This window comes from Methylomonas sp., assembly GCF_023228165.1.
In the GTDB taxonomy this organism is placed as follows: Bacteria; Pseudomonadota; Gammaproteobacteria; order Methylococcales; family Methylomonadaceae; genus Methylomonas.
In genome coordinates this window covers 57672-111886 of the sequence record NZ_JALOBS010000018.1, presented here as the reverse complement: position 1 = coordinate 111886, position 54215 = coordinate 57672, and the positions used below count along the sequence as shown (strand labels likewise).

General features: G+C 51.3%; 50 protein-coding genes and 1 riboswitch (1 of these 51 only partly in view). Of the genes, 22 read left to right on the top strand and 28 right to left on the bottom strand.

Annotation, left to right across the window (positions count from 1 at the left end):
* From M0R33_RS14675 to M0R33_RS14655, 5 genes are all read right to left on the bottom strand, one after another.
* On the bottom strand, nucleotides 1-112 hold a 112-nt coding region (locus tag M0R33_RS14675; protein WP_292570688.1), incomplete at its 3' end, for a biopolymer transporter ExbD.
* An 8-nt stretch (nucleotides 113-120) separates the two neighbouring features.
* Nucleotides 121-819 (bottom strand): MotA/TolQ/ExbB proton channel family protein, encoded by a 699-nt coding sequence (locus M0R33_RS14670; protein ID WP_292570679.1) that lies wholly within the window; start codon nucleotides 817-819, stop codon nucleotides 121-123.
* Nucleotides 820-1126: 307 nt separating this feature from the next.
* On the bottom strand, nucleotides 1127-1699 hold the full coding sequence (locus M0R33_RS14665; RefSeq protein ID WP_292570676.1) for an energy transducer TonB: 573 nt from the start codon (nucleotides 1697-1699) through the stop codon (nucleotides 1127-1129).
* Nucleotides 1700-1906: 207 nt separating this feature from the next.
* On the bottom strand, nucleotides 1907-2275 hold the full coding sequence (locus M0R33_RS14660) for a DUF4186 domain-containing protein (RefSeq protein WP_292570674.1): 369 nt from the start codon (nucleotides 2273-2275) through the stop codon (nucleotides 1907-1909).
* A 12-nt stretch (nucleotides 2276-2287) separates the two neighbouring features.
* Nucleotides 2288-3073 carry a dienelactone hydrolase family protein gene (locus tag M0R33_RS14655; protein ID WP_292570671.1) on the bottom strand — a complete coding sequence of 262 codons (786 nt, stop codon included), beginning with the start codon at nucleotides 3071-3073 and terminating at the stop codon, nucleotides 2288-2290.
* A 742-nt stretch (nucleotides 3074-3815) separates the two neighbouring features.
* Here M0R33_RS14655 and M0R33_RS14650 point away from each other — a divergent pair.
* From M0R33_RS14650 to M0R33_RS14640, 3 genes are read left to right on the top strand one after another with little or no spacing between them, the layout of a single operon-like run.
* Nucleotides 3816-4655 carry an HAD-IIB family hydrolase gene (locus M0R33_RS14650; RefSeq protein ID WP_292570668.1) on the top strand — a complete coding sequence of 280 codons (840 nt, stop codon included), beginning with the start codon at nucleotides 3816-3818 and terminating at the stop codon, nucleotides 4653-4655.
* Between the two features lie 13 nt (nucleotides 4656-4668).
* Nucleotides 4669-5901, top strand: a complete 1233-nt coding sequence (locus tag M0R33_RS14645) for a glycosyl transferase (RefSeq protein ID WP_292570665.1) — start codon at nucleotides 4669-4671, stop codon at nucleotides 5899-5901.
* A 2-nt stretch (nucleotides 5902-5903) separates the two neighbouring features.
* Nucleotides 5904-7682, top strand: a complete 1779-nt coding sequence (locus tag M0R33_RS14640; protein ID WP_292570663.1) for a sugar phosphorylase — start codon at nucleotides 5904-5906, stop codon at nucleotides 7680-7682.
* Nucleotides 7683-7707: 25 nt separating this feature from the next.
* On the opposite strand, the gene M0R33_RS14635 is transcribed toward M0R33_RS14640, so the two are convergent.
* Both M0R33_RS14635 and M0R33_RS14630 read right to left on the bottom strand, forming a co-directional pair.
* On the bottom strand, nucleotides 7708-8211 hold the full coding sequence (locus M0R33_RS14635) for an RNA polymerase sigma factor (RefSeq protein ID WP_292570660.1): 504 nt from the start codon (nucleotides 8209-8211) through the stop codon (nucleotides 7708-7710).
* Nucleotides 8208-8423 carry a hypothetical protein gene (locus tag M0R33_RS14630; protein WP_292570656.1) on the bottom strand — a complete coding sequence of 72 codons (216 nt, stop codon included), beginning with the start codon at nucleotides 8421-8423 and terminating at the stop codon, nucleotides 8208-8210. The genes M0R33_RS14635 and M0R33_RS14630 overlap by 4 nt, the downstream gene beginning before the upstream one ends.
* Before the next feature lie 127 nt (nucleotides 8424-8550).
* Here M0R33_RS14630 and M0R33_RS24435 point away from each other — a divergent pair, with 127 nt between their 5' ends.
* Nucleotides 8551-8796 carry a transposase gene (locus M0R33_RS24435; RefSeq protein ID WP_366043940.1) on the top strand — a complete coding sequence of 82 codons (246 nt, stop codon included), beginning with the start codon at nucleotides 8551-8553 and terminating at the stop codon, nucleotides 8794-8796.
* A gap of 445 nt (nucleotides 8797-9241) precedes the next feature.
* Here M0R33_RS24435 and M0R33_RS14620 read toward each other — a convergent pair whose 3' ends face one another.
* Both M0R33_RS14620 and M0R33_RS14615 read right to left on the bottom strand, forming a co-directional pair.
* Nucleotides 9242-10453 carry a PepSY-associated TM helix domain-containing protein gene (locus M0R33_RS14620; protein ID WP_292570653.1) on the bottom strand — a complete coding sequence of 404 codons (1212 nt, stop codon included), beginning with the start codon at nucleotides 10451-10453 and terminating at the stop codon, nucleotides 9242-9244.
* 83 nt (nucleotides 10454-10536) lie between these two features.
* Nucleotides 10537-12960 (bottom strand): TonB-dependent receptor, encoded by a 2424-nt coding sequence (locus tag M0R33_RS14615; protein ID WP_292570650.1) that lies wholly within the window; start codon nucleotides 12958-12960, stop codon nucleotides 10537-10539.
* Between the two features lie 224 nt (nucleotides 12961-13184).
* Between M0R33_RS14615 and M0R33_RS14610 the strand changes: the two genes are divergently transcribed.
* Together M0R33_RS14610 and M0R33_RS14605 are read left to right on the top strand one after the other, a co-directional pair.
* Entirely contained in the window at nucleotides 13185-13463 is a 279-nt protein-coding gene (locus M0R33_RS14610) for a BrnT family toxin (protein ID WP_292570648.1), read from the top strand.
* Nucleotides 13460-13753 carry a hypothetical protein gene (locus M0R33_RS14605; protein ID WP_292570645.1) on the top strand — a complete coding sequence of 98 codons (294 nt, stop codon included), beginning with the start codon at nucleotides 13460-13462 and terminating at the stop codon, nucleotides 13751-13753. The genes M0R33_RS14610 and M0R33_RS14605 overlap by 4 nt, the downstream gene beginning before the upstream one ends.
* Before the next feature lie 251 nt (nucleotides 13754-14004).
* On the opposite strand, the gene M0R33_RS14600 is transcribed toward M0R33_RS14605, so the two are convergent.
* From M0R33_RS14600 to M0R33_RS14535, 14 genes are all read right to left on the bottom strand, one after another.
* The gene (locus M0R33_RS14600; RefSeq protein ID WP_292570642.1) at nucleotides 14005-14970 is read right to left on the bottom strand and encodes a FecR domain-containing protein; all 966 of its coding nucleotides are present in this window, start codon (nucleotides 14968-14970) and stop codon (nucleotides 14005-14007) included.
* Between the two features lie 7 nt (nucleotides 14971-14977).
* The gene (locus M0R33_RS14595; RefSeq protein ID WP_292570639.1) at nucleotides 14978-15481 is read right to left on the bottom strand and encodes a sigma-70 family RNA polymerase sigma factor; all 504 of its coding nucleotides are present in this window, start codon (nucleotides 15479-15481) and stop codon (nucleotides 14978-14980) included.
* 375 nt (nucleotides 15482-15856) lie between these two features.
* Complete coding sequence (locus tag M0R33_RS14590; protein WP_292570636.1) at nucleotides 15857-16735, bottom strand: oxaloacetate decarboxylase; 879 nt, start codon at nucleotides 16733-16735, stop codon at nucleotides 15857-15859.
* Between the two features lie 30 nt (nucleotides 16736-16765).
* Nucleotides 16766-17983: an MFS transporter gene (locus tag M0R33_RS14585; protein WP_292570633.1), complete on the bottom strand. Its 1218-nt coding sequence runs from the start codon at nucleotides 17981-17983 to the stop codon at nucleotides 16766-16768.
* Between the two features lie 123 nt (nucleotides 17984-18106).
* Nucleotides 18107-18817 (bottom strand): Fic family protein, encoded by a 711-nt coding sequence (locus tag M0R33_RS14580; protein ID WP_292570630.1) that lies wholly within the window; start codon nucleotides 18815-18817, stop codon nucleotides 18107-18109.
* A complete protein-coding gene (locus M0R33_RS14575) occupies nucleotides 18793-19203 on the bottom strand; it encodes a hypothetical protein (RefSeq protein ID WP_292570627.1) in 411 nt (136 codons plus the stop codon). Before M0R33_RS14575 ends, M0R33_RS14580 begins: the two co-directional genes overlap by 25 nt.
* Before the next feature lie 38 nt (nucleotides 19204-19241).
* On the bottom strand, nucleotides 19242-21110 hold the full coding sequence (locus M0R33_RS14570; protein ID WP_292570625.1) for a restriction endonuclease subunit S: 1869 nt from the start codon (nucleotides 21108-21110) through the stop codon (nucleotides 19242-19244).
* A gap of 206 nt (nucleotides 21111-21316) precedes the next feature.
* On the bottom strand, nucleotides 21317-22786 hold the full coding sequence (locus M0R33_RS14565; RefSeq protein WP_292570622.1) for a class I SAM-dependent DNA methyltransferase: 1470 nt from the start codon (nucleotides 22784-22786) through the stop codon (nucleotides 21317-21319).
* Between the two features lie 143 nt (nucleotides 22787-22929).
* Nucleotides 22930-23271: an endonuclease domain-containing protein gene (locus tag M0R33_RS14560; protein WP_292570619.1), complete on the bottom strand. Its 342-nt coding sequence runs from the start codon at nucleotides 23269-23271 to the stop codon at nucleotides 22930-22932.
* A gap of 121 nt (nucleotides 23272-23392) precedes the next feature.
* The gene (gene hsdR / locus M0R33_RS14555) at nucleotides 23393-25738 is read right to left on the bottom strand and encodes an EcoAI/FtnUII family type I restriction enzme subunit R (protein ID WP_292570616.1); all 2346 of its coding nucleotides are present in this window, start codon (nucleotides 25736-25738) and stop codon (nucleotides 23393-23395) included.
* 111 nt (nucleotides 25739-25849) lie between these two features.
* A complete protein-coding gene (locus M0R33_RS14550; RefSeq protein WP_292570614.1) occupies nucleotides 25850-26224 on the bottom strand; it encodes a GNAT family N-acetyltransferase in 375 nt (124 codons plus the stop codon).
* Nucleotides 26225-26303: 79 nt separating this feature from the next.
* Nucleotides 26304-26615 (bottom strand): DUF1778 domain-containing protein, encoded by a 312-nt coding sequence (locus M0R33_RS14545; RefSeq protein ID WP_292570612.1) that lies wholly within the window; start codon nucleotides 26613-26615, stop codon nucleotides 26304-26306.
* Between the two features lie 416 nt (nucleotides 26616-27031).
* Nucleotides 27032-28675 carry a 2,3-bisphosphoglycerate-independent phosphoglycerate mutase gene (gene gpmI / locus M0R33_RS14540; protein WP_292570609.1) on the bottom strand — a complete coding sequence of 548 codons (1644 nt, stop codon included), beginning with the start codon at nucleotides 28673-28675 and terminating at the stop codon, nucleotides 27032-27034.
* A gap of 350 nt (nucleotides 28676-29025) precedes the next feature.
* Nucleotides 29026-32130: an efflux RND transporter permease subunit gene (locus M0R33_RS14535; RefSeq protein WP_292570605.1), complete on the bottom strand. Its 3105-nt coding sequence runs from the start codon at nucleotides 32128-32130 to the stop codon at nucleotides 29026-29028.
* Between M0R33_RS14535 and M0R33_RS14530 the strand changes: the two genes are divergently transcribed.
* The 11 genes from M0R33_RS14530 (at nucleotide 32129) to radA (ending at nucleotide 42963) form a co-directional block, all read left to right on the top strand.
* Nucleotides 32129-32284 carry a hypothetical protein gene (locus M0R33_RS14530; protein ID WP_292570602.1) on the top strand — a complete coding sequence of 52 codons (156 nt, stop codon included), beginning with the start codon at nucleotides 32129-32131 and terminating at the stop codon, nucleotides 32282-32284. The genes M0R33_RS14535 and M0R33_RS14530 overlap by 2 nt on opposite strands.
* A 4-nt stretch (nucleotides 32285-32288) precedes the next feature.
* Nucleotides 32289-33884: a tetratricopeptide repeat protein gene (locus tag M0R33_RS14525; RefSeq protein ID WP_292570599.1), complete on the top strand. Its 1596-nt coding sequence runs from the start codon at nucleotides 32289-32291 to the stop codon at nucleotides 33882-33884.
* A 169-nt stretch (nucleotides 33885-34053) separates the two neighbouring features.
* Nucleotides 34054-35316 (top strand): diguanylate cyclase, encoded by a 1263-nt coding sequence (locus tag M0R33_RS14520; protein ID WP_292570597.1) that lies wholly within the window; start codon nucleotides 34054-34056, stop codon nucleotides 35314-35316.
* A 96-nt stretch (nucleotides 35317-35412) separates the two neighbouring features.
* Nucleotides 35413-36639 (top strand): HD domain-containing phosphohydrolase, encoded by a 1227-nt coding sequence (locus M0R33_RS14515; protein ID WP_292570596.1) that lies wholly within the window; start codon nucleotides 35413-35415, stop codon nucleotides 36637-36639.
* Nucleotides 36640-36717: 78 nt separating this feature from the next.
* Entirely contained in the window at nucleotides 36718-38112 is a 1395-nt protein-coding gene (gene dnaB, locus M0R33_RS14510; protein ID WP_292570593.1) for a replicative DNA helicase, read from the top strand.
* Nucleotides 38109-39188, top strand: a complete 1080-nt coding sequence (gene alr, locus M0R33_RS14505) for an alanine racemase (protein ID WP_292570589.1) — start codon at nucleotides 38109-38111, stop codon at nucleotides 39186-39188. The genes dnaB and alr overlap by 4 nt, the downstream gene beginning before the upstream one ends.
* Before the next feature lie 93 nt (nucleotides 39189-39281).
* Nucleotides 39282-40376 carry a hypothetical protein gene (locus tag M0R33_RS14500; protein ID WP_292570586.1) on the top strand — a complete coding sequence of 365 codons (1095 nt, stop codon included), beginning with the start codon at nucleotides 39282-39284 and terminating at the stop codon, nucleotides 40374-40376.
* Between the two features lie 230 nt (nucleotides 40377-40606).
* The gene (locus M0R33_RS14495; protein ID WP_292570583.1) at nucleotides 40607-40810 is read left to right on the top strand and encodes a hypothetical protein; all 204 of its coding nucleotides are present in this window, start codon (nucleotides 40607-40609) and stop codon (nucleotides 40808-40810) included.
* 19 nt (nucleotides 40811-40829) lie between these two features.
* Nucleotides 40830-41081, top strand: coding sequence for an addiction module protein (locus M0R33_RS14490; protein WP_292570580.1), 252 nt, complete (start codon nucleotides 40830-40832; stop codon nucleotides 41079-41081).
* Nucleotides 41066-41362 (top strand): type II toxin-antitoxin system RelE/ParE family toxin, encoded by a 297-nt coding sequence (locus tag M0R33_RS14485; protein ID WP_292570577.1) that lies wholly within the window; start codon nucleotides 41066-41068, stop codon nucleotides 41360-41362. The genes M0R33_RS14490 and M0R33_RS14485 overlap by 16 nt, the downstream gene beginning before the upstream one ends.
* Before the next feature lie 233 nt (nucleotides 41363-41595).
* A complete protein-coding gene (gene radA, locus M0R33_RS14480) occupies nucleotides 41596-42963 on the top strand; it encodes a DNA repair protein RadA (RefSeq protein WP_292570574.1) in 1368 nt (455 codons plus the stop codon).
* Nucleotides 42964-42973: 10 nt separating this feature from the next.
* On the opposite strand, the gene M0R33_RS14475 is transcribed toward radA, so the two are convergent.
* The 3 genes from M0R33_RS14475 to M0R33_RS14465 all read right to left on the bottom strand — a co-directional run bounded on the left by M0R33_RS14475 (nucleotide 42974) and on the right by M0R33_RS14465 (nucleotide 46861).
* Entirely contained in the window at nucleotides 42974-44521 is a 1548-nt protein-coding gene (locus M0R33_RS14475; RefSeq protein WP_292570571.1) for a fused MFS/spermidine synthase, read from the bottom strand.
* 183 nt (nucleotides 44522-44704) lie between these two features.
* Nucleotides 44705-45481 (bottom strand): peptidase M10, encoded by a 777-nt coding sequence (locus M0R33_RS14470; protein ID WP_292570568.1) that lies wholly within the window; start codon nucleotides 45479-45481, stop codon nucleotides 44705-44707.
* A 106-nt stretch (nucleotides 45482-45587) separates the two neighbouring features.
* Nucleotides 45588-45675: riboswitch (cyclic di-GMP riboswitch) on the bottom strand.
* A 436-nt stretch (nucleotides 45676-46111) separates the two neighbouring features.
* Nucleotides 46112-46861, bottom strand: coding sequence for a peptidase M10 (locus M0R33_RS14465; protein ID WP_292570565.1), 750 nt, complete (start codon nucleotides 46859-46861; stop codon nucleotides 46112-46114).
* 639 nt (nucleotides 46862-47500) lie between these two features.
* Between M0R33_RS14465 and M0R33_RS14460 the strand changes: the two genes are divergently transcribed.
* On the top strand, nucleotides 47501-47794 hold the full coding sequence (locus tag M0R33_RS14460; RefSeq protein ID WP_292570563.1) for a hypothetical protein: 294 nt from the start codon (nucleotides 47501-47503) through the stop codon (nucleotides 47792-47794).
* A gap of 33 nt (nucleotides 47795-47827) precedes the next feature.
* On the opposite strand, the gene M0R33_RS14455 is transcribed toward M0R33_RS14460, so the two are convergent.
* Both M0R33_RS14455 and M0R33_RS14450 read right to left on the bottom strand, forming a co-directional pair.
* A complete protein-coding gene (locus M0R33_RS14455; protein ID WP_292570560.1) occupies nucleotides 47828-48205 on the bottom strand; it encodes a PilZ domain-containing protein in 378 nt (125 codons plus the stop codon).
* 6 nt (nucleotides 48206-48211) lie between these two features.
* A complete protein-coding gene (locus tag M0R33_RS14450; protein ID WP_292570557.1) occupies nucleotides 48212-48859 on the bottom strand; it encodes an FHA domain-containing protein in 648 nt (215 codons plus the stop codon).
* A gap of 195 nt (nucleotides 48860-49054) precedes the next feature.
* Here M0R33_RS14450 and pta point away from each other — a divergent pair, with 195 nt between their 5' ends.
* The 4 genes from pta to M0R33_RS14430 form a co-directional block, all read left to right on the top strand.
* The gene (pta, locus tag M0R33_RS14445; RefSeq protein ID WP_292570554.1) at nucleotides 49055-51181 is read left to right on the top strand and encodes a phosphate acetyltransferase; all 2127 of its coding nucleotides are present in this window, start codon (nucleotides 49055-49057) and stop codon (nucleotides 51179-51181) included.
* Between the two features lie 2 nt (nucleotides 51182-51183).
* Nucleotides 51184-51732: a DUF2380 domain-containing protein gene (locus M0R33_RS14440; RefSeq protein ID WP_292570551.1), complete on the top strand. Its 549-nt coding sequence runs from the start codon at nucleotides 51184-51186 to the stop codon at nucleotides 51730-51732.
* A gap of 28 nt (nucleotides 51733-51760) precedes the next feature.
* Nucleotides 51761-52954 (top strand): acetate kinase, encoded by a 1194-nt coding sequence (locus M0R33_RS14435; protein ID WP_292570548.1) that lies wholly within the window; start codon nucleotides 51761-51763, stop codon nucleotides 52952-52954.
* Between the two features lie 430 nt (nucleotides 52955-53384).
* On the top strand, nucleotides 53385-54215 hold the beginning of the coding sequence (locus tag M0R33_RS14430; RefSeq protein ID WP_292570546.1) for a TonB-dependent receptor. The gene runs 1167 nt beyond the window's last position; only the first 831 of its 1998 coding nucleotides appear in the window; its start codon is at nucleotides 53385-53387; its stop codon lies beyond the right edge, outside the window.

The window sequence follows — 54215 nt, the reverse complement described above, 5'->3', positions numbered from 1 at the left end:
ATAAGGGGGCGGTGACGATGAACACTACCAGTAACACTAACATCACGTCTACTAAGGGCGTGACGTTGATGTCGCTGATTTCGCCGCCTTCATCTTCACTGGGAAATTGCATTGCCATGATTAGGCCTCCTGAGGTTGATGGGCGGATTGGTTCAAGTCGTTTTCGATGCAGCTGCGCAAAAAATCGGTGGCGATGTGTTCCAGGCTGGCCAGCACTTGGCGATTCTGGCGCAGGAAGAAGTTGTAGGCAATCACCGCCGGAATCGCCACGGCAATCCCCAAGGCAGTGGCGATCAAGGCTTCACCGATGGGACCTGCCACCACTTCCAGACTGGCGGTGCCTTGCGCGCCAATATCTTTTAAGGCGTGCATGATGCCCCACACGGTGCCGAATAAGCCAATAAACGGCGAGGTGCTGCCGATACTGGCGAGCCAACCCAGGCCTGAGTCTAGTAAGGCTTTTTCTTTCTGGATTTGTTGACGTAGTGCGCGTTCGATCAGTTCATGCCAGGCGGCGTGCTGGGTTTGGCGATCATGCGGCAGGCTTTGCGCACGGGCGTAAGTTTGACGACCGACCATTAACACCCGTCCGGCCTGAACTGCCAAAGGGTTTTTAGGATGGTTGTCGATGGCATCCAGGGTTTCCAAGGACACGGCACCACTCAAGCGTTGCAGCAGATTGTGGTTACGGTAACGGTGCCAGGCAATTTCACCGGCTTTGAGTAAAATTACGCTCCAGGTTAGTAATGAAAAGCAACCCAGCATACAGAGGGTGCCGTCGACGATGGCGGTTTCGGAAAAGCTAAAAATGTGGTCCATAAAGTTCTCGTTATTGTTTTATTTTTTTAAAAATCTTGGCTTGGCCAAACATCCTTGCAGCACCTGGATCATCCTTAATCCAGGTCATTCAACATCCGTGTTGGCCGACCCAGGTAGGCGGGTCTGGCTACGACCCTGTTGGGGAGATTTATCAATCCAATGCCGTTAAGTTAAGGCCGGTCATTCCTTCTCCCTCCGGGAGAAGGTTAGGATGAGGGGAATTCAAAATGCCATTTTTTGCCAATCAACTCTCCTCACCCCAACCCTCTCCATCAGGAGAGGGTGCTTAACTCAACGGCATTGTTTATCAATCCAGCTCAAACACAATCGGTACCGTCACCCAACTGGCTTCTGCGCTATCGCCGCGTTTGGCAGGGACAAAGCGCCATTGCTTGACGGCGGCCAATGCGGATTCATCCAGGGTGTCATGACCGCTGGAGCGCTGAATCGTCACTTGCAAGGCTTTACCATCCGCCCCGACATACACTCGCAGCAACACCGTGCCTTGCCAATGCCGTTGCCGTGCCGTTAGCGGATATTCGGGCTTGGGGTTGTTCAAATAGGCCGCATTACTGTCCGCCGGCACATAAGTGTCGTTACGCGGCGCGGCCAGCGCATTGTGATTTAACGCCTGTGGCGAGGCAGCGGTTGGCGGAGCCGCTGCAACCGGTTCCGGTTCCGGTTCCACGGTTTTGCGCTCCTCAACCTGCTTAACCAAACGTTCCGACGGCTTCGGCTTAGGCTTCGGCTTAGGCTTAGGCTTAGGTTTGACTTTGGGCTTATCCAGCTTGGGAGGTGCTATGGGTTTTGGCGGTTGCGGCGGTGCAATCGGTTGATTCACTACGGGCGACGGCGGTGCCGACAACTCCATGGAGATCATCGGCAACGGTGCGGCCGCCGAAAACGGCAGTGGTGCCGGTCGGGAGGTGCATGTATCAACGGAAATTTACCCAACAGACTGAATATTTGACTGTCGGCTGACCGGCGGTTGCGAACATCGAGAACTGTGAATAGTCAATGTCTTGTCTGCATCGAAGCCTACCCGTCAATACCAGCCGGTACGAACGACCGGCAAGCCGTTTAATATTTACGCGTCCGACACGCGCTGAATTTCCCTGCGCAGCCAATGCATCAATACTTCGACGACATAGTTTTGTTCTTCGGCGCTCAACATTCTCCCTTGCGCTATGCCGTGCCATTTTTGCAGGCAGCCCCGGCAACAGCAGGCCGTGGAGTGTTGCGCCACAAACACCGGATGGCCTCGATAAGGGGTTTGTTTGCCGTCGTTCGGAATCAGCGCCGGCGCCAGGCGTTTGCCGACGAAATCCCGGGCATGCTCGCATATGGTCGGCAGGCCTTTGGCTTGCAAATATTGCAAATCCTTGGCCTGCAGCCGAAATTTGCCGCGAAAAGCCGACTTGGCCAGCCTGGCAAACAGTTGCTCTAACTCTCTCATGACGCTATCGGCTTAAGGCTTGAATACCTCGTGAAACAATTCCTGCATGGCGGCCCAGGACTGGCTATCCGCTTCGGCATTATAGGCAACCGGCAAATCGTTGGCTTTACCCAACCGATCGGCATCCGGATTGGTGAAGCTATGTATAGCGCCCGGATAGTTGACGAACCGGTAATCGGCACCGGCTTGCGCCATTTCCTGTTTAAAGGCACTGATACTTTCGGGGGTAATAAAGGTATCCGCCGCCCCATTCAATACCAAAATCCTGGCTTTCACCTTGCCCGACTGGGCTGGTGTTTCGCTGACCAAATTGCCGTGAAAACTGACTACTGCTGCCAGATCGACACCCTGACGGGCCATATTCAATACCGTCGATCCACCGAAACAGTAGCCGATGGCGGCGATTTTTCCGGCATCCACCTGAGGCTGGCTAACCAGCAAGGCTCTGGCGGCCTCGAAGCGCTGCCGGGCCAACCCGGCCTGCCCGGTCACGGCCTTCATGAAAGCCGCCGCGTCCTTGCCGTGTTCGCTGTGTTTGCCGCCGCCGTACATATCCACCGCCAGCGCGGTATAACCCAGTTCCGCCAGCATGCGGGCCCGTTTGCGGGCGTAATCGTTCAAACCCCACCATTCATGTACTACCAACACGCCGGGTTGTATATCGCCCTTGGCATCGTCCCAGACCAGATAACCTTTCAACACGGTGCCGCCGGCCCGGTAATCAATATTTTCTTCATGCAAGGCGGCGTGCAAATACGGGGTAAACAACAATGCACACAACCACACTAAATACTTCATTAGCTTCTCCAAATAGATTAAAACCGCTCGCTATTGATAGCTGTGTTTCAGCTTAATTTCAAGATTTGCTTCTCGCAAATAGCCCGGCATATATAAGCGCAACATCAACAGGCATTTTATCGCAGACATTATGACCGGAATATTGACAACGGCGGCAGAGAAGTAGCAAGCCCTATGACCTTAACCTATCGACAATGCCCGCAGCAACCGCTGCTAACCTGCCGTTTTGCCTGATCGGCTTACACTCTATTCGGTTACGCTATCGCTTGCGACAATTATATTTTTGCACCAATACGGTGCGCACACATTGGTTTTGCACACTGCTTTGCGGCGGTTAATGGAAAATAGAGGCGGCAATGGCGGGATGTCATGGTAAAAAATACCAGCACAACCATCAAACATTCCGTTAATTTTCCGCTTTAAAAAATGGCAAGCTTTAATCCGACTAGTCTCGCTGAAACTCCTCGGACGACAGGCCGCGCCCCTTGGGTAATCCCGAAGCGTGGACACTTAGTCTGCCGGACATTCCCGCCAGAGGGGTTACCATAATTGCTAAAGTACTATCGGTAATTAACCTATAGGGGGAATGAATATTGCTTAAAAGCAACTATATTAATAAGGAATTTTGCTTGATGATACATTTGCACCCGATGATCTTTATAACCGACAGTAACCCGACGCCCCCCGATTCGTTCCACCCAAAATCGTGCAATCGTCCGTCGAAAATCCAAAAAATAAGCCTATGAGCAGCCCGCATACCGCCGCAAAATTGTTGATATTCACCGATTTGGACGGCTGCTTGCTCAACCATCACGATTACGGTTTTGCGCCGGCTGCCGCCTTGCTGCATCAACTGGAACGCCTGCATATCCCCGTTATTCCGAATTCGAGCAAAACAGCAGCCGAGCTGCATCATCTGCGCAAGAATTTAGATAACAGCCACCCTTTTATTATCGAAAACGGCGCGGCGGTGTTTATTCCTATCGGTTACTTCCCGGAACAACCCGAAGGCTGCGACCGCATCGGCGATTTCTGGGTCAAGACCTTCTCCCTTCCGCGCCGGCATTGGCTGGAATTGCTCGAACGCAGTTCTTTTGGAACAGATAAGTTTCAAAACTTCGCTAATGCCACCCTGGCGGATATCGTGAAATTGACCGATCTGACGGCCGACGCCGCAGCCAGGGCCGCCCAGCGTCACTACGGAGAACCGCTGGCATGGCGCGGCACGGATGCGGAGCGGGCGCAATTTATTGCGGAACTGCGGCAGTTAGGGGCTAAAGTAATGGAGGGCGGCCGTTTCATTCATGTATCGGGCGATTGCGACAAGGGTAAAGCCATGAGTTGGCTAGCCGAACAGTACCAACTAACCTTCCAGACGCCGGTGATGACCATCGCCGCCGGCGACGGCCAAAACGATATCGCCATGCTGGAGTCCGCCGATATCGCCGTATTGATTCCCTCCCCCAACCATGCCTTACCCGTGCTAGAAAAACAGCGACAGGTCTACACCGCCACGCGGCAGGGCCCTACCGGATGGGCCGAAAGCGTGTCGACGATACTGACGAATTTAAACCTCCAATAAAGCGAGCACTGTTATGGCAGACTTTTATCAAAACGGCATTATCACTACCCTGCATAATTTGACGGAACGGCATCTGGCCGATCTGGAAGCCGATCTGGTACGCTTCAGCAGGCAACGGCCGTTGGGTTTGTTACTGCCTTCTCTGTATTCCGAGCTGGAAGGCGACGCCCTGCCTAAAATTATCGCCAACCTGAAAACAGTACCTTATTTATCGGAAATCGTCATCGGCCTGGACCGTGCCGATCTAGGCCAATACCAAAGCGCCCTGGCATTTTTCAATGAGTTGCCGCAACATCATCGGGTACTGTGGAACGACGGCCCAAGATTGATGGCCTTGGATGCCGAATTAAAGGCCCTGGATTTAGCGCCCAAGGAGATGGGTAAGGGCCGCAATGTCTGGTATTGCATGGGCTATATTCTGGCTTCCGGTAAGGCCGAGTCCATCGCCTTGCACGATTGCGATATCGTCACTTACACCAGCGAATTATTGGCCCGTTTGATTTACCCGGTCGCCAATCCCTTGTTCAACTATGAATTCTGCAAAGGTTATTACGCCCGCATCAATAACGGCAAACTTAAAGGCCGCGTCAATCGCTTGCTGGTCACCCCGCTGATTCGCGCCTTAAAAAAGGTCTTGGGCGACAACGACTATCTGGATTACATGGACAGTTACCGCTATGCCTTGGCCGGCGAATTTTCCTTTAGACGAGATGTGTTAAGCGATATTCGCATTCCCAGCGACTGGGGCCTGGAAATCGGCGTGTTATCGGAGATGCACCGCAATTACGCGCACAACCGGCTCTGCCAAGTAGATATTGCCCGGGTTTACGATCATAAACACCAGGATATGTCGCTGGACGACCAGCAGACCGGTTTGTCGAAAATGTCGATCGACATTTGCAAGGCGTTGTTCCGCAAACTGGCTACCCAAGGCCAAGTGTTCACCCCCGAAATGTTTCGTACCATCAAAGCCACCTACTACAGGATTGCCTTGGATTTCGTGGAAACCTATCGCAACGATGCCATTATGAACGGGCTTTACGTCGACATACACGAAGAAGAAGTCGCCGTGGAAATGTTTACCAAAAACATCATGGATGCCGGCGACTTCTTTCTCGGTCAACCGATGGAAATTCCGTTTATTCCCAGCTGGAATCGTGTGCAAAGCGCCATACCCGACATTTTGGAACGCTTATATCAAGCGGTCGAAGAGGACTATCAAGAGTTTTCGGTTGAGGATCAATAATCATGAAACCAACGACAGAACAACAGGCGTCATTAAGCCAAAAAATCCTGCATCATCTTGAGTCGATTTATGAGTCCGTCTCCCCGCAGCCGGATTTGATAACGGTTGCCGAGCATATCCTGCGAATTATGCGCTTAGACCAGCATTATGAAGACGCGAAGCCTGCTTATAGTCCTTGGTCGGCAGAGGATATTGCGGTTATTACTTATGGCGATTCGCTGCTCGCCGATGATGAAATACCGCTGAATACCCTGCATCGATTTTTAAACGACTATCTGCACGGCACCATCAACACCGTGCATATCCTGCCGTTTTTTCCGTATTGTTCCGACGATGGCTTTGCCGTTATCGATTACTATCAAGTTAATCAAACCTTGGGCGAGTGGTCGCAAATTCAATCGATTGCCGGCGACTATCGGCTGATGGCCGACTTAGTCATCAATCATTGCTCCACCAGCAGTCTTTGGTTTCAAAATTTTATCAACGGCAGGGGCTATGGCCACGACTATTTTTTCACGGCCTCGCCCCATGCCAATGTGTCCGAGGTGGTTAGGCCGCGTGTCACGCCGCTTTTAAAAGAAACCGAAACAGTCAGCGGCACGCAATACGTGTGGTGCACCTTTAGCCACCAGCAAGCCGATCTGGACTTCAGCAATGTCGCTGTACTGAAAGAATTCGTGCAAATCGTTCGCCACTATCTGGATCATGGCATTCGTGTTTTTCGCTTGGATGCCGTGGCTTTTTTATGGAAAAAAATAGGCACTAATTGCCTTAATTTGCCGGAAACTCACGAAGTGGTCAGGCTGATTCGTACACTGATAGAACATAGCTGCGCGGATGCGGTGCTGATCACCGAAACCAACCTGCCGAACCGGGAAAACCTAAGCTATTTCGGTAACGGCAATGAAGCCCACAGTATTTACAACTTTTCCTTACCGCCGCTGTTGCTGAACACCTTGGTCACCGGCAACTGCCGTTACCTGAAACAATGGCTGATGAGCATGCCGCCGGCCCAAAACGGCACCTGCTATTTCAATTTTATCGCCTCGCACGACGGCATAGGCCTGCGCCCGGCGGAAGGTTTGCTGACGGAAGCGGAAATCGCCTCGTTGATCAGCACCATGCAGCAATTCGGCGGACAGGTATCCTGGCGCAGCGGCGATAACGGCACCAAGCGGCCTTATGAAATCAATATCGCCTTGTTCGATGCCCTGCAAGGCACCGTCAAAGGTAAGGACGCATTCGGCATGGAGCGGTTTATCTGTGCGCACGCGATAATGCTGGCTCTGGAAGGCATACCGGCGTTTTATATCCACAGTCTGTTGGCCACCACGAATGATTACCAGCGCTACGAAAGTACCGGCCATAACCGCGCCATCAACCGCCATCAATGGGATTACCCTGCCCTGACCGCCGCATTGAGCGACGATCAAAGTCATCATCGGCAAGTATTCGAACGGCTCAAGGCCATTATCCGCATCAGGCAACAACAACCCGCCTTCCATCCCAACGCCACCCAGTTTACCTTGCATATCAGCGAGCAATTATTCGGTTTTTGGCGGCAAAGTATGGACAGGAGACAGAGTATTTTCTGTATTTACAACATTAGCGACCTGCCCCAGTGCTTGCTGCAGTCCAATCTGAATCTAATCGTCACCGACGGCTGGCGGGATCTGATCAGCGGGCAACAGTTCGACGATCCCCTCACCCAAAGAATCGACATCGCGCCTTATCAGACGGTTTGGATTACCAATCGATACGCGGCTGAGCAACCCGATTGAAATCGAGCTAAGTGCCGGACCGGCATTAAGTAATCAGCGGCTTTAGCGACTTCAAGGTTTGTTGCACGACACGCTCGACGCGTCTTGGCGAGATATGCTCCTGGTCGGCAATTTGCCGATAGCTTTGACCTTCGATCCGGCAACGCACAAACATGCGGCGATGTTGCGACGGCAATGCCAGCAGCAAGTGCTGGAATCGCTGCAACTTTTCGCAACCGGCCAGCACCACATCCGGTTGCGGCTGCAAACACAGGCAATCTTCGCTGAGTGCCTCGGCATCCTCCCATTGCGCCCAGCGATGTTGGCGACGCAAATGATCGAAAGCCAGATTGCCCGCCACCCGATACAAAAACGCCCTGGGGTTGAGGATCTCGTCACCCGGCTCAAGTTGAGCGATTCGCACATAAGTGTCCTGCAGCAAATCGGCGGCGGTTTCACGGCAATTGACCTTGCGATCCAAAAACTGCCGCAACTCCATTTGATGATGGATAAAGGCTGCGACAAGAGTGGTTTTTGTAGTGGTATTCATGATGACGAAGACAATTTAAACCCCTGCCGGTAATAACATTGGCCATCATTCAACGGCCCGTCAATTAAATACTTGAGCACACTTGTTGTTGAGCAAAGCGCTGAATTCATAGCCGACAAACGGCCTGTCAAACCGACGACGATCAAATATATCGTCATCGCCAAGCCGCTGTAACGGTGCGGCAAAACCCGGAACGGGCGAATTTTCATCATGACGCCCATGCTATATTTCCCAACATCCAAATCCCCATCACGGCAACCCATGCAATACCGACGACATTAAACCGAAGGCGGTCGTTATTTTTTTACCGTAAACCTTGCGGAAAGAAAACGGTGCTTATTGGTTGAACAAATTGATGCGCTCCGCGAATCCATCCGCATCGTTCGCAGCCGCCACCCGTTTCAAATCGATGCCATGGTAGTGATGCCCGATCATTTACACGCCATATTTACCCTGCCGCCTAATGACGCCGACTACCCGACCCGCTGGATGTTGATCAAAACCGGATTTTCCAGAAGCATCCCCAAAACCGAACGCATCAACGCCAGTCGTCACAGTAAAGGTGAGCGTGGCATTTACCCATAGGGCATAAGTGACAACGCCGATATTGGGAGCACACGCTGCAAGACGAAGATGATTTTCGCCATCACATCGACTACATCCATTACACCCCCGTCAAACACAGTTACGTCACTCGCCCAGCCGACTTACCCGAGGGCAGGCCGCATTCCAGCATTCATCGATACATCAAAGCCGGCAAATTGACATCCGATTGGGGCACCGCCTCCCCCGAAAACGATAAAAAATTTGGGGAGCGTAGGTTGGGGTCGACTGCATGGATGCAGGAGGTAGGGCAACGCCAGGAGTAATTGCCGAGACGGCACGAACCCCAACACGACAACCGTTCCGCCACCAACCAACCATAAAAGCGAGACAATGCGGCCAACAAAACAGCCAATGATAGTCAAAGGTCAAACCGGTCAAAAATGTTGGGGTTCGCGCCTCAACCCAACCTACGACCCTAACACGATTAATTAGCGGCATATTGTTTAGCTTGATGTTGATTTGCCGCCCGACGTTTTTGCAGCCAGCGTATTAACCCTGTTACAAACAGCACCGGACAGGCGAAACCAGTAACAAAAACCAAAAGTCGTCCCGTAATGCCAAAAGCCTGGCCAGAGTGGATATACCATTGCCATTGTAAAAAAATATCACCAGCCGAAGCGGATTCAGCGTCCTCTATATTCAATATTGCTCCTGAATATTGATCAACGACGACACAGCGCTCCTGAATCCAATGTTCTCTAAGACTATGGCTGTCACGATGGCAAATCTTGTATACTGCTTTAGGATTAACCGGAATAATCATCGTAAGTAATTGGCTATTTGGGTATCGGGCTTCAACGACCTCCAATACAGCGTCTGGCTGCAGGCTGTGCGCCGATTCGTTTGGTTCCGTTGAGGAAAATACGGCGTGCGAATCAGGTGTAAACAGCCGCACCACGCTCAAAACCTGTTCAGGCAGGTTTAGATAAGTGCCCGAAAACAATACCGCCAGTAAGACCAATGCGGTATACAAGCCGACTATTTTGTGCAGATCGAAATTAAAACGCGTACTGTTTGCTCCTAATCTAAAAGTCAGCGCCTTTCGCCACTGGCCGGTCAATGGCCACCAAAGGATTAAGCCGCTCAATACCGAGACTAGCAACACCGCGCATACCCAACCGATTACGGTTCTGGCGGTGTCCTTCATCAAGAATGCATAATGCAACTTAAACACGAATCCCATTAAAGCGTGTTTCAGTGGATTGTCTGCATCGTAAAACAATCTAACACCCAGGACTTTTGCCGAATAGGGATCGACAAAAACGTTGTAGATATTGGTTTCGCTTGGCGATTTACCCATGTCTCTGCCAAAAAACATTACCGCCGATTGTTCACCAACTCGCCGGAACTCTGCAATTCCGGGTTGCGTGCCGGTCGGATAGGCGCTTCGGGCTGCCTCGATTATTTCGGCTACCGGTCGATAGTGCTGCGGTTGCGACGGGGAATACTGTGTTAGGCGTAAGGCAGGATTCAACCAAGCATCCAACTCCTGCCAGAACACCAAGATACTGCCGGTGATACCGGCGATTGCCAGTATCAAACCCAGAGTCAATCCCAGCCAGAGATGGCATTGTAGCCAAAATCGGCGTCTGCGTTTTAGCCTGGCAAGGCTGCCTGGGTTACAGGAGAAATTCATCTATCACTACTCTCAATCAAAATAACGATCAACGAACGGGACCTGAGGGGATATGCAATACCTCAGCCCCGCAGCAAGGATAATCAGAAATTAAGCGTTACCCTGCCGAACACCGTTTGTGGTGCTCCTGAAAATACTGCGTTGGAAGTGAAATCCGATGCTGTGAAGTACTGCTTATCGAGTATATTTAACGCAAAAATCTCGGTCTTAATGTTTTTCCAGATATAGGAAGCCGATAGGTCAACTGTGGTATAGCTTGGCAATTTGTAACTGGGTTGAAAGTTTTCCCCGGGCCTATCTCCTACGAAATTCGCACCTGCACCGAATCCCAATCCTTTCAGGACACCTGTTTGAAATTCGTAATGTGTCCATAAGTTGGCCTGATGCTCAGCGACATTACGCATCCGATTTCCTAGCTGATTGACTGCTCCGCTTTTGGTTATACGAGCATCAGTAAAAGCATATCCTCCCTGCACATTCCATTCTTCGTTAATTTGCCAGTTCAATTCTGCTTCAACACCTCTCGAACGAGCTTCTCCCAATTGGGTCTGGTAGCCTGGGTGTTGAGTATCTGGCGTTAAAAAGTTACTACGGTAAATTTCGTAAAGCGCCACCGTACCATTTATGCCGTTGTCAGTATTGAGTTTAACGCCAATCTCTTTTTGGTCTGATTCAATTGGGCGGTATTGAGTTTGCGGATTAAAAGTCAATGCTCCGAACGAATCAAAATCGGTCCCTGTACCGTAACCAGCAAATAGAGAAATGCCATCTGTTAGCTTATAAGCCGAACCGATATTGAACATAGTGACATCGGTCTGAAGATCAGTTTTACCAAACCAATAATCCGTCGATCCGGAAATCTGTGTATGGCGCATGCCGCCGAGAAAATCCAGCTTATCCGTAATCGAAACCAAGTCCTGCAAGTAGAACGATCCGTTTTGCAAAACCCCGGTACCTTTTAATCCAGCAGCTGCCAAAGCTGGCTCTGTGTTCCAATATTGTGGATTGAATACATTTATCGCGGAAACGCTGGCATAATTTGTGAATTCAACCCCCCAGCGATGATCTTCATATTCCAGTCCACCCAAAAACTGATGATGTACGCCAAAAGTATCGAATTTTCCGGTTAATTCAAGTTGTGCTAGATACGTGCGATCTGCTTCGTGGAAACCATGCCGACCAGTACGATTGACCATGTAACCATTTCCCTGTACTGACGTTAAAAAAGTCTGATTCTGATAACCGTCTATACCATGATATTGGAGCCTCGGAGATATGGTCCAATTTGGGTTTATGTCGATATCCAACCATGCTTGCACGACGGGGGAATTATCCTCGAGCCTATCGGAATTGGGCTCACCCAAGTAGGTTTCTCGGGAAATTTTTCCGATACCGTTACTTACAACAGTGCCGATTGCTGGCAAGCCAGGGTTGGGCAGTGTCCGGCGGCTAATCCATTCGGTAACCAGATGGCCACGGATTGGTCCTCCATTGTCATACAGCAAGTTCAAGGCGAGATTTTCCCGCTCCATGTCTTGGTGATCGATAAAACTACCCGATCGCTCAATTTCACCAGTGAGTCGACCGCTTAATGCTCCATCAGATGTTAGCGGGCCTGTCACGTCAAAAGTGGTCATCCCCAGATCGTATTGCCCAAAGGTGCCACTGACCCAGCCTTCAAATTGCTTTTTGGGTTGCTTGGTTACAATGTTGACTACACCGCCAAGACCTCCTTGTCCATGCAAAGCACTACCAGGCCCCTTTAGAACCTCAAAACTTTGAACATTGCTCAGCGCCGACGAATCAACACTTTGTTGCAGGAGCCGACGAAATCCGTTGCGCTGAATAAATACAGGGAAACCTCGGATGGTCCAGTTCGGAAAGCGGCTAAAGCGAGACTGACCGACATTAGCGGATGGTACAGTTTTGAAAACTTGTCCAAAATCCAAAGCCGCTTGATCGTGGATGGTTTTTTCTGTCACCACCTGAATACTTTGCGGAATTTTCTCAAGTTTCACAGGTATACGGCTTCCAGCAGTAGACTTAGACAGTTGATAGACCTCAGATGGGTCTAATTCAGAGCTTGATATACCAGTAACCCTCACCGCCGCCAAAGTCGCCGTATCCGCTTGACTGCGATTCTCCACCACTTTCAACGTGACGGCATTGTCGCTGGTAAAGGTATGCACCAAGCCCGTGCCCGACAACAGCTTCCGGAAGCCTTCCTCCACGCTATATTCGCCGGTCAAGCCCTGGCTGCTTTTACCATCGGTCAGTCTGGCGTCAACCGATAACAGGATGCCCGCGCTGCCGGCAAATTGACTGAGTGCGTGACTCAATGAACCGCTGCTGATCTGATAATGGCGTTTAGTGCTTGCATCGGCGTTGTCTTCTGCCATGACCGAGGGTGCAACGGCCAAGGCCGAAGCCAACACCAAACCGTTAACGGTTTGTTGCCAGCAGGATGGCTGTTTGCCGAGAGTCCGGTTCTTTTTTCGCTTTGACATGGTGTTTTTCCTTTTAGTAAATGCGGTTCTCACTCCTATTGCCAATCGAAAACGAAAAAGGGGAACTCAAAATTGAAAAAAATTTTAAGTAATTTGTAACGCACTATTTATAAAAGAAAAATAATTCAAGTCTTTACTATTCTTTAGTGGCACTTATTAACTGACGGGACATAGCTTTGAATTGCGTGATGACGTTAGGCATCCATTATGCTAGTCTTTGTAGCATGAAGATCATTAATTGGAATGCGGAGAAAAATCAGCTTTTAATCAGCGAGCGCGGTATCTCGTTTGAGGATGTTTTGTTTGCAATACAGACTGGCGCGTTGCTGGACGATGGTTATCACCCCAATAGCGAAAGATATGCTCATCAACGGGTATTAGTGGTTGAGGTCGATGATTACGCCTATTTGGTGCCTTATGTAGAGACAAGCTCCGAGATTTTTCTGAAAACCATTATTCCCAGTCGTAAAGCAACCAAAAAATATTTAAGGGGTGACAAATGAATAAGCAACAGCTAGATCAAGACGAGCAAGCCTTGTTGGACGCGTTTGAAGCCGATGAGTTTGAATCGGATTTGACCGATGAGCGTAAGGCTTATTTGAGTGAAGCCGCGGAAACCGTGTTTAAAAAAGACAAGCGTATCAATATCAGAATTTCGTCCAGGGATTTGGCCGCATTGCAACGCCGCGCCCTGGAAGAGGGCTTGCCTTATCAGACACTGGTGGCCAGTGTATTACACAAATATGTTTCCGGTAGTTTGCGCGACTTGTCGACGACGAAATCACCTGGATGAAGCGGACTAAACAACCTTCATATTTTGTCCGCGGCTTGCGCACGACGCGAGGCAAAGTCGTTTTCAACGCGTACATTTGATGTGCCTACGCCTGCCTACGTAGAGACTCGGGCAGTTGCGCAAAAACTCATCATATTCCCTTGTTTGACGCTGGCGTTGAATAAACTCATGCTCCAGTTTCATTGTAAGGACAGCATCTTTGGACACAAGGTCTCTCCTAAGCAATTACATACTGACTTAGTTTAAAAGCCCTAACGCGGCAACACCTTTACCCACAGCGGCAGTGGGTTTGAGATTTTGACCGGCAGGGTTTCCGCCAGCATGGCCAGAACGCGATCCGTGTCGTTGAGCGGGAACGAGCCGACGATGCGCAAATCGGCAATCTGAGGGTCGCAAGTGACGTAGCCGTGCCGATAGCGATTGAGTTGCAGCAGAAATTCGCTCAAGGGCATGTTGTCGGCCAGCAGGAGCCCTTGCGACCAGGCTGGACGTTCCACATTGATGGCAGCCACCGCGTCAATTCGCTCCGAGTTAAAGCCTGTCGCCTGCCCGGCATGCAGGATGAGTTTGTTTGCGCCCGGTTTGCCGGGTTGAATTTCTACCGCATCGGCAAATACGCTTACTTGGCTGTTGCCGGGAAGCTGTCTAACGCTAAAGCGCGTTCCCAATGCGCGAACCCGGCCTTCCCGGCTATCGACGACAAACGGGCGATGCATGCCTGCGTTGTCCGCGGCGGTTTCGATATAAATCTCGCCGGAAACCAGTTGCAAGCGGCGCAGTTCCGTTGTGAAGTCCACATTGAAGGCGCTAGCGGTATCCAGCGTGACTTTTGAGCCGTCGGCCAGGATGATGGTTTTGCCTACGCCTAACGCCGTTTGGTAATCGGCGCTCCATTCCTGTAAATACCTGCCTCGCGAGATTTGCCAGCTCGTAAAGCCAATTGCGCCGAATACCGCCAAAGTTTTCAATGTACGTCGGCGGTAAAGATCGGGTTGATTGAGTGCCGCTGAAGCTGCCTGCGACGGCAGGTTTTGGAATTTATGGGTAAAAAACTCAACTTTTGACCAAGCCGCTTGATGATCGGGATGCGCCTGCAGCCACGCCTGCCATTGCTCCATTTCCGCTTTCGATACCGCGCCGGAACCTAACACCGCAAACCACTCGGCGGCTTCAGCCAGTATGCCGGGGTGAATCTCAAGGCGATCTGGATTTAGCATTTGGTTTTTAAAATTCGCTAGTCAAAAGATGCAGCATGGCGCGGGCCATGTATTTTTTGACCATGCGATCCGTTACGTTCAGCTGCCGGCCAATCTCGATATAGGTTAAGCCCTCCAGTTGCGACATCAAGAAGGCTTTACGTACTTTGGCCGGCAATTGATCGAGCATTTCGTCGATTTCCTGCAGCGTGGCAAGGATGATGGCGTTTTCCTCGGGCGACGGCATCAGTGCTTCGGGATAGGCGGCTATCCTGTTCAGATAAGCCTGTTCTATCGCCGTTTTGCGCCAATGATTGACCAGCAAGCCCTTGGCGATAGTGGTCAAAAAGGCTCGTGGTTCTTGTATGTCGTGGATCTGATTAGAGGCGATAACCCGCATGAAAGTGTCGTGAGCATGGTCCTCCGCCTGCAGGCGGCACTGCACCCGCTTAGCCAACCAAGCCAGCAGCCAGGAATGGTGCTGCCGATAAAGTTGAGTCAGGGCTTGATTAGCGAGCAGTTCTGTCGTCATCGGCAATTCCTAAGTGTGCTTGATAAGCATAACGCTAAAGTTACAAACCCAGTGTTCAAACACGATCTTAGTCACTCCGCTTAGCCTGCCGTTTGCCGAGTAAACGCGCCGCAATCAGGCCGTTTTTAGATGAAAATCTAAAACCTTCAGCAACGAGTGTGCCTATTATTTGGTATCAAACTTGATCGCTGCGCAACCAAAACGATAAAGCCAATCAAATCAATGGAATATCTATGCCGCAGCGTTGCAAAAAATTAACACCATTAAGGCTTTCAAAATCATCAACACTAACCCACGCACAAACAGTGTGTCATATCGCCTATTTTTAGTTAAAAACAAGTGAAATGCCGCAAAGTTTTCGTAGCGGGGTTTCCATCATGGTTCCAAGCTGCGTCCCTTCAGTCCGAACTGGCTTTCCAGGTCCAAGTGCTGCTGCATGCGAATCACGTCTTTAAAGCCTTCGAACGATAGCTCGCTGTTAACATTCGCAGTACTGCCGTCGGCCTTTAACGTATTAAAGCAATCCAGCATCGCTTGGGTGGCCGAGAATAAGCCGGACAAGGCGAAGGCGACTAATTTATAGCCCATGGCGTCCAGTTCGGCCACAGACAGATTGGGGGTTTTGCCGCCTTCTATGATATTGGCGAACAGCGGCACGCCTTGAAAATGCCGCGCCACCTCAGCCAGCTCTTCGCGCGATTGCGGGGCTTCGATAAACAGTACGTCGGCGCCGGCGGCCAGATAACGCTCGCCGCGTGCTATCGCGCCGTTTAGTCCTTCCAGGGCCCGCGCATCGGTCCTGGCCACAATTACCAACCCGGAATCGCCGCGCGCATAAACCGCCGCTTTGATCTTTTCTACCTGTTCGTCTGCGGATACCACGCGTTTTCCTTCGAAATGCCCGCACTTTTTCGGCCATTCCTGATCCTCCAAAATGATGCCGGCCACTTGCGACTGGACAATGTCCTGTACGGTTCTGATCACGTTCAGCGGATTGCCGTAGCCGGTATCCATGTCCGCAATCAGCGGAATGGCCACACTGCCGGCGATGCGTTTGGCGGCATCGATCATTTCGCCGGCGGTCAGATAACCGAAATCCGGTTTACCCAACAGGGATGCGGCGATACCGAAGCCGCTGGAAAAAATGAAATCGAAACCGGCCCGCTCCGCCGCCAGCGCGCCTATGCAGTCGTAAACCGCCGGTGCGGCGTGAACGCCGGGTTGTTCTATCATGTGTCGCAGTTTATTTTTCATGGGCTGTTTTCCTGGGTATTGTCTGCTCTATTAATACAAATCGCTCAAGCTTACCTTACGCAGCTTAGGCGCCAGTTTCGCGGTCGCCGCGACTACGGTCAAGGTCATCACGCCGCCGAACAACACCGACGGCACCAAGCCCAGCCAGCGCGCGGTGACACCGGACTCGAACGCGCCCAACTCGTTGGAGGAACCAATGAAAATGCCGTTAATCGCCGAGACCCGGCCGCGCAGCGCATCGGGCGTCGCCAGTTGCAAAATCGTCGAACGCATTACCACCGATACCCCGTCGCAAACGCCGGACAGCATCAAAAACACTGCGCCGAACCAAAAATTAGCGGCCAGCGCAAACGCTATCATGCACAAACCGAAGCCCGCTACCGCCGTCAGCAGCCAGCGGCCGGCATGGCGGTTTATCGGGTGGCGGGCCAGGAACAGGCCGGTGACAACCGCCCCGACCGCCGGCGCCGCCCGCAAAATACCCAGCCCCTCGGCGCCGTAATGGAACACATCCTGAATAAAAGCCGGCAACAGCGCCACCGCGCCGCCGAACAATACCGCAAACATATCCAACGACTGCGCGCCGAGCACCACTTGGTTATTAAACACAAACCGCAAGCCCTCGCCTATGCTGGCGAAAATCGGCGCCGCCACGGCCGGCGGCGGCTGTTTGACCCGCAGCGTTAACAACGCCATTGCCGCCAGCAGGCATAAACCGCTCGCCACCCCGTAAGCAGCTGTCTTGCCGACCCAGGCCACCAACACGCCGCCCAGAGCCGGTCCGCCGACCAGGCCGAAATTAATCACCGAACTGCCGATACCCGACGCTTTAACAAAATCTTTTCGCGGCAACAGCAGCGCGAACAAAGCACTGTAGCTGGGGCCCAGGAACGCCCGCGCCAAGCCGGTACAGGCCACCGTGGCATAGATCCACCACCGCGGATCACCCGGCAGGCGCGCATCCGCCACCAGCACCAAGATCCCCGCGTTCAGCGCCAGCAAGCAGCAGGCGGCGATACCGAACCAGCGCCGCGAATAATGATCCACCGCATAACCGGCAAACAGCGCGCAGCAAAAATAAGGAATCACTTCCGCCAGCCCCACCAAGCCCAGGGCCAGTGTGTCGTGGGTCAATTCGTAGATATGCCAGCCCACCACGGTGGCCGTTACTTGGTAAGCCAGCACCGCCAAGCCGCGAAAAGCCAGTAGTTTGAAAAACGCCTTATTGATGATGCCGGTGGATGCCATGAATGTCCTGATAAGCCGGCCGATAATTGCGCCGGTTCGATTGTAAATGGGCGCTTAGTTTAGCGGGCTTGAGGCGGTCTCGATGCGGAATTTTGTGGGGCGAGGAGTAAATGTAAGGGAGTGTCAAAGCGTTGATTTATTTCCAGCCCATTTTAGGCCTTGCTGCGTGAGGCGATATTGCTGCAAGCGGCTGTTAGGTTTGCCTAGAATGGTCATTTCAATTAGCCCCAGATCCAGCACCGGTTTCAAGTAGCGTGCGCGGAAGGACTCCCGATCTTTTAGGCTTAGCTGGCTTTGTAATTCATGACGCGCCAGTGGTTTTTTATCAACCCCAACCAGCACTTTCAGCAACATCCCGACTTGCGGGGTAACTTGCTGGCTGACTTGCGGGGTATTACTTTGAATAGTTTCCAATATCACGCCCAGCATAAATTCGATAAACGGCGCTGAATCGGTTTTTTGGGTGCTCAGGTTGATCGCTTGGTAATACTCACTTTGATGTGCATGCACCATACTTTCAACCGGCAATTGAGCGAGTATCGGATTCGACTGGCTCAAGATCAATCTCTGCCATAAGTGCCCCATACGGCCGTTACCGTCGGCGAAAGGGTGAATAAACTCGAATTCGTAGTGAAATACCGAACTGGTGATGAGCGGATGCTGATCGGTGACGACAAGCCAGCTAAACAAATCGCCCATCAGTTTCTTGACGCGATTGGCAGGCGGCGCCATGTGCACCACCACATCGCCATTCATTACGCTAACATTACCCTTGCGATAGCGTCCAGCATCGTCAATTAATCCCGCCATTAACACCTGATGCGCCTGCAACAAGTGTTTTTCGTTAGCCGGCTGCCAACTTTCGAACTGTTGTAGGCTTTAATAGCATTACGGGCTTCCTGAATATCCTTGGGCGGAGCCATCACCCGCTTGCCGTCCAAAATGGCGGTGATCTGTGCCTCGCTTAAAGTGTTGCCTTCAATGGCCAGAGAGCCTTGAATGGTGCGAATACGGTTGATACGCCTCAGGCGCAAATTGTTGTCATCCGCCTGTACCGACAATCGCCCCAGTTGTTCGCTGATGTTGGAAATCAGGCGAATGATGGCCGAGGTGATGGTGTAAGGCGGTTGGTAGCGTTTAGCCATCGCATGAACCGATAAGGTGGGCATGCCAATGCCCAGCGCGTGATCCGCGTGGGCACAAAAAATGATCACCCTCACCCCGGCCCTCTCCCAGTGGGAGAGGGAGAAACACTCGCTCAGGCAACCGCTTGCTCGACAATCGCGTCGGCGAGCTGGAGTTGCGTGGTTTGTGCCTCGGTGATGCGGGCTTTGAGGGTGTCGCAGATGGCCATCAGTTCATCGACTTTGGCGACGATACGGTGTTGTTCGGCGAGAGGGGGTAGTGCGATCACTAACATTCGTATTTGCTCTCTCGATACATTTTTCATAGAGCTGCTAGTGCCTCCCGCCACTTTTGAATAGTAATTTCGGGAGTAATCACTGCTGTTTACAAGATTGATAAATTCAGCACTGACCTTATTAGAAAAAACAAAACGGATTATTTTGTCGCTCATCATTAAATGCCTAGGTGGATTTTCTGGCACGATAACAGCGCGAGCAACTAATTCGGCTGTATTCGCTCTTGAAATCAAAAAATCGCCTGCCATTATTTCGTACTCTGGTTTTGGTTCAAGTGCTTTTGGCAATGCTTTGTTTTCTTCTGGATTAAACTTACCCCAAGTCACAGCACTGACTTTTAAAACACCCCAGTTTTCACATACTCGCGGTGTAGATTCGCAGTTTGGGCTCCAACCGGCCTCAGAATGTAGGGAGAGATTGTTTAATCTTGTCCACGCCCAACCAACGGGTAATTCAAAAATTATTTCTTCTTCACTAACCGGAGGAAGTGGTTTTTGATTTTTAAGAACACCCTCTTTGATTAATTCAGATTTTTCATGGGCAACGTTTTCTATCAATATACTAGCCACTTGATCATTCGGATCCTGCGGAACTAGTTTGCCCATGACGGCGAGTTGCAGGAGGGTTTGTTTGAGTTGGTCGATGCTGTGCTCGGTGGTGAACAGGGTGTCGAAGTGGTCGGCGATACGGCTCCAGGTTTGCTCGAATTCTGCGTTGTCGGCGGCTTGGTTGCCGGAAATTGCTCCTGCATTTCCGGCATACACGCCATCCCTGGCGATAAGCGCGTCGAGCAGGGTTTGCACCAGGGTTTGATGGGCGGCGATGCTGTCGGTTTGCTGCTGTTCCAGTTGATCGCACAGCGCCATCAATTCATCGACTTTGGCGACGATGCGGTGTTGTTCAGCGAGCGGCGGTAATGCTAAAACTATGTCTTTGATTTGAGCAGTGCTTAGATTTGGAATCGCACTACCCATTGACTTTGCTAAGTTTTCTTGGATTTTTGTTGTTAATGGGTAATAAAGAAATCTGCTATAACAAATGAAAGGCGAAATCTTTCCTACCCGTTGGTTTAAATAAAAAATTTCATCTGTAGAATTAAATCCTAATTTACCTGTAGTCGCGCCAGACATGGCAATTACCATTTCGCCACTTTTTACTATAAAGGAATCAACTAATTCATCAGCAATACTCTTATTTACCCTCGACATGGATTCAGTGACAATTTCCCCATTTTGAATATCTCCAATTTTAACGACACCAATTCCTTGATCGGTAAAATCACTGCTTTTAAAAGCATACCCATTTACAAACTCGCATATTTCACCAAGTCGACACCATTTCCAACCATGAGGCAATTCAAATGTCATTTCATCAAAGCCAATTTCATCCAATGGCTTTTGGGTTTTAATTTCTCCAGCACAGACTAATTTATTTTTTACGTCATTAATTTGGTTTAGCAAATCATTCGCCGACTCATCATTCGGGTCTTGTGGCACCAATTTCCCCCGCACCGCCAATTCCAAAATCAATTCGCGCAGTTTTTTAATGCCGTAAGCGGTGTACTTGGCGTTGCGGGTGCTGGTTGGATTCCCCTCACCCCGGCCCTCTCCCGCTGGAGAGGGGGATTTGTTGCCTCGGCCTGCTCTGCTTTTGCTGACGATGGCAGTGGTCCAGAGGTCTAAATGTTGGCTGATTAAATCGGTCATTGAGATTGTTTACTGTTCGATAGTCAATTGAGTTTTCGGCTTGGGATTGCCTGCTCCCTCTCCGAAGGGAGAGGGTTGGAGTGAGGGGAAATTAAAAGCTGTGGCTTTATTCTTGTGCCACTTGCCAAAAGTCGATCATTGCGGCTTCGCATTGATTTAAAACACCCTCACCCTAGCCCTTTCCCACTGGGAGAGGGGATTTATTGTTAGCGTTGCAAGGCGTGCTGCAATGCGGCTTTGAGCTGTTCGCGCAATTGGCCGATTTCCTGTTGCTGTTGGGCATATAACTGCAACAGTTCTTCCGGGTCGTGGCTGACTTGCTCGCCGACGTGCGGGTTTTTGATGTCCAGGTTGTAGTTGCGGGCTTTGATGTCGTCGAATGAGACTTTCCATGCCTGTTCGGTTTGCACGCGGGCGGCAAAGCCGTCGTCGGCATCGCCCCACCAGTCGATTTCGGTTTGAAATTCTTCGAAACGCATGGGTTTGGTTTTGTTATAGCTTTTAACGCCGTCCGGATAAGGATGTTCGTAATACCAAACCTGCTCAGTGGGGCCGCCCTTGCTGAAAAACAGGATGTTGGTTTTGATGCCGGTGTAGGGGTTGAACACGCCGTTGGGCAATCTAACAATCGTGTGCAGGTTGCATTCGGTCAGCAAGGTTTCCTTCAAGCGGGTTTTCATGCCTTCGCCGAATAGAAAACCGTCCGGTAATACCACGGCGGCGCGACCATGCTCTTTAAGCAATTTGATGATCAAGGCCATGAACAGGTCGGCGGTTTCGCGGGTGCGCAGGTGTGCCGGAAAGTTGTTTTCGATGCCGTCTTCTTCCATGCCGCCGAATGGCGGGTTGGTGACGATGACATCGACTCTATCTTTGTTGCTGTAATCCTTATACGGCCGGCTGAGGGTGTTGTCGTGGCGGATATTGGTGGGTGTGTCGATGCCGTGCAATATCATGTTGGTGATGCAGAGCATGTGCGGCAGGGCTTTTTTCTCGACGCCGTTAATCGAGGCTTGCAGAGTTTCTTCGTCTGCGCCGGTTTTGCGGTAATGTTCGCGTTTGTGGTCGATAGTGCAAGCCAAAAAGCCGCCGGTGCCGCAAGCCGGGTCGAGTACCGTTTCGTGCAGTTTGGGGTCGATGCGGTCGACGATGAAACGGGTGACGGCACGCGGGGTGTAGAACTCGCCGGCATTACCGGCACTTTGCAGGTCTTTAAGGATTTGTTCGTAGATGCTGCCGAAAGTGTGGCGGTCGGCGGTGTTGTTGAAGTCGATTTCGCAGATTTTGTTGATCACCTGCCGCATCAGGGTGCCGGACTTCATATAGTTGTAGGCGTCTTCAAATACGTCGCGCACCACTTGGGCGCGCTGGCCGGTGGGGCCGTGCAGCGGCAGTTTGTCTTTTAAGGTGGGGAATAGTTGCAGGTTGACGAAATCGGCTAGTTCGTCACCGGTCATGCCTTCCGGGTTTTTGGCCCAGTTGCGCCAACGCAGGTGGTTGGGCAATGGCGATTGGTAGTCGTCTTCTATCAATTCCAGTTCGGCTTCACGGTCATCGAAGATTTTTAAGAAAAACATCCACACCAATTGACTGATGCGCTGGGCGTCGCCATCGACGCCGACATCTTTGCGCATGATGTCTTGGATGGATTTGATGATGCCGGAAACGTTACTCATGTTGGTTATTTGTCCTGTGTTTTAAAGCCCTCTCCGGAGCACCCAAAGGGCATAAAGGAGAGGGTTGGGTGAGGGGAAATTAAAAAGCCAGAGCGTTTTTTGACCCCCTCATCCCTACCTTCTCCCGGAGGGAGAAGGAGCTGTTAATCTAAAATATTTAAAATCGCCATCCTGATGACTTCTAAAACACCGGTGGTGTTTTGCAGTACTTCGTTGTTCCAAAAACGCAGCACTTTAAAGCCGCGTTGTTGCAGTTGTTGCGTGCGATACTGGTCATATTCGATCTGTTCTGCATGTTGTCCGCCGTCCAGTTCAACTATCAATTTTAACTCCAGACAAACAAAATCGACGATATAAGGTTCAATTGCAAACTGCCTTCTAAATTTATGTCCAAGCAGGTGGCGATTACGTAAGTATTGCCAAAGTAACTTTTCGATATCGGTTTGGTTTTTTCTGAGGCTGCGGGCGTTGGTGATTAAGTCCATGTTTTATTCTACTAACTCGATATCCTCCCCCTCTCCTGATGGAGAGGGTCGGGGTGAGGAGATTAAAATTAATTTTATTCCCCTCATCCTAACCTTCTCCCCGAGGGAGAAGGAACTGCCATTATCGCGATTGGTTATCGTAAAGCGCCCATTCTAATTCCTGGAGGGCGGATTCGTAACTATCCTTACCGCCAAAGACTTGGTTGATGATTTCTACCGGGGTGCCGATGTCGCTGAAGGGTTTGAGCTTGAGCACTTTGGCGCTTTCAATACTGGCGATGCCTTCATCGGCGTATTTATCCAGCAAGGCGGTTAATACGGCTCTGGCCTGCTCGCCGTATTTGGTGAAGTAGTTGCGCTTTTTGACATTGTTGGCGCGTTCCTTACGGGTTAACGGCGGCTGGTCGTAAGCGATGTGGGCGATCAAGTCAAAGTCGCCGTAATCCTTGCCGACTTCCGCAGCTAGGTTGTCTAAGACGATGCCGTAGTCTTCCAGTAGATCGATAATGGCCTGTTTCTTTTTGGCACTATGCCAGCTGTTGAGAAAATCATCTAACGATGCGAATTCCGACTGAATCTGTTTGCGAGTGAAGTCGCGGTAGGATTCTGTAATCAGGGTACCATCAGGCCCCAGATATTCGACCCGCTCGGCAAGTATTTTGACTGGGATGCCACTGACGCGGAACTTGTAAATGCCGGTTGGTTCTTCGATTTCACCGCCATCGGTCTCATCTTCGGGTTCCGGATCGGGTGGCACGGGGTCGTCTTCGTCGTCGGGTTCGTAAATCACTACCGGTTCGCCGTCAAAATCCGGATCGCGAAACAGTTCGGTGGCTTTTTTGAAATCCATGATGGTAAAGAAGAATTTGCCGAATTCTTCGTCGATACGGGTGCCTCGACCAATGATTTGTTTGAACACGGTCATAGAGCTGATGGTTTTATCCAGCACAATCAGCTTGCAGGTTTTGGCATCGACGCCGGTAGTGAGTAATTCCGAGGTGGTGGCAATGACTGGGAATGTGCTTTCCGGGTCGATAAAGTTGTCCAGTTCGGCTTTGCCTTCCACGCTGTCGCCGGTAATGCGCATCACGTATTTGGGGTTATCGATTGCCAACTTGCCGGCGGCGTTGACGATGGCCACGCGCATGCGTTCGGCATGGTCGATGTCTTCGCAAAAGATGATGGTTTTGGCGTAAGGGTCGGTCGCCAACAGGTATTTCATCACGCGTTTGGCCACCAGCTTGGTGCGCTGGTTGAGTACCAAAATTCGATCCATGTCGGCTTGGTTGTAGGTGCGGCTTTCGATAGCGTTGCCTAAATCGTCGATCATGCCTTGCGGCGGCGTCCAGCCGTGGATGTCCTTGTCGATGTCGATGCGCACCACCTTGTAGGGTGCGAGAAAGCCGTCTTCGATGCCTTGTTTGAGGCTGTAGGTGTAAACCGGTTTGCCGAAGTAATCGGTGCTGGAGACGTATCTGGTTTCTTTGGGGGTGGCGGTTAGACCCAGTTGAATGGCGTCGTTGAAATAATCCAGGATTTCCCGCCAGGCCGAATCATCTGCAGCGCTGCCACGGTGGCATTCGTCGATGACTATCATGTCGAAAAAGTCGGGCGAGACGTTTTTGAAGATTTTGTCTTCTTCTGCCGGGCCGGTGATGGCTTGATAGAGGCCCAGGTAAATTTCGTACGCCGGGTCGATTTTGCGGTTTTTGATTTTGGTCATCACCGAACCGAACGGCTTGAAGTCGTTGACTAGGGTTTGATCGACCAAAATGTTACGGTCTGCCAAAAATAGGATGCGTTTAACTCGCTTGGCCTTCCACAGTCGCCAGATGATTTGGAAGGTGGTGTAGGTTTTGCCGGTGCCGGTGGCCATGACTAACAAAACGCGATTTTGCTCGTTGGCGACGGCTTCGATGGTGCGATTGATGGCTTCGACTTGGTAATAGCGGGGTTCTTTGCTGGAACTGTCTTCGTAATAGGGTTGAATGACCAGCTTTTCGTGTTGGTCGGCTATGCCGCGAAATTGTTTGTAGCGTTGCCAAAGTTGCTCAGGTGACAAGAATGCGGTTAGCGACAGTTCTGTTTCGATGTCTTCGCCCTCGGAGGGTACTTTATTATGTGCAGCAAAGGCGTCGCCGTTAGAGCTGAAGGCGCTGGGTACTTGCAGAATGTCTGCATAACCCAAGGCTTGTTGCAGGCCGTGACTGACTGTGTGTTTGTTGTCTTTGGCCTCGACCACTGCCACCGGTACGCTAGGCTCCCAGTACAGCACATAGTCGGCGAATTTTTTCTTCTTCTTATTGCGCGAGGATATATTGCCTCTAACGACGATAGGGCCAGGGGTTAAGGTCACTTCTCGTCTGATCTGCCGCATGGCATCCCAACCGGCATCGCGGATAGCGGGGGTAATGAACAAATCGCAGATGTCGGTTTCGCTAAGGGCTTTTTTATCTTTGCAGTCCATTGGGAAAAGTCCTAATTTGAGTCGCAACAATGGTATGAGCACCAATGCTTATTTGCTGGTGGAAACCTTAAGTTCCAGTGTGTGCGGTCAGAAATCATTGTTGTATCTCCTTTACCTGTCAATTGCTGTGCTAGACAAGAATAGCAACAGCGGATTGTCCGGGGACACTTCGAATCCAAAGCGTCGATAGTAACCAGCCGCTGATTCATCGATGGCGTCGACAAACAAGCCGATGCCGCCTGCCTCGCTGTGAATAGGCCGCGCGCGCATCAAGGCATCAATCAATAGCAACTCCCCCAGCCCTTTATTTTGGAACGTCTGGTCGACGGCTAACCGACCCAATCGCACACCAGGTATGCGGCGAGGCAGTTTCTTGCGCCACGCGTCAGGCAGATGGCGATTTTCAAGTTCGGCTAGTGTGAGTGCGTAATAAGCACAGATTTCAGTTGGCTTGGCTTCGTCGATAGCCACAAAGGTTTTGGACAAGCCTTTGTCCTGATGCTGGCGAGCAACCTTTCGCAACCAGTCATTCAGTTCTTCGCAGCCGCAATCAAACCTTTGACTATCATGGTCCCCAGTTAAAGGTATTATCCGCATCGTTTTGTTTGGCATCTCGATAGCGCTGCATAGCGGCCTGCAGCTTGGCGTTGGGTTGCGACGGGTTTTCCATCAGATCAAGCAACCAATTCCAGTCGCGAGGGGACAAACGGATCACTTCTTCGCGCTCGATAACGGCCTGAGCTTCTTTTAAAGCCGACTGCACTAAAAACTGATTGACCGTGGCGCCGCTCAGTTCGGCGGCACGACACAATGTTTGGTAAACCTCATGCGGGACACGAGCGCCGATACGGTCTTGCTTGGCTGTGGCGTGTTCCATAGTGTTTACCTGCGTTTAAACGGAATGTTCTGCTCAGTATAACGCTGTCACCAAAATGACGCCACAACAAGAAGGTAGTGTCAGTATCAGACGCCGACCGCACTACATCAGATACCTTTAATATGGGCGGATTGGCTAGCAATATCTTACGGGGATAGATTGGGATGGTGGCGTTTTGACCGGTTTTTGCCCGTGACCAAAGTCGCCGCTCTTTGTCTAGCTATTAGTCGCAGCGCTGCATTGTGGGCACAAAAACCGTGCCCACCCTACCCGACTACCCGACTTTCTCGCCGCAGCGCGGCGAAATCTGGGTTCCCACGCTGCGCGTGGGAACCCGGCTAAACATCGTTTATTCAAGCCTCAATTCCGCGTGGACACAAAAACCGTGCCCACGCTACCCGACTCGCTTTATGGCTTTAGACCGCTTCGATCAAGCTGGCATCGTAATCTGTCGGTGCTTCAAAGCCCAGCAGGTTCAAGGTGGTGGCGGCCAGATTGGACAGGCCCGCCGCCGGTAAATCCTGGCGTAGTTTATAGCCTGGATTCGTATCGGCGGAAACCAACACGAACGGTACTGGGTTTAACGTGTGCGAGGTTTTGGCCTTGGTGCGGCCTTCCGCGTTACGGGTTACCTTGCCTTTTTTATCCAGTTCGTACATTTCATCGGCGTTGCCGTGGTCGGCGGTGATAATCGCCGTGCCGTTGGCGGCCAAAATGACGGGTATCAGCCGAGCCAATTGCAAATCCAGGCCTTGCATGGCGGTAACCGCCGCCTCGAAATTGCCGGTATGGCCGACCATGTCGCCATTGGCATAGTTAACCCGCAGGTAGCGGTGTTTGCCGCTGCGAATAGCGTCTATCAGTGCGTCGGTGATTTCGGCGCATTTCATCCACGGGCGTTGTTCGAAAGGCACCACGTCGCTAAGGATTTCCACATAGGTTTCCAGTGCGTCATCGAATTTGCCGGAGCGGTTGCCGTTCCAGAAATAGGTGACGTGGCCGAATTTCTGGGTTTCGCTGATGGCGTATTGGGAAACACCGCTTTTGGCCAAATATTCGCCCATGGTTCTGTCGATGGCCGGCGGTTCCACCAGAAAGCGCGGCGGCAAATGGGTGTCGCCGTCGTACTGCATCATGCCGGCATAGGTAACTTTGGGCAGCGGGCCACGTTCGAACGGGGCAAATTCTTCTTCAATGAAGGCGCGGGAAATTTCTATGGAGCGGTCGCCGCGGAAGTTAAAGAACACTACCGCATCGCCATCGACGATAGGACCTAACGGTTGGCCGTTTTTGGCGATGACGAAACCGGGCAAACCCTGATCGATGACATGGGCTTCGTTACGGTAGGTTTCGATAGCCTGGTGAGCGTTGGCAAATTGCCGGCCTTCGGCGCGCACATGAATATCCCAGCCGCGTTTGACCATGCTCCAGTCCGCTTCGTAGCGGTCCATGGTGATGCTCATGCGACCGCCGCCGGAGGCAATCGCCACGTCGAATTCCGGACTACGCAAGCTGTCCAGATAGGCTTCAAACGGATCGACATAATCCAGCGCCGAGGTCTCGCCGACATCGCGGCCGTCCAGCAAAATATGAATGCGTGCCTTAGCCACGCCTTCGGTTTTAGCTTGTTCCAGCATCGCCTTCAAATGGTCGATGTGAGAATGTACGTTACCATCGGAAAACAGGCCGAGGAAATGCAGGGTGCCGCCTTGTTTGGCGGTAGCGACGACATCGTGCCAGGCTTGGCCTTGCCACAGGTGTCCGCTGGTGATGGATTCCGCTACCAGTTTAGCGCCTTGGGCGAACACGCGGCCCGCGCCCATGGCGTTATGACCGACCTCGCTATTACCCATGTCGTCGTCGCTAGGCATGCCGACCGCTTTGCCGTGCGCCAGCAATGTGGTCATCGGATAGCTTGCAATCAACCGGTCCAGAGTCGGAGTACGGGCGGTCTTGACCGCATCGCCGTCTTCGCGCGGAGAAATGCCGACACCATCCAGCACAATGGTAACGACGGGGCCGGAACAAGCGGAAAAACGGGAGGATTTTTCTAATTTCATAGGATTATCGAGTGAGTGAAAAGTCAAAAGATGGATGTATAACAGGGCCGTAGAGGCGATCAGCGGCCTATTTTACCATTTATGCCGCTTACCTAGGCCAGCTTGAATGTAATAATCGAAAAACGTCGAATATGCCGAATACCGGCGAAGCACGTCGGACAGCCTGGACTGACGTTAGACGGTTGGATTTTGCTAACAATGACTTCCCTCTTTTAAAAAAGGGGGATCGAAGGGGATTTATTTACCCCCCCTACCCCTCTTTATCAAAGAAGGGACAATAATCGTGTGATTCGCAGTAAGCCGAATTCCGGAAAGTTATTTTTGACCGTATCCTTATTCATTTACCCATCTCATACTGGGTATGGCGAATTGGCCCGTACTTCGAACCGCCCATACCGTAACAATATCGCCGGCAACAACAGCAGATTCAACAGCGTCGACGACACCAAACCGCCGATGATGATGGCCGCCATCGGCCCCATGATTTCCCGCCCCGGATTGTCGCTGTCGAAGGCCACCGGCAGCATGGCCAACGCGGTAACCAGCGCGGTCATTAGGATGGACGGCAGCCGCTCCTGCGCACCGCGCAACGCCGTCGCCGCCGACCAGCTCTGACCTTCGCGCTCAATCAGATGCCGGTAATGCGAAATCAACATGATACAGTTGCGCACGGTAATACCGAACAAGGTCACAAAACCGACAAACGAACCCACCGATAAGGCCGCGTCGGTCAACACCACCGCCAGCACGCCGCCCAGCAAGGCAAACGGCAGATTTACCAAAGTCAGCAGCATATGCCGCATGCTGCCCAGTGCGATATAAATAAAAACCAATACGCCGGCTCCCGCCATTAGCGATTGCAAGATCAAGGTCCGACGGGCCTTGGCCTGCTCAATTGCCGCACCGATAAATTCCGGATAGCTATCGCTGCTCCAGACGATATCGTTTAATAACCGGCTTTTCAGTTCTCGCATGAAGGCGTCCATATCGCGTCCCTCGACATTGCAGGTAACGCTCTGCGCCCTTAACCCGCCTTGGTGCAGAATGTTGTAACGACCTTCGCTATGACGAATCTCGGCCACCTGTCCAAGCAAGACCCGCTCGCCATCGGCATTTTTTAACGCAATTTGTCGCAAGGAATCGGCCCGTGTTTTCAACTCGGGCGGCAAGGTCACTGCCACATTGAAAATCCGGTTGCCTTGAATGTTTTTGCCGACGATACGGCCTTCGTATGCGGTTTCCAGCGCCAGCATGACCTGCGCCGGACTAATGCCGCGAAATTGCAACTGGTCCAGATTCAAGCGCACATCCAGTATCGAGGTGGCCGGCGGCGAACGCATTTGCACATCGACCGCACCGGGTATGGTTTGGATAATTTTTGCCGCGGCCTGGGCTTTAGCATCCAGCGCGGCCAAATCGTTGCCGAAAATATTCACCACCACCGGCGCCGTATAGCCGGAAATGGTTTCGTCCACCCGTTCGGTCAAAAAGGTATTGGCTTCGTAATGAATACCCGGGAAGTGGTCCAGAATATCGCGCAAATCTTCCAATACCCGTTGTTGGCCGGCACCGGATAACGGTTTTAGCCTGACTTCGTATTCGCTGTAATGACTGCCATAGGTATCGGCACCGCGTTCCGCCCTGCCCGCCCACTGCGATACCGATTCCACCCCCTCGACGGCCAGAAATTGTTCGGTCAACAAGCTGCCGACCCGGATCGATTCGGTCAAGGAGGTGCCGGGCACGCTGGCGGTGTGCACGATGAAATGACCTTCGCGCAGTTCCGGCAGAAACTTGTGGTCCAGGCGTAAAAAGGCCAGCACGCCCAGCAGAAACAGCAGCAAACAGCTCAGGGCAACCGCTTTGAAGTGCCGCATTACCCATTGCAATTGCTGGGCATACAGCGGTTTCAGCCGCTTGATCAACGGCGGATCGATATCTTGCGATAAATTGCGTTTTAGCAATAAATGGCATAAGGCCGGCGTCAACGTCAGCGCCACCAGCAACGACATTAATATCGCCAGAATATAGGAATAGCCCAAGGGCGAAAACAAGCGCCCGGCCACGCCGCTCAAGGTCAATAACGGCACGAATACCAGGGCGACGATAAAGCTGGCATAGACCACCGAACCGCGCACTTCCAGGGAAGCCTGCTGGATGACTTCGGCAATGCCGGTCGGTCGTGGTTTACGCTGGTTTTCCCGCAGCCGGCGAAAGATGTTTTCGGTGTCGATGATGGCGTCGTCGACCACTTCGCCCAAGGCTATCGCCAAGCCGCCCAACACCATGATATTTAGATTGACACCCATCTCCAGCAGCACGATCACCGCCGAGATCAACGACAACGGTATTGCCAGTGCAGCGATAAACGCGCTGCGAAAATTGAATAAAAACAGGTACAAAATCACCACTACAAACAAACCGCCGAACAACAAGTGGCCGGCCAGATTGTGTACCGAAGTCTCGATGTAATCGGCCGGCCGGAACAGGTGCGAGTAAAAGTCCACCCCCTGCTGTTTAAACAAAGGTGCAAATCCTGCCAACACGTTTTCCACCTGCCGCGACACCGATAAGGTATTGGCGCCGAACTGGCCGATTATCATCAGCACCACCCCGGGTTTGCCCATGATTTGGGCGGCGCTGATCGGCGGCGCGGCGGCGTATTGAATATCCGCCACATCGGCTAAGGTAATACTGCTGCCGTTTTGGCGCTTCACCACCAGACTTTTAAATTGCTCGGGGCTGGCCGGCTGCCCGCTGACTTGCAGCGTAAAGCGTTGATTGCTGTTTTCAATAAACCCGGCCCCGCTGATTTGCGCTGCCCCGCCGGCAGCGGCAACCACTTCGTCCAGACTCAGGTTAAAGCGCTGCAAAGCCTCCGGCCTTACCTGTACCTGCAGTTGCCGCACGTCGCCGCCGAATACATTCACATCGGCCACCCCTGGCACAGCCAACAAGCGGGGCGCCAAACTCCAATCCACCATGCTGCGTAACTCCATCATCGATTGACTGTCCGAACTCAAGCCAATCGTCAGCACGGTAGAAGAAGACGAGGACAACGGCACGGCTACCGGCGTACCGATACCCGCCGGCAGATGCTGCCCCACGCTGGCCAGCCGCTCGCTCACCAACTGGCGATTACGATAAATATCGCTGTCTTCGGCAAAGGTAGCGGTGATGATGGACAAGCCCTGTATCGATTCCGAGCGCAAGGCTTCCAGACCTATCAAGGAACGGATAGCGGTTTCGATGGGCAACGTCACCAGCACTTCCACCTGCTCGGCCGCCAAGCCGGGCGCTTCGGTTTGAATAATCACCCGTTTGGGGGCGAATTCCGGAAAAATATCCAGTCCCGCACTCATAAACCGGTAGACGCCGAAGGCCATCAGCAATACGGCCAGGGCGACGACGACGCCGGAATAGCGTATGGAAAAGCGAATTAGAGTAGCAAGCATGTATAAACCGACCAATATCAACCAGCGCGTATTGTGCCTTGTCGGACGGGTGCGGGTCTATGTTGGCCTGCAAGCTGCTTTCAGCAATAGCCGCTTGGCGTTTAAAACAGCTTACGTTATCCTGAAACAGTCTTGTCAGTTTGTAGCCCATTGACTCAATGAAGCCATTACCTAAACACCCTCAGCCCGGCGAATTGCAGGCCCTGCATCATTTATACCAGAACGGCCAATTAGCCTTGGCGGAACATCGGGCCTTGGCCTTATCGACGCGCCACCCCAAATCGGCGGCCGTGTTGAATCTGTTGGCTATGTGCCAGCAAGGCCAAGGCAAATTACGCGAGGCGGCCGCCACGTTTCGTAAAATTCTGACCCTAGACCCACGGATTGCCGAACTGCACTTCAACCTCGGGGCTATTTATACCCAGTTGAATGATGTCAAGGCCGCCATGGCCAGTTACCGTAAAGCCTTGCAACTGAAGGCCGATTTCAGCGTGGCCCATTTTAATCTGGGCGCGTTGTTGCAGCAGCAAAACCAGTTACCGGAAGCCGCCAAACATTATCAACAGGCCGTGCAGCAGCAACCGGGCTTTTTCGAAGCCTGGGTCAATTGGGGCACGGTGTTGCAGCTGCGCGGCGATCCGCAAGCGGCAGAGCATTGCTACCGCCAGGCCTTGGCGCTGAATAACGACGCCCGCGGACATTTCAATCTGGGCACGACCTTGTACGGACAAGGCGAACACCAGGCGGCCCTGCGGGAATTCAAGGAAGCCTTGCGCTTGGAGCCGCACTTTGCCGATGCCTGGAACGATATCGGCGAAATTTACCGCGACCAGGGCGATATGGACGAAGCAGTGCGCAGTTATCGGCAAGCCTTAAAGGCTCAACCACAACATGCCCGCGCCAATTACAACTTGGGAGAAAGCTATTGCCTGGGCGGCCAGCTCGAGGAAGCCGCGCCCTACTTCGCCGCTTCCGACTTTGCCGATGCCCAGGAGCGGGTATTGCAATGCCTGTATAAAACCGGCCAATTCGAAGCCTTTAAGCAGCGCCTGGACGAACAGGTAAAAACCGCCCGCCACCACTCCATCCTGTTGGGCACCCTGTCCACCCATTACGCCATCAATTTTCGGCGGGAAAACAATTATCGATTCTGCAAAAGTCCGATGGATTTCGTGCAGCACACCCGCATTGAAGAACTCTCTAACCCGGACAGCCCGTTATTAAATGAACTCTTAAACGACATCACCCATCTGGCCATTGCCGAACGCAAACAAGGCCGTTTGTATTACGGCATGCAATCGGCAGGCAATTTACTGCAACGGGCAGAGCCGTCGTTTCAAAAACTGGCTGCGTTGATACGCGCCAAAGTCAAGGCCTATCAAAAGCAGTTCGCCGGCAGTAACGACAACCTGATCCGGCTGTTTCCGAAAAACCTGGAATTTGCCAGTTCCTGGTATTTACGCATGCAACAGGGCGGTTATCTGACCTCGCATATCCACGAAGAAGGCTGGATCAGCGGCTGCGTGTACTTACAATTACCCGATAAGGGCGCGGGACACGAAGGCAGTTTCGAATACGGCACCGACGGGGACGATTACCCGCGTCTGCATGACGACTTTCCCAGCCGGATTGTGGATCAGGCGGTCGGCGATTTGGTTTTATTCCCTTCATCGCTGTTCCACCGCACTATTCCGTTTCAATCGAACCAGGAAAGAGTCTGCGTGGCATTCGATATTAAACCCGGTACCGCTTGATGCTGTTCGGCGTCCAAAAACCGCCCGAAAACTGCTTCGCCATCAGCGGTGTAACGGTTAGTTACTGATAAATACCGCTTCGCCTTTCTTTCCAGTCGCATGCTAAGATAGATTTTTGTGGGTTATTGCGAACGACCTTATGCCATGCTTTAGCAATAGAGTCTTAGTTGTGGAAACAACCAAGCTGTATCAGGGACTGTTAAGCGAAATTATGCACAGCCATAACTTCGATACGGTTATTTGCTCTACGGGTGCCGAAGCCGTTGAAATCAGCCAAGACCACAGTTTTAATCTCATTTGCATCGCATATCACCTACCTGATTTATCCGGTGAAATACTTTGCAAACATTTGCGTAGTAATCCCGCAACGAAAAACAGCCGCATAATCCTATTTACCGGCGAGGATAATCCCGAGGTACTTAAAGGCGCTTTACGGGCAGGTGCTACGGACATCTACAACAAAAACAATATTGCTCAGTTTCAGACTTATCTGCAGCGATATGCCAACTTGATAAACAGCAAATTGATTGGCAATGCCTTACTGATTGAAGATTCTCCCGCGCAACAAAAATGGTTGAAACTGCAATTGGAATTCATCGGACTTGAGGTCGATGCGTTTTTTACCGCCGAGCAGGCCTTGGATGCCTTTCTGGAAAACCCATACGACATTATCATCACCGACATGGTGCTGAGCGGCAATATGTCGGGATTGAATTTGGTACGAAGCGTACGCCGCGAAGCATCGGAAAAAGGTTTAACGCCCATTTTTGCGATTACCGCTTACGATGAAATCTCGCGACGCATAGAGCTATTCCAGTTGGGTATCAACGATTACATGACCAAACCCATCAACCCCGAAGAAATGCTGTTTCGGATAGCCCGCTTGATCAAGGAAAATCAGCTTTTTAATGAATTGAGCAGAGAGCGAAAAGTGCTCCAGGAAATGGCCATGCTGGACCCGCTCACCCAGCTGTATAACCGCATCGCCCTGAATCAGTTGCTGCCCAAATCGCTTGCCGACTGCAAACGTAAGAAAATCCCCGTCAGTCTGGTGATGATGGATCTGGATTTTTTCAAGCGTATCAATGACGAACACGGCCATGATCAAGGCGATAAAGTCCTGATGGAGACCGGTAACTGGCTACGCAACGCTTTCCGCAAGGGCGATCTGGTTTTTCGTTGGGGAGGCGAGGAGTTTGTGATTTTTCTGAGCAAATGTACCTTGGCGGAGGCCAAGATATTGATGGAAAAACAAAGGGAGCGTTTCAGCAAACGCCAAATGGCCGACCATTCAATTACGGCAAGCTTCGGCATTAGCAGTTACGAGGACTTTGATACCGATATTTCTCACGAAACCTTATTCAAACAAGCGGACACGGCGCTTTATAAAGCCAAGCAAGGCGGCAGGAATTGTGTGGTTTGCGCGGACTGATAATAGACTCCGCCGCTCAATACCGTTGGCACAAGCGCGGGCACTAGAAGCACGCCTTGAAATTTTGCCGTTATCATGACCAGGGAATCACATCTGATGATGCAAGACAAAATTGACCTACACAGCGCCATTACCGCGCTAAGTTGTTCGCTTGATCTCGTCGGTATAGACGAAATCAAGCACGGCAAGCGCGTAGCGATAATGGCCCATCATATTGCCGGCGAACTGCACTGGCCCGAGTCGGAGCGACTCAGTATTCTGCATGCGGGCATGTTGCACGATTGCGGCGTGGCTCAGATTCGGGAACACCGCCAATTGACGGAAACCCTGGAATGGAATGGCGCGGAAGCGCATGCGGAACGCGGTGCCGACTATTTATCCGCCTGCCCTCTGCTCGCCCATCTGGCCCCTGAAGTCCGCTATCATCACACCCGTTGGGAACAGCTGTTGCAATTACCGCTGGATCAACGCACCCGTCTGCGCGCCAATTTACTTTACTTGGCCGACCGTATCGATGTGCTGCAAGTGCCGTATTTAAACAGCGAACAAATTTTGACCGCCGCCCCTGGCATCGTTTTACGCCTGCAGGCTTTATCCGGCACGCTGTTCGCACCGGAATTACTGACGGCATTTGCCCGAATCGCCGACAGTCAGGCCTTCTGGTTGGCTATGGAGCCGGACTATCTGGATGAGGATTTACGCAGCTTGGGTGAACATATCGCCCCCGTGGCGTTGGACTACACCGCCCAACGCGAACTGGCCCGTTTGTTTTCCAGAGTAGTGGATGCCAAAAGCCCTTATACCGAGCTGCACTCGGAACGGGTGGCTTTAGTGGCCAGACAGCTGGCCGAGGACTTTGGCATTAACGGCCAAGAGCTGGAACAAGTCGAAATTGCCGGCTTGCTGCACGATATCGGTAAATTACGGGTCTCGGAAGACATCATCGACAAACCCGGTCAATTGACTTCCAATGAACGGGCCAGCATGCAAAGACATAGCTACGACACTTACCGCATCCTGCAGCGGGTATTCGCCAATAGCAAAATCCCGGTCTGGGCCGGTTTTCATCACGAAAACCTGCGCGGCGAAGGTTATCCGTTTAAATCCAGCGGCGCGGCGCAGGATCTGGAGTGCCGCATCATCAGCGTGGCGGATATTTTTCAGGCCTTGGCGCAAACCCGGCCCTATCGGGAAAGCATGGCTTTAGACGACATACTGGATGATTTGCGCCACCGCGTAAAGGTGGGTGAATTGGATGCCTCGGTGGTCGACAAACTGGCCGAACATGCCGACGCTTATTATCAATTGGCCTGCGGCAACTAAGTGCAGCCAATTATCCGGCGGCCCGATGCGTTATAATTGCCGGCTTGCCACTAACCACTGCTTTTGATTAAGCCGCCGATGTCCGAAGACTATTATTTCGCCCCCGATCTCGCTGTCGACTCCCTGAAAGTACCCCCGCATTCCATCCAGGCCGAGCAATCGGTATTGGGCGGTCTGATGCTGGACAACCAGACCTGGGATTCGGTGGCCGATAAAGTCGTCGAAACCGATTTTTACCGCCGCGACCATCAACTGATCTTCCGAGCCATCGCACAGCTGGCCGAAAAACAGGATCCGTTTGATGTAGTGACCTTGTCCGAGGTGCTGGAAAGCACCGGCGAACTCAAGGATGTCGGCGGCCTGGCCTATTTGGGCATGCTGGCCAAGGACACCCCCAGCGCCGCCAATATCGTCGCTTACGCCAACATCGTTCGCGACCGCTCGGTGCTGCGGCAGCTGATTCATATCGGCACCGAAATTTCCGATTCCGCCTTCAGCACCGAAGGTCGAGAAACCGCCGATCTGCTGGAAAACGCCGAACGCAAGGTGTTCGAAATCGCCGAGCAGCGCCAGCGCGGCCAGGGCGGCTTCAGTTCCATCAAGTCCCTGTTGGCCAAGGCCGTCGATAAAATCGAGACCCTCTACGAACTGGACGGCGACATCACCGGCGCCAGTACCGGCTTTACCGATCTGGATGAAAAAACCTCCGGACTGCAACCCGCCGATCTCATCATCGTGGCCGGCCGACCTTCGATGGGCAAAACCACTATCGCCATGAACATGGCCGAAAACGTGGCGTTAAAAAGCGGCATGCCGGTAGCGGTATTCAGCATGGAGATGCCGGGCGAAGCCTTGGCGATGCGGATGATGTCGTCGCTGGGCCGTATCGACCAACACAAGGTGCGCACCGGCAAGCTGGACGACGACGATTGGCCGCGGCTGACTTCCGCCATCAACCTGTTGGCCGAAACCAAGCTGTTTATAGACGACACCCCTGCCCTGACCCCGACCGAGGTGCGCTCACGCGCCCGCCGCCTGACTCGCGAACACGGCCAGCTGGGTTTGATCGTTTTGGACTACTTGCAACTGATGCAGTCGCCCAGTAGCGGTGAAAATCGGGTGCAGCAGATTTCCGACATTTCCCGAGGCCTGAAAGCGCTGGCCAAGGAAATGAATGTGCCGGTTATCGCCCTGTCGCAGTTGAACCGAAATCTGGAGCAACGTCCTAACAAACGTCCGGTAATGTCGGATTTGCGCGAATCGGGGGCGATCGAACAGGACGCGGACTTGATCATCTTCGTCTACCGCGACGAGGTCTACAACGAGGACAGCCCGGACAAAGGCATCGCCGAAGTCATCATCGGCAAACAACGGAACGGCCCGCTGGGTACCGTGCGGCTGACCTTTTTGGGCCAATACACCCGCTTCGAAAACTTCGCCGGCACCTATACCGGTAGCGAGGATTACGAATGACCCCGGCGGCTTACGTACATCTGGACTTGGAAGCCGTGCGGCATAATCTGGCCCAAGCCAAACGTTATGCACCGAACAACAAAATCATGGCGGTGATCAAGGCTAACGGCTACGGCCACGGCATCACCCGGGTGGCCAAAGCGCTGGAACAGGCCGACGGGCTGGCGGTGGCCCGCGTCGACGAAGGCGTGCGCTTGCGTAAAGCCGGCTTTACCCAGCCGATCACCGTGTTGCAGGGCTTTGTCTGCATCGATGAATTACAACTGATGCTGCAACATCAGCTGGATGCGGTGATCCACACCCCGCAACAAATCAGCCTGTTACAACAGCAAACCGCGCCGGAAACCGCGCTATCCATCTGGCTGAAAATGGACACCGGTATGAACAGGCTGGGCTTCAAGGGCGCCGATTTCAATGCCGCCTACCAGCAATTGCTAAATTGCGCGCTGGTCAAGCAGCCGATCAACCTGATTACTCATTTCGCCAATGCCGACGACTTGCTGGACGATAAAACCCGTAAACAAATCGACCTGTTTAACGACGCGGTGCAAGGCTATCCCGGCCAACGCAGCATCGCCAACTCGGCCGGCATCATAGGCTGGCCCAATGTGGTCAGCGACTGGGTCAGACCGGGTCTGATGCTGTACGGCTGCTCGCCGTTCGCCGGCAAAACCGGCGCGGATTTCGGTTTAAGGCCGGCCATGAGCCTGCATTCCCGTTTAATCGCAGTCAAAAACGTCGCCGCCGGCGAAACGGTCGGCTACAGCGGCACCTGGCAATGTCAAACCGATACCCGCTTGGGCGTCATTTCCATCGGTTACGGCGACGGTTACCACCGCCACACCAAGGCCGGCGCGCCGGTTTTGGTTAACGGCCAGCGCGTGCCGCTGATCGGCCGGGTCTCCATGGACATGATCACCGTCGACCTCAACAGCCAGCCCGGCGCCCAACCCGGCGACCCGGTGACTTTATGGGGCGACGGCCTGCCGGTCGAAGAGATCGCCCGCCACGCCGACACCATTCCCTATACCTTGCTGTGCGGGATTACCCAGCGGGTGCAAATTGTGGAGCAGTGATGGCGACAAGGATATTAGTGAGATAATAAGAAATGATATACGGAACTAGCTAATAACTTGTTAAATTTTTAAATCACATTAAGGAGTATCAAAATGGCGCACGGAGAAGATGAGAAGAAATCGCCATACGAAGAAGCCAAAGAGCAAAAACGGAAAACAACTAGAGGTAGTGCTCCGAGACCTATTCCAATGAATAATTTGGAAGACTCTTTGGCAATCCCTCAAGCACTAAAAAATTATAACGGCAGTAACCCATGGTCGCCAGACGATCTAGCGAATGTCCTTGGTGTCGGTGCGAAGGCAAATAAATTCTATTACCTTTCTGCTAGTTCTAGAGATTATGGACTGACTACGGGAACATCTCGTTCCAGTGAAATAGCTCTTACCAATCTCGCTAATGACTATCTTTTTGCCCCAAGTCCTAATGAGGAGTGTTCCGCCTTAGAGAAGGCATTCTTCAAAATCGATTTATTTAAAAAAGTTCATGATTATTACAGTGGTGGCGAATTGCCGGAAATGAAGTATCTCGGTAATACGTTGCAAGGAACATTTGGCCTAGAACCGGAGTTTCATCAAGATTTCTACGATCTTTACAAGACAAACCTTGAGTTTATAAAGAAATTCAAAAAGCCAATAACTAAAGAAATTCAGGTTATTGATGTTACGGCAAAAGATCATCTTGTCGTAACTGGTTCACCAAATAAATCTGACGGAGAAATTAAAGTCGCCTTTGTAGCAATGCCGTTTAGTGAGAAAACTGGTAAATACCCATCTGGTTTTTATAAAGAGGTTATGAGGAACCTAATCACACCTGCAGGAGTTGCGGCCGGGTTCTCTGTAGAGACAGCCCGTAAAGATGGCAGTGATATTATTCATTCAACTATAGTTAATGACTTGCTAAATGCCGATCTTGTGATTGTTGATTTGTCAGATCACAATCCAAATGTTCTATTTGAGCTTGGCGTTCGGATGGCTCATGATTTGCCAGTAGCCCTTATTCGCGCGGAAGGGACTGGACAAATATTTGATGTTGATAATTTATTGAGAGTATACGACTACAATCCCAATTTATGGCCATCCACTTTAGAAGAAGACATACCTAACCTAACCAAGCATATTAAGGCTTCGTGGGAAAATAGAGGTTCGAATTCTTCCTACATGAAGATACTACGTGGAAAAGAAATTTAACAAGCACGTTCCTCCGATTAGGACCGTAGGTCCGATTAGCGATTGCGTAATCGGACGCATGTTTAAGATTGGCCTTCCTCCGATTACGCTGCGCTTTTATGCCCTACGGGTAAATCGGAGCTACACAGGTTTAAGGTGATGGTTCGCTGCCCGCCGCCGCTAGGCATCAACAAAAAGCATTGTTAAGCGTGCTTGGGAATAATTTTTTTCAGCTTATAGGTGCATCGTTAATGAGCAAGAGATACACTCAGACGGAAAAAGAGTATATGGCGGAAATGGCTATTGAGATCGTTGTCAAGCTAAATGGCGACTACCCGTCTTTCAAAAACTATGTTTGGGCTGCGCAACATCTATTGAACGGCGGCACACCGAATAATCAAGTTGATGAACTCGTATTAGAAAAACTTAAGTCGTCGGGCCGTTTATATGCTTAGTTTCTGATTTTTACCAAAAATGGATACAGTATCTGTTATGAACACTATCTCTATTGCCGATATTCTGGAACTTCCGGTGCAGGAGCGCATTCAGCTTGTCGAACTTATTTGGGACAGCGTTGCTGTAGTCCCTGATGCGGTGAAGGTTTCTCCAGAACTTAAAGCCGAACTGGACCTACGCTTGATTGAGTTCGAGAGAAATCCGGAAGGCGGCTATTCTTGGGACGAAGTAAAATCGCGTCTTAAAGATGGGTCATGGCGTACAACCTGAAATTTTCTGCACGAGCATTACGTGAAATTGGCGAAGCTCGAGAATGGTACGAGTCGCAGAGCCCTGGTCTCGGTGAAGAATTTATCGCCGCAATGGAACTGCAGTTAAAACGGCTGGAGCAAGCCCCGTTGCTCTATTCCGAGGTAATTCCAGGTGTTCGCCGCGCACTTTTACCGCGCTTTCCATTCGGCTTGTTTTACGTGGTACGCGGCAATTTAGTTCATATCCTGGCAGTGTTGCACGATGCCAGAAATCCAAATCGTTGGCCTAAAAACCGCTAACCATATGCACCTAATGTCGCGCCCCTCAGATTTACGTTGGGGATCGAGATAGAACCGTAGATTAGCGCTAGCGTGATCGGCCGCATGTTGAATCTTCGTTCCCGCTTTTATGCCCTATGGGTAAATAGGATCTACGCGGACTGAGTGTCAAACCTAGGTTTGACACTCCAAAATAATGGCCTTTTTGCACAGACTGCTTATCGCGCCCCTTAATCAACAATCCCATTACCATCATGGCCAAAAAACAAAAATCCGCCTTCGTCTGCACCGAGTGCGGCGCCGACTATGCCGGTTGGTCCGGCCAATGCAATCAATGCGGCGAATGGAATACCATCAAGGAAGTCAGGCTTGGCAATGCCAAACCCGACCGGGATAACTCTGGCTATGCCGGCGCCCGTAGCGAAGTGCGCTTATTGTCGGACGTCAATCTGGCCCAGGCTGAACGCATCTCCACCGGCCTGGCCGAATTCGACCGGGTGTTGGGCGGCGGCATCGTCACCGGCAGCGTGGTGCTGATCGGCGGTGCGCCGGGCGCCGGCAAAAGCACCATTCTGTTGCAAGCCATTGCCCATATCGGCGAACGGCTGCCGGTGTTGTATGTGTCCGGCGAGGAATCCCTACAACAAATTGCCGAGCGCGCCCAGCGGCTGGGCCTGAAAACCGCCGGCATCAAAATGCTGGCGGAAACGTCGGTGCAGCAGATTTGCCAGGTGCTGGACGAGGAACAACCCAAGGTGGTGATCATCGATTCGATTCAGGTCATGTATAGCGCCGATTCGGATTCGGCGCCCGGTTCGGTTTCGCAAGTGCGTGAATCGGCCAGTTATTTGACCCAATACGCCAAACGCAGCGGGGTATCGTTTTTCATGGTCGGCCATGTCACCAAGGATCAATCCCTGGCCGGGCCGATGACACTGAGTCACATCGTCGATGCCCAAGTGGTGCTGTCCTCCACCGACGACTCCAGATTTAGAGTATTACGCGCCGACAAAAACCGCTTCGGCAGCGTCGGCGAACTGGGTTTTTTCGCCATGGAAAGCAGCGGCTTGAAGGAAGTGAAGAATCCGTCGGCGATGTTTTTATCCCGCGCCGAAAAGCCTTCGCCCGGCAGCGTGGTAACGGTGCTCTGGGAAGGCACCCGGCCTTTGCTGGTTGAGATTCAAGCACTGGTCACGGAAAGCCAATACGGTAATCCGCGCCGGCTGGCGGTGGGTCTGGATCAAAACCGCTTGGCCATGCTATTGGCGGTTTTGGCCCGCCACGGCGGCATATTTACCGGTAATGATGAGATTTACGCCAACGTGGTGGGCGGTATCAAAGTGTCGGAAACCAGTACCGACTTGGCGATTATGGTTGGGGTGGTGTCCAGCCTGCGCGACCGTATCATTCCCTACGACACGGTATTTTTCGGCGAGGTGGGCCTGAACGGCGAAATTCGCCCGGTCGCCAATGGTCATGCCCGCCTCAATGAAGCCGCCAAGCATGGTTTTAAACGGGCCATCATCCCCAAGAGCAACAAGCCCAAGGACTCGCTCAAAAACCTGCAGATTCACGCGGTGAGTAATATCCAGGAAGCTTTGGCGGTTTTAAACGATTTATAAAACCTATCCATTAAAGAAACAGCAACTCCGGCGCGATTCGCTGCATAAATACTTTACGATACTGTTCCGCTTTACGGAGCTGCATGCTTTCCAAGGGATTAAAATCGTCGCTAATGACGATGCCCTGCCGGTCGTCAATGCTATAGGCATGATCCAGCAACCATTGTATACGTTTGTCGGGATTGCTCTTATCCAGGGCTATCGGTTCATTCGAAGCCAAAAAGATAAAATCGGTAAATTCTTCTTTGACAGTAATAAATACAGCGACTTCCGGCAAAACGGTTTTGAGTGTCTTGTACACGGAGGCGACGGCTTCGGCGCCCTCTCCCTGGGTAAAGCCGACATAATTCAGAGCCAAAACTCCCCGTTCCTTTAATAAGCCGCTAAGTTCACGCAACATTTCCACCGTTAACAGGTGGGTAGGCTCGGAACCGCCGGTGAAACAATCGTGGATAATGAAATCGTACTGCTTTTGCAACTTGGTGATTTCATAGCGGGCGTCGCCGACGATAAAATCGCCGGTTGGCTTGAAATGAAAATACGCCAGCGCGGCCGAGGCAACAGCCGGATCGATTTCGATAGTATCGGTAGCCAATCCTTTTGCTTTAAGGTCTTGCGCCACATGCCCGCCTCCCAAGCCTATCAACAAAGCGTCTTTGGCTTGCGGCCTGAATAACGGCAAACCACCTAAAATTGCCTGATAGTTCAATAAGCTGCGGCCGTGTTCAAGCTCGACCGCACTCAGTACCGACGAATCGGAAAGCAGTAAACGATGGCCGTGACGCAGGTCGTCGACCACCCGCACCCAACCATAAACGCTTTCCTCTTCATGCAGCACTTTAAACCCCTTACCCGAGGCGTGTGGGGTGGCATAGCCATTAATGCTTAACAAGCCGACCAAGACACCAGCAACCCATAACGGCAGACTGGCCGATGCGTGCGTAAACCCGGCTTTATCCCGCCATATCAACGGCATCGCCCAAATAAACAACAGCAAACTCAAGGAAAAAATAATGGTTCGAGTACCGAACAAGGGCAGCAGATAAAAACCCAGCAACAAGGTTGCCAGCACGCTACCCAGGGTGCTGACAGCATATACCGAACCCACAGCCCTGCCGACGCCGCGTAAATCCTGGGTGGCCAGTTTAATCGTAAAAGGGCCCACCATGGCCAAGGCCGTCAAGGGTACGCTGAACAACAACAAGGCGCTTACGAACGCTCCGACGCGCATTCCCAATGGATTGGTCAGCTGCATGACTGGACCGCTGATGAAGGGAATTAACACCGTAGTTATGGAAGCCAAGGTAAAAATATGCGCCAACCGAATGCGGGGGTAACGGTCGGCTAAAAAACCACCCAGGTAGTAACCCACCGCTAAGGCAATCATCGTCACCGCAATCAGCGAGGACCATACGTAAAGACTAACACCATAATACGGTGCAATGATGCGGGTACCGAGCAACTCCAGAATCATCACCGCGCCGCCGCTGCATGCTACGGTAAGCAATAAACCCAATTTGCCGATGGCCGGTGTTTGTGGTACGGATTTTTTAGACATGTCTGCTTTTATAAACACTGCAACAAAAATAAAAAAACCCCCGATACGCGTCCTATTTGCGTTCCGGGGGTCATTAATTGGCATCCTTGCCTACGGGCTTCCTTTACCGCTTCCCGCCTCTACCATCCGTAATGAGGCCGGGAATTACCCCAATGCAGGGGACTTCCATTAACTCAAAACCCGTTATGCGGCGATACTTTTACGGCGGCTGACGCCGATCAGGCCGGCCATTGCACTAGCGAACAACCAAACCGCGCCAGGTACGGGAACAGGTTGAACAGACAGGCTAGCCACAACACCATAAGTACCGGCATTAAGCTCGGTTATACCGTCGTCATCGAAAAGAATCTCGGACGCACCGCCTACCAGCAGAGTATATTGACCGGCGTTCAAGAAAATGTGATTCAACGCTTCCGTCAAGCCACTGCCAAAATCATTAGCGTGCATCAAATAGCTAATGCTACTTGTTTCCCCGCCAGAATTGGTTAAGGTGTTAATACCCGCACCGAATGGGCCGGCATTGGTACCAATGGTGGTGATGCCTTGACTAGGGACGGGAAAGCCATTCAAGGTACCATTGACATCGGTTATTGATTCAACCGAACTAGCGGGCACCATACCGCTGAACAAAGAAATCGCCACATCCAGGTCGCCCACGGAAGTAAAATCGGCTCCCGTAGCTCCGGTTACCGTTCTGCTGCTAGAGGCAAATGTGCCTGCACCGGTTGAGGCTACGCTAATATCAACATAGGAAGATTGCGCCAAGGTAAAGTTAAACCAACGTAGATCGTGGCTATTGGCTAATGTCGGTTGCGTACCCTCGTGCCAGCCGAAATCGGACGTAACGGAGTCTGTAAACGGATTATTGACATCCAGACTTCTGTAACCGACATGCGCATTCGCTTGAGTAGCGAACACCATCCCTATTAACACGACAACAGATGCGATAATTTTTTTCATAAATTCAATCCTCTTGTTACTGTTTAATTATAAATATTTAACAGCAATGTTCTCAGCGTTTCCCTTTGAATAGTGTAAATCGCTTCGATCCCTCCCCATCACTATAGGAGGCAGCCCGGCCTTCTTGCTTTTGTTAACTCTCAAGAACCGTGGCTTTCCGACCCCGCCTCGCGACGGGAGTGGCAAACGTTAAATCAGGCTAAATAACCCCAAAAACCAATCGGTATTTTAACTAAAATTAATTTAAACCCTAACTCAACTCAATAAACAGTAACAAAATTGAGGCCACATCAAACTAAACTCTATTAATTCAATTTATTAAAATATTCGTTAATATACTAAATAACAGATATTTTAATTAATCTATGTTATTTAACGTATTCGGCATGCGCTATCTAACGCCTTAAAAATATAAGGGTATATAACTCCCCGTATTTAATGCCTTAAACCTTACTCCCGAAAGCAATACTCAGCCAAGAACGGCGGCTTGCCGTAAAGAATACTCCCCCGAACCATTGCAGATTCGGGGTAATACTTACTTCCTTGCCGGCGGCATTCCCTGCACTTGATCCGGCCATCGTAAACCATGCCTCGGACAGGGATTCGCTCGCCACAGGGAACTTACAAAAATCAAAAGCGGTTATATGCAACAGTTTTACGGCGACCGCAACCGATCAATCCGATTATTGCGCTACCAAATAACCAGACTGCCCCCGGCACGGGAACCGCTTGCACCGACAGATTTGCAATCAGACCGTATGAGCCGTCATTTAAAAGCGTGATGCCGTCCACATCAAAAATAGGCTGTGACGCACCGCCCACCAGTAGAGTATAGGTGCCCGCCTGCAGCAACCAGTTGTTCAACAACTCAGTCACCCCCGAACCGCCATTATTGACGTGAGTGATATACCCGATAGTCGCCCAATCTCCATCCGCGTTGCCCAGCGTTACATCGCCCGGACCCGCACCTACAAATGCACTAGCCGCGGTTGTTTGATCCTGGGTTGTAGCCACGCCTTGGTCGTCAAAGCCGCCGAAACCGATAAACCCGGTTCCGGTCAGCGTATCACTCTCGATCGACTCAAGCGGAACCACGCCGTTATATAGCGTGAATGCAACATCTAAAGCCCCAACAGAAGAAACGGGCCCCTCACTGCCGCTAAAATTACCCGCACCGGTTGCAGCCACACTGATGTTGACTTTTGAGGGCTCGGTCAAATCAAAGCTAAACCAGCGAAAGTCATGGCTATTCGCCAATGCCGGCTGGGTGCCTTCATACCAAGCGAAATCGGTGATGACGTCTGTAGTGATATCGGCATTCTGCGGCAAAACGGTGTAATCGACATGCGCATACGCCTGACCGCCAAATAGTAAACTCATTATAAAAATAACGGACGAGTTTATTTTTTTCATTGAAAATCCTCTTTATACTGTTAAAAATATTAATTTAATTCAATACTCACAGTGTTTCTCACACCGGAGCAAATCATCATACCCTCATGACCATGAAAGACAGGCGCCGCATCCCATGCTTGGCAAGAACTCGTGACGCTTTGAACCCTACTCACGACGAGAGTAACAAAAACAGAATTAGGTTGATATAAACCAAAATAACAATAACTCATTCCGATTCCAGCAATAACAAAATAATTCAACTGTAATTACAATCAATATTTACACCAATACTTCTTAAACATTTAAATTCAATTAATTAAACATTAATACAGGACAACATATTCGCACACATTAATTAATCTATGTTATTTAACATATTAAAAGCATGTCATCCCCCTTTACTCCTTAGCAACTTCAACTTGAGCGTTTCCTTGAACCTTCCTTTTTATGTTGCCTATTTGGTTTATTTCAACAAACCGAACCAGTCTACTTTCTTGGTTTTTAAGGTATAATTTCAGCCTATTCACCAGGACCACCTTCTCAAAAGCCGGTTTTCAATCCACGGCCAACCAGCATGTGGGGGCAAGTCCAATAATATTTACGCCAATAATTTAAGGAAAACACATGCAAAAAGATTCCGACATGCCACTTTGGGTTTTTTTGGCCTTTTCGAGTATTGAGACTCGGCGCGGTGCGATGATATTAATTTGGAGCAGTTTCTTATTTACTATTTATTGCATACCTTGGGCTATTCTTTATGAAAACCCATGGCTAACCAGATTATTTTTAATCGATGATTGGGAATGGTTTGCGATGATGGTGCCAATGACAGTTTGGTATTGGCTGAGTATGAAATGGGTAGATAAAAATCGCGGCTGGAATTTAGCGACGAATACCGAAAAAAATAGCATCGAATAATTCAATACCAGACTAAATCTATTTAAAACAAACTTACTTTAACGATACCCTGTATAAGGCATCCAATTCACGGCTAAGCATTGCGCTATTTCCTAAATTAAGCTCGACCAGACGCCGCAGGTTGGTAATACTATCAATATCGATATATTCGCATTTAAAGCCGATTTGACTGCCAAAACCATGGCTAAATTTTAATGTCATGGTTATTGCCATCTCATCGGATAAACTCAATTTCAGGGTGTACGCGTTGATATGGTTACCCGGCCAGGTTTTTTCGAAATCAAGTAAGCAGCCTTTTAAGGAGATATCGATTACTCTGCAGGCCATTTTGATATCGCCATCGGCTAATATTGCCTCGGCGTTGTATAAAATACGTTGGTAATGTCTTTTTTCCTGGTCGCTTTCCGCCATCGACCATTACTCCAAAAAAAACTGCATTGGGGTTTTATCAACTTCAATCACATCATTATGCTGCAACAAAATAGTGTTTTCGCCCAATGGTTGCTTGTTAACAGCTAAACCGCTGTGACCTTGCAGGGCCGAAACGTAATATCCGTCCTTTCGGCGAGCAATCACCACCACGCCGGCGCCTTCATGCCCCAAGCGCGTCATGGCTTTCCTGAGGGGTAAAATTCGGCCGATATGCGGACCATCCATAATTTGCAAATTGGCTTCCTGTTGTTTGTTGCCATGCTCCAGCTTTTGGTTAAGCGCAAGCACATCGGCATCATGCGAAAAAATGGCCGGAGCCGTGAATGGCTCGGTATCTAAAAACGACTCTGTCAATGAATAAATAATGTAGTGTTTACCAACATTGATCACGTCATTGTTTCGTAGATTCCATTCCTTGGTGACTTGATTGTTGATCAATAACGGGAATTTTTCATTCAGTTGCTTGATGACACTGCCCCCATCTTTAATGACAACCACTGCATGGGCGGGTGCGACGGCCAAGCTATCAACTACCAGCTCGTTAGTTTCATCGCGACCGATATGAATCACGCCGGCATCATAAATACCTGAATATATGGGTTTATCTTTAAAATAAAGAGTGAATTTTGCCATTACTGTTTTCTAAAAAATCCCTACGACCGGATTGTAGTATAGACGTTGCGGCAACACTTGCCGATTTCTCGGAATATATTTTCGACATCACAAATTTAGCGCCAATTCCGGTTTTAAAGCGCAGTTCCGGACCATAAACGCATCAGTGCAACAAAATTACAGTAAAATCGTAGCCACCAACATAGCCAAGCAACGATGATGAACACTTCCGCCGCCACGATTGAATCGCAATCGTTAATATCGCAAAATATCTACATTACCGGTACCGATAGAAATAGTGGCAAATCCATCATCATGCTGGCCGTCATGGAAATGCTGACCGGCCATGTGGGTAAAGTAGGCTTTTTTCGCCCCATCATTCAATCCGGCGGCAAAAAAGATGAATTGATTCAATTTATTCTGTACCGCTATCAATTGGATTTACCTTACGAAGCCATGTATGGCTGTAAAAGCCATGAAGCTCGAGAACTATTGGCCAATGAGCAATATGATGAATTGCACAAAATTATCCTGGCTAAGTACCGCACCTTAAAAGCCCAATGTGAACATGTGCTGTGCATCGGCTCCGATTACCGGCACGGAGACTCGATGTTCGAATTCGATTTTAATGCTCAGGTCGCCAATAATCTGGATTGTCTGATGTTACCGGTCATGCCGGGCAGTGAACTGGACCATCTGCAAATTTTAAACAACCTGTCCAGCCTGAAACATGAATTACACGAACACGATAATACTATACTGGCGGTGGTCATTAACGGCGTTTCGATCAAGCAGATCGAAACCCTGCGCGCTACATTGAACCACTCCAGCCGTTTCCCGATTTACGTAGTTCCGGCCGAAAGCTCCCTGAATAAGCCCACCATGGGTAACATTGCCCATGCTTTAAATACTAAAATGTTTACGTCCGACAATAATGCCCTGAGTCGCGAGGTTTACCAGTATAAAGTCGCCGCCATGTTGGTACCGGACTTTCTGGATTATGTTCAGGCGGGCGATTTGATTATCACCCCCGGCGATCGCGCCGACATCATTCTGGCCAGCCTGCTGACCTATCAATCGACCAATTATCCGCAAATTTCCGGATTATTACTGACCGGCCATCAAGAGCCCGGCCCCCAGGTGCAGGCCTTAATCGACGGCCTGGGAGATCTGCCTTTTGCGGTGTTGGGCGTGGATACGGATACCTTCACCACAGCCATGCAGGTCAGCCAAGTCCCGGCCCGCCTACATTCTCAAGACGACAGAAAAATTGCCAAAGCCCTGGGTTTAGTGGAAAACAACGTAGACATGGGCGAACTGCGCCAACGTCTGATGAGCAAGGTTCCACATAAAATGACGCCGCTGATGTTCGAATACGATTTACTGCAGCGGGCCAAGGCCAAAAAACAACACATCGTGTTACCCGAAGGCACCGAGGAACGTATTTTAAGGGCGGCGGAAATTTTGTTGCTGCGCGATGTGGTCAAAATCACCTTGCTGGGCAACGAAGCCGAAATACGCCAAAAAATTCAGGCCCTGGCTTTGAAACTGGCGGATGTCGATATTATCGACCCCATGACTTCGGAATTGCGGCCACTGTTTGCGCAAGCCTATTTCGAAGCTCGCAAACATAAAAATATCATCTACGCCACCGCCTTCGATCTGATGGGCGATGTCAGTTATTTCGGTACCTTAATGATACATTTGGGCTTCGCCAACGGCATGGTGTCGGGTGCCGTGCATTCGACCCAGCATACCATTCGGCCGGCGTTTGAGATCATCAAAACCAAACCCGGCGCCTCTATCGTCTCCAGCGTATTTTTCATGTGTCTTGAAGACCGGGTTTTGGTGTATGGCGATTGCGCCGTCAACCCCAACCCCAACGCGGAAGAATTGGCCGCCATTGCCATCAGCGCCGCCGATACCGCCAAAATGTTCAACATAGAACCCTACGTCGCCATGCTGTCTTATTCGACCGGCGATTCCGGCAAGGGCGAAGCAGTCGACAAGGTGCGTGAAGCAGTCAAAATCGCGCGCACCCTGCGTCCGGATCTAAAACTGGAAGGCCCCATGCAATACGATGCCGCTGTCGACTTTGGCGTTGCCAGGACTAAGCTACCCGGTAGCCAAGTTGCAGGTCAAGCCACGGTTTTTATCTTCCCGGATCTCAACACCGGCAATAACACTTACAAAGCCGTGCAGCGCTCGTCGGGTGCCATAGCGGTGGGCCCGGTTCTGCAGGGCCTTAACAAGCCCGTTAATGACTTGAGCCGCGGCTGCACGGTAGCCGACATCGTCAATACCGTGATTATTACCGCCATTCAGGCCCAGGAAAACGACTAACCATGCGGGTACGCTTAATAATGGGCTTGCTTTTCGCACTGGCGAGCTTAGACTCGCCGGCCGCCACCCGCATCGCCATTCTGGCGTTTGAACTCAAGGATCTGACTCTGGCTCCAGGCATACCTGCTGAAATCAAACGTACCGGCGCGATTCGGCCCTTATTGGCTGGCGAACTTGCATCAGCCGGCTATACTATCGTCGACATCCCGCTAGCCGCGCAACAATCCGCCGCTGGCGGCGTGGGGGACTTGTTCGATCATGCCGATGCGGCAGCCGAGCTGGGCAAGCAATTCGGTGCGGATTACGTATTGGTGGGACGCCTGCACAAACCCAGCTTCTTGTTTGCTTACTTGATGGGACATTTAGTTCGGGTTGAAAATCGGACTTTAATCGGAAACTTAATTATTGAATCCAAGGGCCCGAATGCACAACTAGTGCGCAAGGCCGTGGAAAGTCTGGCCGATAAAATCGACGCCTTGCTGGACAACCGCTACGACCCGCCACCGCCCAGCAAATTAAAAACCCATCAACACCCGGCGGTACTCAATTAAACTCATTCAATAGCCACATCGGAAGCGCATGAAAATCCTTGTTCTTAACGCCGGCAGTTCATCGATCAAATACAGCTTATTTGCCATGAACGACCACCGTGTCTTGCTAAACGGCATCTTGGAGCGTATTGGCGAAACTATGGCCCTGCACCGTTACCGCCTGCTGGATGCAGAGCCGGTCACTGCCGAAATGCCATTAACCAATCACCAGCAGGCATTACAAACGCTGTTTTCCACCCTGGCCAATAGCGGCGCGGTCCGCAACGGCGAATTGGCCTGTATAGGTCACCGCGTGGTCCATGGCGGCGAACTGTTTAAGCAACCGGCCTTAATTACAGCCGAAGTGATAACGCAAATCGCCGGCGTGATCCCATTAGCCCCACTGCATAACCCGGCCAACCTGCAGGGCATGAAAGAATCCATGAGACTGATGGGCAACGTGCCACAAGTGGCCGTCTTCGATACCGCATTCCATCAAAGCTTGCCTGATTACGCTTACCGTTACCCTTTACCCGCCGATCTCTATACCGATCACGGCGTACGCCGCTATGGCTTTCACGGTACCTCGCATGGCTATGTGGCCAAACGGGCCGCTGAATTTCTGGGCAAACCCTTGCCGGAATTGAATCTGATTACCTTGCATTTGGGCAACGGCGCCAGCGCTACCGCCATTGAGGCGGGTCGCAGCGTCGATACTTCGATGGGCATGACGCCGCTTGAGGGTTTGATGATGGGCACCCGTTGCGGCGATATCGACCCGGCCCTGCATTTTTATCTAAGCCGCAGTCTCGGCCTGTCTTTAGAGACTATCGAAACCTTGCTGAATAAAGACAGCGGCTGTAAAGGCGTTTGTGGGGAAAATGATATGCGTACCATTCATGAGATGGCTGATGCGGGCGACCAAACCGCCAAACTGGCCCTGTTGATGTATGCCTATCGCCTGAAAAAATATATCGGCGCTTACTTTGCTGTGCTGGGCAGAGTCGATGCATTAGTGTTTACCGGCGGCATTGGCGAAAACGATAGCTGGCTAAGGCGACAATGCTGCGAAGGGCTTTCCGGCTTGGGTATCATTATCGACCCCACGCAAAATCAGGCTCCCGCCCACCCTTGCGCGGCTATCCACACCCACACCTCTACAGTGAAAATATTAGTGATTAACACGCAGGAAGAACTTGAAATTGCCATTCAGGCCGAGGCCTGTCTAAACGCAACGCGGTAAAGTTGACCCGAGGGAATTCACTGGACGACGCATTCAGCGTAGATTGATTTGCCAATATCGACAGACCGTTATTGCTGCATGGACGCAAATCCGACTTTGCAGCTTTGCAGGCGAAAGCAATGAAAATAAGGCTACATCATTGCGATTCATGGAATAGCCGGGCGCTTGCTTAAAACCGCCCGGCCGATCATTTATTTGCTGAGCTAAACCGGCGCTTGCCTAAACCACTCGCGGTTATTTCTTGGCTACAATTTGGCATGAACGCCGGGTAATTTTTGTTTGCCCTAAATGCCGGTTGGCTAATTTTTATCCCAACACCTATCTTGGCTAGCGTACCCGCCAGGAATGTTATAATATAACATCACTAATTCAACACGCCCGCTGCCCCGCAATGAAAAAACTCTTAGCTATTACGTTATCACTGCCCCCCATGACTGGGCTTACAGCGCCTTCGATGCTGGCGGACGCCGAATTGGAAGCGGTAACGGTCACCGCGTCAACACTCAGCAAGCCTTCAGGAAGTGCATCCCCCGTAACGATATTGAGCGAAGACGAATTACGTATGAAAGCCGGCCACAGTATCGGCGAAACCTTAAAAGATGAGTTGGGCATCAACTCTCAATCTTTCGGCCCCGGTGTCGGTACTCCTGTGATACGAGGTCAGGCCGGACCTCGGGTAAGAGTCTTATCCAACGGCATCGGCAGCAACGATGTATCCGCCATGAGCCCGGATCATGCCAGCAGTACCGAAGCGCTGCTGGCAGAGCGTATAGAAGTTTTGCGCGGCCCCGCCACCTTGCTATATGGCGGCGGCGCTATCGGCGGCGTAATCAACGTGATCGACAATCGCGTCCCCGGACATTTGCCGGACAAAGCCTTGGAAGGCGCTCTGGAACAGCGCTTCGATTCCACCTCGGAGGAAACCAGCACCGCCATGAAGCTGGATGGCGGCGCCAAACAAGTTGCCTTTCATCTGGACGGCTTTTATCGACACCGCAACAACTTGAGCATAGGCGGCACCGGTATTGACAGCGCCGCCGTCTCCGTCACCGATCCTTCACTGACTGTGGTGGATAATCCAAGCGGGTATTTAAACAATACCGGTGCCGAAGCAATCAGTGGTTCCGCCGGTATGTCCTGGGTGGGTGCGCCCGGTTTCGCCGGTGCAGCGGTTAACCATCTAGAAAACAACTACGGTATCGCCCCGAATGGTACGGGCCAGGAAACCACCCGCATAGCACTACGGCAAAAAAAATACGAC

What these genes read in the sequence shown, in the direction of transcription:
- M0R33_RS14670 (WP_292570679.1), bottom strand. Translation starts at nt 819, where the DNA reads ATGGACCACATTTTTAGCTTTTCCGAAACCGCCATCGTCGACGGCACC.
- M0R33_RS14665 (WP_292570676.1), bottom strand. Translation starts at nt 1,699, where the DNA reads ATGATCTCCATGGAGTTGTCGGCACCGCCGTCGCCCGTAGTGAATCAA.
- M0R33_RS14660 (WP_292570674.1), bottom strand. Translation starts at nt 2,275, where the DNA reads ATGAGAGAGTTAGAGCAACTGTTTGCCAGGCTGGCCAAGTCGGCTTTT.
- M0R33_RS14655 (WP_292570671.1), bottom strand. Translation starts at nt 3,073, where the DNA reads ATGAAGTATTTAGTGTGGTTGTGTGCATTGTTGTTTACCCCGTATTTG.
- M0R33_RS14650 (WP_292570668.1), top strand. Translation starts at nt 3,816, where the DNA reads ATGAGCAGCCCGCATACCGCCGCAAAATTGTTGATATTCACCGATTTG.
- M0R33_RS14645 (WP_292570665.1), top strand. Translation starts at nt 4,669, where the DNA reads ATGGCAGACTTTTATCAAAACGGCATTATCACTACCCTGCATAATTTG.
- M0R33_RS14640 (WP_292570663.1), top strand. Translation starts at nt 5,904, where the DNA reads ATGAAACCAACGACAGAACAACAGGCGTCATTAAGCCAAAAAATCCTG.
- M0R33_RS14635 (WP_292570660.1), bottom strand. Translation starts at nt 8,211, where the DNA reads ATGAATACCACTACAAAAACCACTCTTGTCGCAGCCTTTATCCATCAT.
- M0R33_RS14630 (WP_292570656.1), bottom strand. Translation starts at nt 8,423, where the DNA reads ATGATGAAAATTCGCCCGTTCCGGGTTTTGCCGCACCGTTACAGCGGC.
- M0R33_RS14620 (WP_292570653.1), bottom strand. Translation starts at nt 10,453, where the DNA reads ATGAATTTCTCCTGTAACCCAGGCAGCCTTGCCAGGCTAAAACGCAGA.
- M0R33_RS14615 (WP_292570650.1), bottom strand. Translation starts at nt 12,960, where the DNA reads ATGTCAAAGCGAAAAAAGAACCGGACTCTCGGCAAACAGCCATCCTGC.
- M0R33_RS14610 (WP_292570648.1), top strand. Translation starts at nt 13,185, where the DNA reads ATGAAGATCATTAATTGGAATGCGGAGAAAAATCAGCTTTTAATCAGC.
- M0R33_RS14605 (WP_292570645.1), top strand. Translation starts at nt 13,460, where the DNA reads ATGAATAAGCAACAGCTAGATCAAGACGAGCAAGCCTTGTTGGACGCG.
- M0R33_RS14600 (WP_292570642.1), bottom strand. Translation starts at nt 14,970, where the DNA reads ATGCTAAATCCAGATCGCCTTGAGATTCACCCCGGCATACTGGCTGAA.
- M0R33_RS14595 (WP_292570639.1), bottom strand. Translation starts at nt 15,481, where the DNA reads ATGACGACAGAACTGCTCGCTAATCAAGCCCTGACTCAACTTTATCGG.
- M0R33_RS14590 (WP_292570636.1), bottom strand. Translation starts at nt 16,735, where the DNA reads ATGAAAAATAAACTGCGACACATGATAGAACAACCCGGCGTTCACGCC.
- M0R33_RS14585 (WP_292570633.1), bottom strand. Translation starts at nt 17,983, where the DNA reads ATGGCATCCACCGGCATCATCAATAAGGCGTTTTTCAAACTACTGGCT.
- M0R33_RS14570 (WP_292570625.1), bottom strand. Translation starts at nt 21,110, where the DNA reads ATGACCGATTTAATCAGCCAACATTTAGACCTCTGGACCACTGCCATC.
- M0R33_RS14565 (WP_292570622.1), bottom strand. Translation starts at nt 22,786, where the DNA reads ATGAGTAACGTTTCCGGCATCATCAAATCCATCCAAGACATCATGCGC.
- M0R33_RS14560 (WP_292570619.1), bottom strand. Translation starts at nt 23,271, where the DNA reads ATGGACTTAATCACCAACGCCCGCAGCCTCAGAAAAAACCAAACCGAT.
- hsdR (WP_292570616.1), bottom strand. Translation starts at nt 25,738, where the DNA reads ATGGACTGCAAAGATAAAAAAGCCCTTAGCGAAACCGACATCTGCGAT.
- M0R33_RS14545 (WP_292570612.1), bottom strand. Translation starts at nt 26,615, where the DNA reads ATGGAACACGCCACAGCCAAGCAAGACCGTATCGGCGCTCGTGTCCCG.
- gpmI (WP_292570609.1), bottom strand. Translation starts at nt 28,675, where the DNA reads ATGAAATTAGAAAAATCCTCCCGTTTTTCCGCTTGTTCCGGCCCCGTC.
- M0R33_RS14530 (WP_292570602.1), top strand. Translation starts at nt 32,129, where the DNA reads ATGTATAAACCGACCAATATCAACCAGCGCGTATTGTGCCTTGTCGGA.
- M0R33_RS14535 (WP_292570605.1), bottom strand. Translation starts at nt 32,130, where the DNA reads ATGCTTGCTACTCTAATTCGCTTTTCCATACGCTATTCCGGCGTCGTC.
- M0R33_RS14525 (WP_292570599.1), top strand. Translation starts at nt 32,289, where the DNA reads ATGAAGCCATTACCTAAACACCCTCAGCCCGGCGAATTGCAGGCCCTG.
- M0R33_RS14515 (WP_292570596.1), top strand. Translation starts at nt 35,413, where the DNA reads ATGATGCAAGACAAAATTGACCTACACAGCGCCATTACCGCGCTAAGT.
- dnaB (WP_292570593.1), top strand. Translation starts at nt 36,718, where the DNA reads ATGTCCGAAGACTATTATTTCGCCCCCGATCTCGCTGTCGACTCCCTG.
- alr (WP_292570589.1), top strand. Translation starts at nt 38,109, where the DNA reads ATGACCCCGGCGGCTTACGTACATCTGGACTTGGAAGCCGTGCGGCAT.
- M0R33_RS14500 (WP_292570586.1), top strand. Translation starts at nt 39,282, where the DNA reads ATGGCGCACGGAGAAGATGAGAAGAAATCGCCATACGAAGAAGCCAAA.
- M0R33_RS14495 (WP_292570583.1), top strand. Translation starts at nt 40,607, where the DNA reads ATGAGCAAGAGATACACTCAGACGGAAAAAGAGTATATGGCGGAAATG.
- M0R33_RS14490 (WP_292570580.1), top strand. Translation starts at nt 40,830, where the DNA reads ATGGATACAGTATCTGTTATGAACACTATCTCTATTGCCGATATTCTG.
- M0R33_RS14485 (WP_292570577.1), top strand. Translation starts at nt 41,066, where the DNA reads ATGGCGTACAACCTGAAATTTTCTGCACGAGCATTACGTGAAATTGGC.
- radA (WP_292570574.1), top strand. Translation starts at nt 41,596, where the DNA reads ATGGCCAAAAAACAAAAATCCGCCTTCGTCTGCACCGAGTGCGGCGCC.
- M0R33_RS14475 (WP_292570571.1), bottom strand. Translation starts at nt 44,521, where the DNA reads ATGTCTAAAAAATCCGTACCACAAACACCGGCCATCGGCAAATTGGGT.
- M0R33_RS14470 (WP_292570568.1), bottom strand. Translation starts at nt 45,481, where the DNA reads ATGAAAAAAATTATCGCATCTGTTGTCGTGTTAATAGGGATGGTGTTC.
- M0R33_RS14465 (WP_292570565.1), bottom strand. Translation starts at nt 46,861, where the DNA reads ATGAGTTTACTATTTGGCGGTCAGGCGTATGCGCATGTCGATTACACC.
- M0R33_RS14460 (WP_292570563.1), top strand. Translation starts at nt 47,501, where the DNA reads ATGCAAAAAGATTCCGACATGCCACTTTGGGTTTTTTTGGCCTTTTCG.
- M0R33_RS14455 (WP_292570560.1), bottom strand. Translation starts at nt 48,205, where the DNA reads ATGGCGGAAAGCGACCAGGAAAAAAGACATTACCAACGTATTTTATAC.
- M0R33_RS14450 (WP_292570557.1), bottom strand. Translation starts at nt 48,859, where the DNA reads ATGGCAAAATTCACTCTTTATTTTAAAGATAAACCCATATATTCAGGT.
- pta (WP_292570554.1), top strand. Translation starts at nt 49,055, where the DNA reads ATGATGAACACTTCCGCCGCCACGATTGAATCGCAATCGTTAATATCG.
- M0R33_RS14440 (WP_292570551.1), top strand. Translation starts at nt 51,184, where the DNA reads ATGCGGGTACGCTTAATAATGGGCTTGCTTTTCGCACTGGCGAGCTTA.
- M0R33_RS14435 (WP_292570548.1), top strand. Translation starts at nt 51,761, where the DNA reads ATGAAAATCCTTGTTCTTAACGCCGGCAGTTCATCGATCAAATACAGC.